The organism is Bradyrhizobium sp. AZCC 1577, assembly GCF_036924575.1.
GTDB lineage: Bacteria > Pseudomonadota > Alphaproteobacteria > Rhizobiales > Xanthobacteraceae > Bradyrhizobium.
The window spans coordinates 1,311,644-1,366,939 of record NZ_JAZHRQ010000001.1 but is presented as its reverse complement, the minus strand read 5'-3'; the positions used below and the strand labels follow the sequence as shown (position 1 = coordinate 1,366,939).

Below are 55,296 nucleotides of genomic sequence, written 5' to 3'. Positions count from 1 at the left end.
GTTATTGGATATATCAAATATCGGCACCTTTCAACTGCCGAGATGTGGGACGGCCGGCGGACCGTGCGAGGTCAGGACCGGCGACGCTTTTAGGGGGAGCGCCAGTCTTGAATACGACGATCATGCTGTTCCTGCTGCAGGACGGCATCACCAATGGCGCGATCTATGCGCTGCTCGGGCTTGCGCTGGTGCTGGTGTTTGCCGTCACCCGCGTCATCCTGATTCCGCAGGGCGAATTCGTGACCTTCGGCGCGCTGAGCTACGCCATGCTGGCAACCGGTCAGGTGCCGGGCACCGCAAAGCTGGCGATGGCCATGGGCGTGGTCGCCTTCGGCCTCGACCTGTTTGAGGCGCGGCGATCGCTACGGCCCAAGCGGGTCGCGCGCGCCTTTGCCCTCAATATCGCTCTCCCCGCCGCGATCCTGGCCCTGACCTACGGCCTTGCCGGTCCCAAGACCCCGATTGCGGTCAACATCGCGCTGTCGCTTTTGATCGTCGCGGCGATCGGGCTGTTCCTCTACCGCATCGCGTTTCAACCGATCGCCCATACCTCGGTGCTGGTGCTGCTCATCGCCTCCGTCGGCTGTCATCTGGCGCTGCAAGGCCTGGGCCTCGTGTTCTTCGGTGCCGAGGGCCTGCGCGGGCCGGCGCTGTCGAATGCCGCGCTGACGATCGGCCCACTGCGCTTCACCGGCCAGAGCCTTGCGGTGTACGGTCTAACCGTCGCCTTCATCGCCGCGCTCTGGCTGTTCTTCGGCTTCACGCTGATGGGCAAGGCGTTGCGCGCTACCGCCGTCAACCGCCTCGGCGCCCGCCTCGTCGGCATCCGCACCACGCTATCGGGGCAGATTGCTTTCCTGCTGGCATCCCTGATCGGCGCGATTTCCGGGATCCTGATCGTGCCAATCACCACGCTCTATTACGACACCGGCTTCCTGATCGGCCTGAAAGGTTTTATTGCCGCGATCATCGGCGGGCTCGTCAGCTATCCGCTTACGGCCGTCGCAGCCTTGCTGGTCGGCAGCGTCGAGGCATTCTCATCGTTCTACGCCAGCAATTTCAAGGAGGTCATCGTCTTTACGCTGATCCTTCCCGTGCTGGTGCTGCGTTCGCTTGCAGCGCCCGCGGTCGAGGAAGAGAAGGATTGACGACGATGAACCAGCGCACCCCTCTCATCATCTTCGCGCTCGTGATGGCAACGATCCCGTTTATTCCGGGCATCCCGCCATTCTGGATCGTGCTGCTCAACAATATCGGCCTCGCCGCACTGGTGGCGATGGGCCTCGTGCTCTTGACCGGCGTCGGCGGCCTCACCTCGTTCGGCCAAGCCGCCTTCTGCGGTTTCGGCGCCTACACCACGGCGGTATTGACCACGGCCTATGGTGTCTCGCCATGGCTGACGCTGCCTCTCTCGCTGGTGGTCAGCGGCATCGCCGCGGTCCTGCTCGGCATCGTCACGGTACGGCTGTCCGGCCATTATCTGCCGCTCGGCACCATCGCCTGGGGCATCGGCCTATTTTACCTGTTCAGCAAGCTGGAATTCCTCGGCCGCAATGACGGCATCTCCGGCATCCCGCCGCTCTCGATCGGCAATTTCCGGATGCTCGATCCCGGCACGATCTATTTCGCGATCTGGATCGCGGTGCTGGTCTCGGCGCTCCTCACCATCAACCTCCTGGACTCCCGCACCGGCCGCGCGATCCGCGCGCTGCGGCGCGGGCATATCGCCGGCGAAGCGTTCGGCGTGCAGACGCCGCGCGCCAAGCTTCTGGTATTCATCTATGCGGCGGTGCTCGCGGGCTTGTCCGGCTGGCTCTATGCGCATTTCCAGCGCGCCGCCAATCCGACGCCGTTCGGCGCGCAGGCCGGCATCGAATATCTGTTCATCGCCGTGGTCGGCGGCGCCGGCTATGTCTGGGGCGCGGTGCTCGGCGCCGGCATCGTCGTGATCCTCAAGGAGATCCTGCAAAGCTATCTGCCCTATATCTTCGGCGGCCAGAGCCAGCTCGAGACCATCGTGTTCGGCATCCTGCTGGTCGTTCTGCTGCAGCTCGCGCCGACCGGCGTCTGGCCCTGGCTGATGTCGCGACTGCCGATCCAACCGGGCCGCAGGATGCCCGATGCGTCGCTTCCGCTTGCCACGCCCGTGCGCGCACAGGCTTCGTCCGCCGTCCTGCTGCAGATCGAGAAGGCGCGCAAGCAGTTCGGCGGCGTGATTGCCGTCAACGACGTCTCCTTCGACGTCCAGGCCCGCGAGATCGTCGCCCTGATCGGCCCCAACGGCGCCGGCAAGAGCACGACCTTCAACTTGATCACGGGCGTGCTGACGACCACCGGCGGCACCATCTCGGTGCTCGGCAACAAGGTCGACAACGCTCCGCCGCAGGAGGTTGTAAAACTCGGCGTCGCGCGCACCTTCCAGCATGTCAAGCTGGTCCCTGACATGACCGTGCTGGAGAACGTCGCGATCGGTGCGCATTTGCGGGGGTCTGCGGGAGCGATCTCCAGCATGCTCCGGCTCGACCGGGCCGACGAGGCGAAATTGCTGGCGGAAGCCGCCCGCCAGATCGAGCGCGTCGGCTTGGGCGACCAGATCGACCAGTTGGCGGGAAGCCTGTCGCTCGGCCAGCAGCGCATTGTCGAGATTGCACGCGCGCTGTGCGTCGATCCATTGCTGCTGCTGCTCGACGAGCCGGCCGCGGGACTGCGCCATATGGAAAAGCAGCGGCTCGCTGCCCTGCTCCGTCACCTGCGCGACGGCGGCATGTCAGTGCTGCTGGTCGAGCACGACATGGGTTTTGTGATGGATCTCGCCGACCGCGTCGTGGTGCTGGATTTCGGCACCAAGATCGCCGAGGGCACGCCGGATGCGATCAAGACCAATCCCGATGTGATCAAGGCCTATCTCGGAGCTACCGCATGAGTGCGCTGTTATCGGTCTCCGACGCCCACGTTTCCTACGGCAAGGTCGAAGCCGTGCGCTCGGTTTCGCTCGACGTCGCCGACGATGAGATCGTCACCATCATCGGCGCCAACGGCGCCGGCAAGACCACGCTGCTGAATGCCATCATGGGCGTGCTGCCGCTCAAGGGCGCCACCGCCTTCGCCGGCACCGACATGACCCCGCTCGACATCGAGGATCGCGTCGCGGCGGGCCTCTGTCTCGTGCCGGAGCACCGCGAATTGTTCGGCACCATGAACGTCGAGGACAATCTGCAGCTCGGTGCCTTCCGGATTCCGAAGGCAACCGCGGCAAGGTCGTTCGAGCGGGTCTACACGCTGTTTCCGCGGCTCAAGGAGCGGCGCAAGCAATTGGCCGGCACGCTCTCCGGCGGCGAGCAGCAGATGCTGGCGATGGGTCGCGCCCTGATGGGCGCGCCAAAACTGTTGATGCTCGACGAACCGAGCCTTGGTCTCGCGCCGATCATCGTGGCCGACATCTTCCGCACCATCGGTGAGTTGCGGGCGGCCGGGGTCTCGGTGCTGCTGGTCGAACAGAATGCGCAAGCGGCGCTTAAAATCGCCGACCGCGCCTACGTCATGGAACTCGGCGAATTCATCCTGTCCGGATCGGCCAAGGATATCGCCAGCAACCAGCGCGTAGCGGCGAGCTATCTCGGCTTCCAGCACGAGGGCGTAAGCGGGATTTAGGGACTAGATGGGCGCGCTTCCGCGCAGCCCATCTAGCCTGTCAGACCTCATCTATGAGGGTCACGATCTCACTTCGCCGGGACGTACTTGCCGTCCTTCACGGTCAGGATGATGCGCGAGCGGTCGTCGAGGCCGTAGCGATCCTTTTCGGTGAAGTTGTAGACGCCCTGGCTTGCCGCGATTTCCTTCTCCGAGATCAGCGCCAGACGGATCGCCTCGCGGAATTCCGGCGTGCCCGGCTTGGCCTTCTTCAGCGCCACCGGTATCACGCGCTTGAGCACCTCAAAGGCGTCGTAGGAATGGCCGGCGAACTGGCTGCGGCTGTTGGCACCATACTTGGCTTCGTAGGCGGTGTTGAGCGCGAGACCCGGCTTCTTGGTCAGCGCGCTGTCGGGCTGGGACTCCGGCGACATCACCGGACCGGAAGCCATGATCACGCCTTCCGCCGCGGGGCCCGCGATGCGGATGAAGTCCATGCTGGCGGCGCCGTGGGTCTGGTAGATCAGGCCCTTGTAGCCGCGCTCGCGCAGCGTGGTCTGCGGCAACGCCGCTGCGGTGCCGGAAGCGCCGATGAGAACGGCGTCGGGATTGGCGGCGACCAGCTTCAGCACCTGGCCGGCGACCGACGTATCCGGACGGGCAAAGCGCTCTTCGGTCGCCATGGTCAGGCCCATGGGCACGGCCTGGGTCTTGAAGTCGTTGACCCAGAGATCACCGTAGGAATCGGAGTAGCCGATGTAGCCCACGGTCTTGATGCCGTGCGCCTTCATGTGCTCGTACAGCACCTTGCCCATGATCGGGATCGGCTGCGGCATCGCGACCGACCACTTCATGCGCGCCTCGTTGATCGGGAGCGGCGCCAGGCCGAAATGCGGAATCCCCGCCTCGTTCGCAACCGTGGAAACCGCAACCGTTGGAGGTGTCGTCGAGGAGCCCATGATGATGTCGGCCTTCGACTCGGTGACGAAGCGCCGTGCATTGGTGGTAGCTGTGGTCGGATCGCCGCCGTCATCGAGCACGATGATCTTGATCGGCACGCCGCCGATTTCCTTCGGCACGAAATCGAGCGAGTTGCGTTCGGGAATGCCCAGCGCCGCCGCGGGCCCGGTCGTGGTGACGGTGATGCCGATCGTGATTTCATTGGTCTGTGCAATGACCGGCGCCCCCGGCAGGGCGAGGGCCGTGATGACGGCCGCCGCGGACAGAAAAGCCTTCTTCATTCATTCCTCCCTTGGATTATTATCTGCAGTCTTAAGCAAAACCGGGCCCTTAATTCAGCCCCTTCTTTAGGTCATGCCGGATAGTAAGTCAGCCCCGCATGAAACGCTCGATGATCTCCGGCGGCATCGGCGCCGATTTCAGCTTCGCGGGATCGTCCGGGTGCTTGCCGACCAGCACGCGGGTTTCGAACGCCTCGATCGCCAATGCCTCGCCCTTGAACACGTTGTGGACCACTTCGAAGCTGGAGCGCTTGAAGCTCTCGATCCGGCTTTCGATCCGGATCCAGTCGCCATGGGTGGACGGGATATGAAATTTGGCCCTCGTGTCGACCATGGGAATGCCGACGAGGCCGTATTTGTGGATGAGATCCTGTTTCGAAAAGCCGGCGGCTTCGAACATGATCGAGGTGGAATCGTCGAACATCGCGAAATAACGCGGATAGTAAACGATGTTGGCGGGGTCGCAATCGCCCCACTGGATCTGCACGTCGCGCCGGTTGACGAACATGGGATGAAATACCCTAGCGCGGCGCCATGCGAAGCGCGGCATCGAGCCGCACTACTTCGCCGTTCAGATAAGGGTTGTCGATCATGTGCAGCGCGAGCGAGGCAAACTCGTCGGCCTGGCCGAGGCGGCGCGGGAACGGGATCGAGGCGGCAAGCGAATCCTGCGCTTCCTGCGGCAGGTTGGCGAGCAGCGGCGTGAGGAACAGGCCCGGCGCGATGGTCAGCACGCGAATCCCGAACTGCGCCAGTTCGCGCGCGATCGGCAGCGTCATGGCGACGATGCCGCCCTTGGAAGCCGAATAAGCCGACTGACCGATCTGGCCGTCATAGGCCGCGACCGAGGCGGTCGAGATCACCACGCCGCGCTCGCCGGTCGCAAGCGGCTCGAGCTTCGACATCGGAGCGGTCGCCAACCGCAGCATGTTGAACGAGCCGATCAGGTTGACCTTGATCACCTTGTCGAAATCGCCGAGCGCCATCGGGCCGTCCTTGCCGATCACGCGCTTGGCGACGCCGATGCCGGCGCAGTTCACCAGCACGCGCGCCGGACCATGGGCAGCCGCCGCCTTCGTGATCGCGGCTTCCGCGGAGGCGGCATCGGAAACGTCGCAGATCACGGCGACGCCGCCGATCTCGGCCGCGACGGCCTCTGCCAGGCTGGCGTTGAGATCGCAGACTGCGACCTTGGCGCCCTGCGCCGCGAGGCGGCGCGCGGTCGCCGCGCCCAATCCCGATGCGCCGCCGGTGACGATGGCGGCCTGGTCCTTCAACTGCATGGTGCTCTCCCTGACAAGCTTTGCACGAATTCGGTTACAGCGTGATCACCTGCGCTGGTGGCGCGGGCGAATAGATCTCCTCGATCAACGCACTGCGGTTCTCCAGAACCGCGCGCTGGTTGATCGAACCCTTGTCGGTGACCTCGCCGCGATCGATCGACAGCGGCGTATCGAGCAGCACCGCGCGCGTGATCCTGGTCGATGAACCCGTTGCGCCCGCGACGAGCTTCTCAAAGCGTTCGCGGAAGGCCGCGACGATCAGCGTATCGGACGCCGCAGCAGCGAGGTCGTCTTGCGGAAGCGTCGGATTGATCAGGCGGCACCCGTCGAGGTCGAGCACCACCAGCGCCGATATTTCGTCGCGGTTAATGCCGGCAATGACGACGTCTCGCACCAGCGGCGCGCAGCCCGCGACGAAGCGCGCCCGTAACGGGCCGACGCTGACCCAAGTGCCGCTGGCAAGCTTGAAGTCCTCACCGATGCGGCCGTCGAAATCGAAGCCGGCGTCGAAATCATCTGCAACGGCCGGCTTGAGCGCATCGCCCATCTTGTAGAAGCCTTCCTCATCGAAAGACTTCGCCGTCATATCGGGCTGACGCCAATAGCCGGGCATCACGTTCGGCCCCTTGACGCGAACCTCCAGCTTGCCATTATTGGGCACGAGTTTCGCATCATTGCCCAAAACCGGCAGCCCAACATGGCCGGAGCGGCTGGTCACCGGATTGACCGACATGAAGAACGGCGCAGTCTCGGTGGCACCAAGCCCGGTCAGCATCGGCACGCGATAGCCGGTTTCCTGGACCGACAATTCGTCGAGGCTGTTCCAGACGAAGGCCGACAGCGCCGCGCCCGAAAAGAACATCGCATGCAGCCGCGCAAAGAACTTTTTGCGCAAGGCCGCATCGTCGCGCAGATAGGGCAACAGCGATTCATAGCCCTTGGGCACGTTGAAATAGACCGTCGGCGAAATCTCCCGGAGATTGCGCACGGTCTCCTCGATGCCGCCGGGCATCGGCTTGCCCTCGTCGAGATACATCGAGCCGCCATTATAGAGCGTCAGCCCGATATTGTGATTGCCGCCGAAGGTGTGATTCCACGGCAGCCAATCGACGATGACCGGCGGCTCGTCCTTCAGGAACGCCAGCGTCTCGCGCAGCATCACCTGATTGGCGCAGATCATGCGTTGCGTGTTGATCACGGCCTTCGGGTTGCCGGTCGAGCCCGACGTCAGCAGGAACTTTGCGATCGTGTCCGGGCCGATCGCCTCGTGCGCCGCGTCGAGCCGCGGATGCAGTGGCGTCGCCATCAGATCTGCAAGCGTCGTGACATCGCGGCCGGGCACCGCACCGCGCGAGGCGGCGATCTCGGTCCCGAACAACACATTGGCGGCGAGCGCATCGGCGAATTTCGTCGCGTCGTCGACGAACACGAGGCCGGGAGTCAACAGCTTCATCAGATAGCTGAGCTTGCCGTAGTCGCGCGATACCAGCGAATAGGCCGGCGATACCGGACAGAAGGGAATGCCGGCATAGAGCGCGCCGAACGCTATGAGCGCATGATCGACCGAGTTGCCGGACAGGATGACGACTGGCCTTTCTGCCGAAAGGCCGCGCGCCAGCAGCGCAGACGCGATATGCCGCGACGACGTCAACAGCTCCGCATAGGTGATCTGCCGCCAGCCGCGTGCCGCGTTGCGCTCCGCCATGAAGACCCGATCAGGCGCCGCTGCGGCCCAATGATGCAGCCGATCGGTGATGCGCACCGGATAGTCGCGCAACTGCGCTTTCGGGCGCAGATAGATGGTGCCGTCGTCGCGGCGCTCGACATGCACCGCGGGCGTGCCGAACGAGATCGGGCGCAGCGGATGACCGGCGCGCGCGGCTGAATCGGTCGAGGCGGACATGCTGGGCTTGGCGCTCATGTCAGGTCGGCTTCACCTTTGCGGTCTTGTGGTCGAGAAACGCACGAATGCGGCGCTTGGCCTCTTTGTCGCTTTGCGCCACGGTTGCCATCAGGGATTCCATCAGCAGACCAGTTTGCGGGTTGGCCTCCGCGATCATCGGCAGCGCCTGCAGCACCGCAAAATTGGTCAGCGGCGCGTTCGCCGCCACGCGTTCCGCCAGTTCCAGCGCCTTCGGCAGTGCGCCGCCGGCCTCGGTGAGGTATTGCGAGAAGCCGTAGGCCGAGCCTTCGGTCGCCGAATAGACCCGCCCCGTGAGCATCATGTCGATCATCCGCGCCACCCCGATCAGCCGCGGCAGCCGCACCGATCCGCCGCCGCCGACGAAGATGCCGCGCTGGCCCTCGGGCAGCGCGAAATAGGCCGATGGTTCGGCGACGCGGATATGCGCGGCGCAGGCCAGCTCCAGCCCGCCGCCGATCACCGCGCCCCTCAGCGCCGCGATTACGGGGACCCGGCTATACTGGATGCGATCGAACACCCGGTGCCACATCTGCGAATGGCGCAGGCCCTCAGTGGCGTCGTGCTCGGTCAGTTCGGACAGGTCAAGGCCGGAAGAAAAATGGTCGCCGACGCCATGGATGACCACCGCGCCTGTGCCATCGGGGAGATTGGAGAAGCAATCCTGGATCGCGAGGACGATGCCGTCGTTCAGTGCATTGCGCTTGGCCGGACGGTTGAGGCCCACGGTCAGCACCGCGCCCTTCTGCTCGATCTTGAGCAGGTCGGATTGACCCGCGGTGGCGGTGGAAGCGTTTCCCATGGGGTTATATTGTTTCCTCTCGAGAATAGTTATGTTTTATAACGATTTTGGCACGAGTCAATATGGCGTTTGCTTACCCTCCCCTGGAGGGGGAGGGTAAGAAACCCCGCTCACAGCACCTGATGCACGTCGATGACGACGCGGTCGGCGTGGCGGGCGGCGGAGGCAATGAAGAGGTTTTGCATTAGCCAGCGATATTTCTCTGCACCCGTCTCGAATTTCGGCACGGTGCGGAAATAGATCAGCTTTGGATCGACCGGCTCGCCGCGCTTGAGCTTCTGCAGGAGTTCGACCGGACCGAAGCGCAGGCCCTTGTTCTCGACATAGACCACCGCACCGTCGTCGGTCTCGAAGGCGTATTTGGCTTCCAGCTCGATCAATTCGTTCGGGCGGATGATCTGGAAGTCCGCCCCGAAGGAAAGCACCTTGCCGTTGATCCTCTCCCCCTTCACCTCGCCGCCGATGATCGGAATGATCCGGCGCACGCCGGTGCCGATCTCGCCGACCGAGGTCACCTCGCCGATCCGGGCCGTGATGGTGAAGACGTATCTGGTCTCAAGCTGCGGGCTCATCGGCGCCACCCATGCTCTATCCGGCCATGCGCTGCGGCAGCCACAGTGCCAGTAGTGGAAATGCGATCAGAATCACCAGCCGGATCAAGTCCGTCACCACGAAAGGCATCACGCCACGGAAGATCGTGGAGAACGACACGTCCTTGACGACGCTCTTGATGACAAAGACATTCATGCCGATCGGCGGAGAGATGAGGCCAAGTTCTACCGTCATCACGATGATGACGCCGAACCAGATCGGATCAAAACCGAGGTGCACGATCACTGGAAAGATGATCGGCACCGTCAGGATGATCATGGCCATGGCATCCATCAGGCAGCCCAGCACCAAATACATCACCATGATCAGCGCCAGGATGCCGTAGGGACCGAGCCCGAGGCCGGTGAGCAGTTCCGTCACCTTCTGCGGAGTCTGCGTCACCGTCAGGAAATAACCGAAGATCAGCGCGCCAATCAGCACCGTGAACACCGCGGCTGCGGTGCGGGTCGCCTGCAGTAACGAGCCCAGGATCTTTTGCTTGTCCAGCCTTCCCGTCACTATGCCAATCAGGAACGCACCGGTGGCGCCGACGCCGCCTGCCTCCGTCGGCGTAAAGCGCGGCAGAAATGGCAGGCCGTACAGCCCACCGATCACGAAGATGAACAGCAGCACCGGCGCCCAGATGTTCTTCAGGCCGGCCAAGCGATCGCGCCATTTGGTTCGCGGACCCGCCGGCAGGAAGTCCGGCCGGAACCAGCCGATCAGCGAAATCGTAAGCATGTACATGGCAATGGCGAGCAGGCCGGGGATGATGCCGGCGATGAACAGCTTGCCGATATCCTGTTCGGTAATGATGCCGTAGACGGCGAGCACCGTCGATGGCGGTAACATGGCGCCCAACGTGCCGCCGGCCGCGATCACGCCGGTGGCAAAGGATTGCGGATAGCCATAGCGCCGCATTTCCGGATAGGCGACGGCCGAGAACGTCGCGGCAGTCGCCACCGACGAGCCGCAGATCGCGGCAAAACCGCCGCAGGCCCCGACGGTAGCAATGCCAAGCCCGCCGCGCAGATGGCCGACAAAGCCGTTGGCGGCGCGGAACAGTTCGCGGCTCATGCCGGAATTGCTGACGAATGCTCCCATCAAGAGGAACATCGGAATCACGCCGAAGGTGTAGTCGGTCACCGTGCGCATCGAGGTCTGGCCGACCATCTTGAGCGCCGGCGTGAAGCCGACCAGATAACCGAAGCCACAGACGCCGACGAGGCCCATCGCCATGCCGACCGGCACGCGCAGCAGCATCAGCACGAAGAGCGCGACAAATCCCAGAACCGCGACGGTATCGGTGTTCATCCCGTCCTACTCCACGGTCTTGATCTTGGCGTCATGGATGTCTTCCGGATGGAAGACCAGCCGCCAGGTGCGGATCGCGATCAGGAGCACAGCGGCGGCGTCGCCGGCCCACGCGATCGCGAAGAACGGCCAGGTTGGCATATGCACTTCGTACGTCAGGACATTGTCGTTGTAGGTGCCGCGCACCTTGTCGAACAGGGTATAGGTCTGCGCGGTGACGACGAACAGCAGCACCAGCGTCGCGAACACGTCGATCATGCGCTGGTATTTCGGGCCGACATTGGCCCAGATCAGATCGACCGTGATGTGGCCGCCGCGATAGCTGGTCGCGGCGATGCCCCAGAAGATCAGGATGCCGAGCAGCATGCGCCCGATGTCGAACGAATCCGGGATCGCGTAGTTGAAGGTGTTGCGCAGCAGGACGCCGATGAAGATGTTGAGCGCAACGATGCCGACAAAGCCGGCCGCGATCCATTCGATCGTATCGATGAAACGATCCATCCACGCGCGATTCATGTCCGCTCCGAACGGCTGGCAATGGCGGGAGTAACGGCGGCAGGAGAATTCCTGCCGCCGGCAAGAGCGCTTGCGTTTCTACTGCGCGAGCGCGTTGTACTTGGTGAGCGAGGCCTTGAGTTCGGCCAGCGCCGCGTCCGGATCGCCGCCATTCTTCTTGACGCCCTCGCCCCAGGTCTTGACCAGCGGCTCGGCCGCCTTCTTCCATTGCGCGGTCTGCTCCGGCGTCAGCTTGTAGACCTCGTGACCGGTCATCGCCTTGATCTTTTCGACGCCGGCATCCTCGTACTTGCCCCAGGGTTCGCCGACGCGGCCGGCGGCTTCCGTGTTGCAATTGTTGTCGACCGCCTTCTTTTGTTTGTCGGACATCTGGTTGTACTTGTCCTTGTTCATCACGAAGGCAAAGGTCGTGACGTAGATCGGCGCTTCGATGTGATACTTCGTCACCTTGTCGATGCCGAACAGCACCACCGACCCCCATGGGAAGGTAACAGAGTCGGCGACGCCGCGTTCGATGATGTCCCGCACCTCAGGCGCCGAGGACTGCACGTTGGTGCCGCCGAGCTGGGTGACGAAATTCGCCATTGTGGCGTGGGCGGGCCGGATCTTCATGCCCTTGATGTCCTCGGGCGTGACGATTTTCTTCGTCCGGGAATGGAAGGTCGACGGCGAATGGATGAAGGCCAGGCAGAACTTGACGTCCTTCATCTCCTTCTCGGCATATTTGCGATACCAGGCGTCGAGCGCCATCGAGCCGCCCTTGGCGTCCGACATCAGGAAGGGCAATTCACCGGCGCCGATGAGTGGAAACCGCCCCGGCTGATAGCCCGGGTTGATGTAGGTGACATCGGCGATGCCGTCGCGCGCCATGTCGTAATGATCGAATGCCTTGCCGAGCTGCTGCGCCGGGAACACCTTGTATTTGATGGTGCCGCCGGATTCCTTCTCGACCGCCGCGCCCCATTCCTCCAGCGCCTTCTGCAGCGGATGCGACGCCGGCACCCAATGCGACAGTTTCAGTTCGAAGGTTTTTTCCTGCGCCAGCGCAGGTGTCACGCTGGCGGCCAGCAGCATCGCCAGAAATGCTTTCCTCATCGGCATCCTCTCCCTTGGCACGCGGGCTGTTCGATCGCCCGACCTCGTTAATTAACATGTTATCTAACCCGTCCGCCTTTTCAAGGCGAACGTTCAGCCGCGGCGTCTCCTCTTCTCCTGGTCGCCATGTGCACCGCCGCGAAGTACACTCATACTGCTTCGCGCCAATGTCCTTTGCCAAAACCGTTATATGATATAACTACCATTGCAAGATAACTACCATTGCAAGCCTGGGGGCAACCGCCGGCTTGAAACCTATAATACCGGGAGGAGCGGGTATTGAGGACAAAAGTCGCAATCATAGGTGCAGGTCCGGCAGGATTGTTGCTTGGGCAACTACTTCACCGCTACGGCATCGATAACGTCATTCTCGAGCGCCAGACAGGCGAATACGTGCTCGGCCGCATCCGCGCCGGCCTGCTCGAGGAAGGCACGGTGGCGCTGCTCGACGAGGTCGGCGCCGGCGAGCGCGCCCATCGCGAGGGGCTGGTCCACCATGGTCTGGAATTGGCGTTTGGCGGCGCGCGGCACCGCATCGACTTGCACGGCGCCACCGGCAAGACCGTCATGATCTACGGCCAGACCGAGGTGACGCTCGACCTGATGAACGCGCGCAAGGCGGCTGGCCTCACCACCATCTACCAGGCCGCTGACGTCAAACCGCTCGATTTCGAGACCGACCGCCCACGCGTCAGCTACGTCAAGGACGGCGTCACCCACGAGATCGAATGCGACTTCATCGCCGGCTGCGACGGCTTTCATGGCGTCAGCCGCGCCAGCGTAAAGCCGTCCGCGATCCAGAGCTTTGAACGGATCTATCCATTCGGCTGGCTCGGCATCCTCTCGGAGACGCCGCCGGTCAGCCCCGAGCTGATCTACTCGAATCATGCGCGTGGGTTCGCGCTCTGCACCATGCGATCGACCCGGCGCAGCCGCTATTACGTGCAGTGTCCGCTCGACGATCATATCGACCAGTGGCCGGACGAGCGCTTCTGGGACGAACTGAAGCGCCGGATCGACCAGAAGGCGGCCGACGAACTCGTCACCGGCCCCTCGATCGAAAAAAGCATCGCGCCGCTGCGCAGTTTCGTCGCCGAGCCGATGCGGTTCGGCCGGATGTTTTTGGCCGGCGACGCCTCCCACATCGTGCCGCCGACCGGCGCCAAGGGCCTGAACCTTGCCGCCAGCGACGTGCATTACCTCTCGCAGGCGCTGCGCGAATATTACGATGAGAAGTCTTCGGCCGGCATCGACGGCTATTCCGCCAAGGCATTGTCGCGCATCTGGAAGGCCGTGCGCTTCTCCTGGTGGATGACCTCGATGCTGCACAAATTCCCCGACCAGGGCGAATTCGGCGCACGGATTCAGCTCGCCGAGCTGGATTACGTCGTCAACTCGAAGGCGGCGTCCGCGTCGCTGTCGGAGAATTATGTCGGGCTGCCGTTTTAGACGTTTGCGCGCAATATTTTCTCCGTCATTGCGAGGAGCGAAGCGACGAAGCAATCCATGCACCCGCGTATGCGGGACGATGGATTGCATCGCTCCGCTCGCAATGACGAATGAAGAGAGCCGTGCATTTCAAACACCCGTCGTAATCCCGTTTAAAACTTTGTAGGTGGTGACTTCGATTGGCGCCTTGCGTTCAATGATTGAAAACATCGTCACACCGCGAGCCGCCAATGACCGCATCCGACATTCCCCAAGGCTTCGAGCCGCACACCCGCAAGAGCCCGCTTACCGATCCCTGGGAGCCGCTGTATTCGAAGAAGACCGACAAGGCCATCATCATCGGCCTGCGGCTGGCAAAGCCGCACACCAACGGCCGGGGGCTGATTCACGGCGGACTGATTGCGGCGCTGGCCGATAATGCCATGGGCCATAGCTGCGCGCATGTGATGGGCGGGGTGTCGTCGCTGGTGACGATCGGGCTGGCGGTCGATTTCGTCGGCACCGCGGAGGTCGGGCAGTGGCTCGCGGTCGAGAGCGAGGTAGTCAAGACTGGCAGGACGATCTGTTTCGCGCAGAGCCTGATCAAGGCCGACGACGTCGTGATCGCGCGGGCCAATGCGACGTTTCGCGTGGTGCCGAAGAAGGAGCCGGTGTAGCGCCGCGTCCGGGGCACGGTACCTACCCGAAATGCCAGTCGGCTATTTCAGTCACCAGATCGACGAAGGTACGCACCTTCGCCGACAATAGCCGCGAGGTCGGATAGACGATGTGGATCGGCATCGCGGGCTGTTCGAACGGCGTGAGCACGATTCTGAGGCGCCGCGCTTTCAGCGATTCGGCGGCCTGATAGGCCATCACCCGCGTCAGCCCGCCGTCCTGCTCGGCATACTGGATCGCGGCATCCGAGCTATTGGTGGCGAACCGCGGCGTGCTGGCGACACGTATGTCGCGGCCGTCCTCGACGAAACGCCAGTCGAGCGCCGCCGTCATGGCGCCGAACTGGATCGTGTCATGCGCGGAGATGTCCCGTGGCCGCTGCGGCTCGCCGCGCGCCCGGAGATAGCCGGGCGAAGCCACCACGATCCGCCGCATCTCGCCGACATGGCGCGCCACCAGCGTCGAGTCGGGCAGGTGGCCGATTCTAACAGCGAGATCGACGCCGTCCTCAACGAGGTTGATCATGCGGTCGGACAGACGGAGATCGACGGAGACCTCGGGATAGCGCTTCAGGTAGGCGGTCACGATTGCGCTGACATGCAGCCGGCCGAACCCGACCGGCGCCGAGATGACGAGCTGCCCCTCGGGGCGCGTGCGCTCGCCCGCGACGGCGCCCTCGGCCTCCTCGACGTCGGCAAGGATCCGCCGCGCCCGCTCCAGATAGCGTGAGCCGGCGTCGGTCAGCGTCACCTGCCGCGTCGTCCGCTGCAGCAGCCGTGCGCCGAGACGATCCTCCAGCGCCGCAATCAGCCGCGTCACGCCGGACGGAGACAGCCCGAGTTTGCGCGCCGCGGGGGCAAAGCCCCGCAGGTCGGCCACCGCAACAAAGGCCTGCATGGCATCGAGCCGGTCCATGCCTATTATTGCATATCCAGCAATAGTGAAGTGTCAATTCCAAAGATTGTTTAAGTTACGGGAACGTCCATCTTGAAGCCCAAGGACGGTCGTTTAGGCGCTCCGCGGGAGGCTCAGATGTCTGACGTTCACACCTATTCCAGCGATGTCGCCTTCACGCCGGCGGTGAAGGCGATCCAGACCCGCAAGGGCTCGCGCGAGGCCTATGCCAGCGTCGAGGCGCGCGGCGGCTGGCGCGTCGAGATCGACGAAAACCTCGCCAGCTTCCTGGCGGAAACCACGAGCTTCTATCTCGCGACCGCTTCGGCCGACGGCCAGCCTTACATCCAGCACCGCGGCGGGCCGAAGGGCTTTGTCAAAATTCTCGACAACAACACCATCGCGTTTGCCGATTACAGCGGCAACCGGCAGTACATCAGCCAAGGCAATCTATCGGAGAACCCGAAGGCACATATTTTCGTGATGGACTATGCGCATCGCCGGCGCGTGAAGATCTGGGGCGAGGCGCGCGTGGTGGAGGACGATCCGGCGCTGACGAAATCGCTGATGCCGCGCGGCTACAAAGGGCGGCCTGAGCAGGTCATCCTGTTCAAGATTGCGGCGTGGGACACCAACTGCCCGCAGCACATTCCGCAGAAGTTCGACGCCGCCGACGTCGCACAGGCGTTGGCCGTGCGCGACGCCCGCATTGCCGAACTTGAGAGCGAGCTGGCCGCTTTGCAGGGCCGGCCCGCAGCGGCAACGTCGTAATCAGGCGGCCTGCTGCACCGGCGCCCAGGCGAATTCCGGATAGTACAGCAGCATCATCCGGTCGACATAGGCCGTGAGATTGGCGAACTGCTCGGTCCGCTGCCGTAGTGCCGACTCGAAGAACGGCGTCAGGATTCCGGCGAGCGCGCCGAACGCGGTGGCGTCCATGCCGCAGGGTGTTTCGCCCATCAGGAACGGCTTGTCGCCGAGCTGGACCGACAAAGCAAACAACGAGCGCGCGGCAAGATCGATGTCTTCATCCGGCGCATGGCGGCCGAGGCCGCTGAGCAGGTAGTTCTCGGCGACGCGGAACTGGGCGTCCTCGCGCATCTTCTCGCGTAAGTGCGCCGGCGCGCTGTCGAAGAAATGCGCAGGGCCCTTGGCAAAATTGTCGCCATCGACCCAGCGCGCGCCGACCAGCGCCCAATAGATATGATGCTCGATCATCCGCTCGAACGCCCAGGCCTGTGCCCGCGCCTGCAGGCTGAGCGGCGCATCGAAATCGAAACCATATTTGGCTTCCAGATGCGCGCGAATGAAGGTGGAATCGGCGATCGTCTCAGCCTCGTCGACGATGTACGGCAACTGCCCCTTGGGCGAAGCCGGCGGCTTGGCCTTCTCCTTGCGATAGGCAAGACCGGCCATCTTGAGCTGGACCTCGGTCTTGGTCACAAAGGGGCTGATCTCCGGCAGGCCGAAGCCGGCACCGAAGCCGAAAAGGGTAATCATGCTGGTCTCCCGATCTCAAAAACGCGCCCGAGGCTAGCGCCCCCCTGCTGCCACCATGGTGTCAGCAGCAGCAGTGCCGGCCGCCTTCCTCCTGCCGCGGCGAACGGGGCTTGCGCGCCCACGACGCAAGCTGCTCTTGCGCCAGGGCGCACACGGCGACGAGCGACCGCCATGCCAGCTCAACCATCGCCCAGCGCAGGTCGGTGGTGACGCAGTGGATGGAAACGAGCTGTTCCAATGCAAATCGGTGGGCATTCACGAGGGGTCCGCGGCTTTGCCGGAAGCCGAATTCGCTGAAAATCGTCATGGACAAGTTCCCTTTAATTGAGGTGTTGTCCCGATATACAAAACCCCTGCTGCCAACATGCTGTCAGCATCGCGGGCCATCGATCAGGAAAAGAGACGAGCCATGAGACGGGCCGACCGGCTGTTTCAGATCATTCAGGTGCTCCGGCGCACCCGGAAGCCTTTGACCGCGGACGCGATCGCGGCGGAGCTGGAGACTTCGAAGCGAACCATCTACCGCGATATAACGACCCTGATCGAACAGCGCGTGCCGATCCGCGGCGAAGCCGGCGTCGGCTACATCCTGGAAAAAGGCTTCGACCTGCCGCCCTTGATGCTCACGCCAGATGAGATCGAGGCCTGCGTGCTCGGCGCGCAATGGGTGGTCGGCCACGCCGATCCCGCATTGGCGCGCGCCGCCCAGGACCTGATGGCGAAAGTCGCCGAGACGGTGCCGGAGCGCTTGCGGCCATTCGTGCTGGAGCCGGCAAGCCGCGCCCGACGGGCATGGAACCGGGAGCCCGACCGCATCGACATGGTGCGGACACGGGCGCAGATCCACGACGGCAAGAAGATCACGCTGAACTATCGCGACGAGCATGGCCGCGACAGCCAGCGCACGATCTGGCCGATCGCGGTCGGCTATCACGAGGCGGTGCGGATACTGGCGGCGTGGTGCGAACTGCGGAAGGATTTTCGCAGCTTCCGTACCGACCGCGTCGTCGACGCGGTCTACCACGACGAAAAATATCCGGAACGCCGCGATATCCTGCGGGCGAAATGGCGGCGGAGCCTGGTCTGGGAAGCGCCGAAGGATACCTGAGGCCAGTCGCTGGTCGCGGCCGTCATTCCGGGCTAAACGCTGAAATATGCAAGGAATCGCCGCCGACAACCAAAGCCCCTGCCAGGCCTGTGGCGCCTGCTGCAGCTACTCGCAGAACTGGCCGCGTTTCACCACCGAGGACGATGCGGCGCTCGACCTGATCCCGGAACAATTCGTCAACGAACGGTTGTCGGGAATGCGCTGCGAGGGCGATCGCTGTTCGGCGCTGTCAGGCGAGGTTGGCGAGACGACGTCGTGCCTAGTCTACGCGGTGCGGCCCGAGGTGTGCCGCACCTGCATGCCCGGTGACGTGGAATGCGCGATGGCGCGAAAGCGGCACGGATTGCCGGTGCTCGATGTCGTCCCTGCCTAGTGCGCAATTGCGCACAGGCGCAGGGACTCACAACCACAGGGTTGCGTTGTTGAAGAAGGCCGTCGACCCGCGTGCCCAATAACCACGGCCGCGGCGTATGGGTCCCCGCGTTCGCGGGGACGACGGATAGAGCCTACGCCGTCACCGCTTCGGCAAAATCTTCGTCGTCGATCTCATCCTCGATCGGCTTGAAGGTCGAGAGCGGTTTGGTCGAAAGGGTGATCGGCTTGCGGCCGCCGTGCGATGACGATGAGGCGGAACGCGCGGCGGGTTCGCGCGACAACGCGTAGAGCGTGGAGCCGACCCGGCCGCCGAAATGGATCAGCTCGCGTTCGGTGCAGCTCGCGGCGATGGCGATGGCCAACGCGTGGAGGTGGCTGCGGCGGTAGCAGAACAGTGCCAGCATGGCGCGGACGTCTGATGAAACGCTTTCCACCAGCAGCGACAGCCCGTGCGGATTGGCGCGATACATCTCGCCCAGTAGCTCGTCCCGGACCGGACAGAAATCGTTCTCGAAGGCGTCGCGGCTTGAAAACATTGCGGTTCTCCCTTTTCGGAAGATGCCGTGTAATTCTCTAATGAAGGGTTAACCACCTGCGCCAGTAGTGTTCCGGGGCGCTTGCCAGTGAAGCCTGAACCGGAATCAGAACGTGATTCGTGCCAGCGTGGGTGCGCCTTCCGAATTCGGAGAAAATTGGACTGATGCCCGCCAGGCGGGGTCAGTTCGCCGCCATGAAAATTGCCAGGCCGAAACCGGTGAGATGATGCAGCGCCTGATCGACGCCGATCAGCGTCCAGAACCACGGATGCTCGTTCTCGAGGGTGACGCCGAACCGGGAGGCGATGATCCCCTTGAGGCGGTCGACGGTGATGTGGATGAAGAAATCGATAAACGCGACGAACCAGAATCGCGGCGCGACGATCAGGATCAACGCCAGCGATACCGCGAGGTGCACGAGGCAATGCGCAAGCAGCGGCATCGCCCAGCCGGTCTTTTGATCCTTGCCGATCGCCATCCAGGAAGTTTGCAGCATGAAATCGGCAATGACGTGCTTCACCGTGAGAAGCAGCATCCATCCGATCAGCGCACCTACCGGGATCGAGGACGACATCGAAGGAAACAACAAAGCTGACGCCCTTTGGCTGGGACTGACGAGATGGCGAAAAACCGGGGCCTAGGCTGTCAGCGCAATGTTCTTGTCAAACCCGGACTATTCGAACGTTGCATTATTTATGACATCTCCCGCGGCGGAATGCACCTGTGGGTAGTCTGAAAATCGCACGGTGTGGCGGAACTGCGATACTGCGGCAACCTCCCGCAGCGTGGTCCCGGGGGTAAGGTTACCCGGCCGGCGCGGTTTGCAATCCCATGGGAGACGGCTATCATCGGCCGGCGGGCAAAATTATCATCCTTTTGTATATATTTACGAATTCATTCGGACGGCCCGCGGCGCCGGCTCGGCCGGCGACACGTCCCTGATCCCCGGGTACGCGCCATGAGTGCTGAAGCCGCAACGCCGCATCCGAAAATGCCGCGTCGCCGCATGCGGGCCGTCAAAAGCAACCGGACCCAAATCCTGCTGTTTTCCATCCTGACGCTAGTCCTGACCGCCGCGGTGGTGTGGGGTGGCCGGACGCTGCTGCGCAATTCCGAGACGCTGGTATTTGCCGTCGGCGATACCAGCGGCCCGGAGGCGCGCTTCGCCGCCCGGCTGGCGACGGTGCTGAAGAACAATTCCTCGCGGCTGCGGCTCAAGATCGTGCCCAACGGCGACAATGCCAGGGCGTTGTCGCAGTTTGACCGCAAGGAAGCCAACCTTGCGATCTTGCGCACCGACGCCAGGATTCCGCCCCGCGCCCGCGCGCTGGCGATCCTCGAACATGACCTGCTGTTGCTGATCAGCCCGAACGGCAAGAAAATCAAATCCATCGCGGAGCTGAAGAAAAAGAAGATTGCCGTCATAGCCGACAACGAGAGCGGGGCTGCGCTGGTGCGCAATATTCTCGAGCTCTCCGACACCCCGGATGCGGCGGCGCGGGTCCAGATGGCTCCGCCGGGCGCGACCTTCGACCAATTGTTCGCCGCGGGCTTCGGCGCCGTGATCAAGATCGCGCACGCCTCGCAGATCGTAAAGGACAAGAGTTACGCGCAATATGCCAGACGCGGCAGCTTTACACTGAACGCGATCGATTCGGCGAAGGCGATCGCGAGGAAGTACCCGGCGATCTCGGAGGAGACGGTGGCGACCGGAATGCTGTCCGCCTCCCCCGCCGTCCCTGCGGAAGACGTCGAGACGATCGGGCTCGAATGGCTGCTGGTCGCCCAATCCAAGCTCTCGACCACCACCGTGGGCGATCTTGCGCGGATCATCTACGAGAACAAGGCCGAGCTTGCGCTACCCGACGGCTTTGCCTCAAAGATCGAGCCCGCAGAGACCGACAAGGACGCCTTCGTCGTGGCGCATCCGGGCGCTGCCGAATACATCAACGACGACACCAAGTCCTTTGTCGAGCGCTACAGCGATTTGATGTATGTGGCGCTATTGGCGCTCAGCATCATCGGCTCGATCTTTGCCGCCATCTACGCCAAGATCACCCGGATCGCGCCGGAGAAGGCCAGCCAGCTCGCGACCGCGATTCTCGATATCGGCGAACGCGTCGAATACGCCAACTCTCTCGACGCGCTCGACGAACTGCAGGACGAGCTGGAAGCGATCCTGCGCGGCGTGGTGATCGGCTTGCGCGACGGCACCATCAGTAGCGACGGGCTGGATACCTTCAAGCTCGGCTATGAATTCGTGCGCGACGAAATCGGCCTGCGCCGCGAACATCTCAAGCGGCATGCCGCGCAGGATCTTCTGCAGGACGACAAGGTCGTGGTCGTGAAGACGGCGCAGAGCGCGTAAGCGAAGCATGCCCACCATCAGGACCTCGCGCATGGATAGATGGTGGGCACGTCGCTCACGCTCCTTTGCCCACCCTACACGTTAACGGACACCCGTGCCCTTATCTCGGCGATCTTGCGCTTGAGCGCGGCCTGCCGCGGGTCGGGCGAGACGGCGGCGCGCGCTTCGGCTATCGCGCCGGCGAGATCTGACAAGGCCAGCACGCCATCGAAGGTCGGCTTGGCAAGCCCGTCGATGATCGCGTTCCAGTCCGCCATGCCCTGCCGATAGACGTCGCCATAGCCCTCGATCATGGTCGCGGTCTGGATGATCGTGGGCGCGGCTTGGGGTTGTTTGGTCAGGCTGCGGTCGATCATGTGCAGCCAGCGTTCGACCCAGACCCGCTCCTTGGCATAACGCACCGAAAGCAGCCGCCATCGCCGCAGCCCGGCCTCGATCTTGAGGCGGCGAATGCCGAAGCGGCTTTTCGTACTGAAGCGGATGGAGACACGCTTGTGCGACCATCCGGCCCATTCCAGCGCATCCAGGACGTATTCGGCAATGACGGCGGGAAGCACGCCGATCAGCTCTTCAAGCCGGAATTTCCTGATATCCACGGACCCGGCCGACGCGCCGGGCGGGCCATTGAGTTCGGCGAGCTTGAGCTGCGCGATCCGGATCGGGTCCTGATAGCTCATGCGCACCGCCATCAGCCGCGCTATTTCGCCGAGCATCACGTCGTCGACGCCTCGTTTGCCGATGAACCGCCGCAGCCGGTCGACATAGAGCCGGGCGTAGCTCGGGCCCTGATAGTCGATGAGGAGATGGATGGCCTCGCTCGCCACCGCCATCACCGGCTCCGGCAGTCCTTCGGGCAGGAATGGCGGCTCGTCGTCATCCTCGCCGATGAAATCGGCTAGGAGATAACGTAAAGACGACAGGAACCCGCGGTCTGACACTCTCCGTGCTCCGGCCTCTACGCAGGCTTCGGCTCGGCGGTGGACGCCAAATGCTGAGCCAGCCGCTTTTCCGCCGCGTCCAGGTTCTGGAACAGGCGAGCGCTGGCAAGGCGAAGGAAGTAGAAGCCGAACGCGGGGTTCTGCACGTAAAGTTCCTCGACCTTGGTGTAGCTGACGCTCAGGATGAGGCCGCTCTCGATACATTCCAGCGTCTGGGTTCGCGTGTTCGAAGGCGACAGCATGCCGAGTTCGCCGACGATGGCGCCGACCGGCAGCACGATGCCTGATTCAACCAGCTTGAATTTGCCGCTGACGATATAGAGCATGTCCTCGGCCTTCTCGTCCTTGTAGAACAGGATCTCGCCGGCCGTGCAGTTGCGTTCGGTCATGAACGGCTTCAGCCATTCCATCGACAGGTCGCTGTTGACTGATTTCTTCACGTCGCGCACCAACTGCAGCATCTGATGCAGGCGGTAGGAGTTGACCAGCAGCATGGCGAGCTGCACCACCATGACCAGGTAGTTGCGGGCCGGGATCGCCGTCAGGATCAGGATGACGTTGGCGAGAATACCGAAGACCCGCAACGGGATCATGGTCTTCATCGTGGTGGTGGCGACCACGAAAATTGTTGCGAACAGCGCGCCCGCCGTTCCTGCGTGTTGTGCCAGATGAGACGTATCCATTGGAAGCCAACCAAATTCTTCAGGGCGTGAATTTTTCGCGATTCTGCCGCGGCGCCCACTATCGTAATGCCCGCAGGGCCCTTTTGGTATACGAGGAAAAGGCGACGTTTTGTCGGGATTCTCACTATTCCCGGGTAAAATTCACGTCCATATAGCGGCCCGAACCCGACCGCCTGGCGCAGCGGGCGCGAGGGCATCGTTGACGGCCTTCCTGGCGGCAGGCACGGTTCGTTCGCGATGACGGCTGAACAATGGAGCGAATAATGTCCGATACAGCCGAGGCGGCAAGCGCGCCCATCCTCGAGATCAGCGGCCCGCGAGCCACCATCCGCCTCAACCGGCCGAAACATCTGAACCGGCTGCAGAGCGAGGACCTCGGCGAACTCATGAAACTGTTCGACCGGATCGAGGCCGATCCCGCGATCCGCGTGCTGGTGCTGACCGGCACCGGCCGCGCGTTCAGTGCGGGCTATGATCTCAATTCGGTCGCGGACCGAGCGACCAGCGAGAAGGAACAGCCGAGCGCGGGATCGGCATTCGAAGCAGTGGTCGACCGGCTGGAGGACCTCGGCGTGCCAACGATCTGCCGGCTCAATGGCGGCGTCTATGGCGGCTCGACCGACCTGGCGCTGGCCTGCGATTTCCGTGTCGGGGTCGATACGGCCGAAATGTTCATGCCGGCGGCGCGGCTCGGCCTGCACTACTACAAGAGCGGAATTAAGCGCTACGTCTCGCGGCTCGGCGTCGACAATGCAAAGATGCTGTTTCTCACCGCGCAGAAAATTGCCGCGCCGGAAATGCTGCGGATCGGTTACCTCACTGCCATGGTGCCGGTGGAGATGCTGGACGAGGAAGTGGATGGTCTCGCCGCTATCCTGGCCGGCAACGCGCCGCTGGCGATGCGCGGCATGAAGCGCGCCATCAACGAATTCGCCCGCGGCAAGCTTGACGAAGAGGCCGCCGACCTGCGCCATCGCGAGAGCATGCGCAGCGCCGAGATCAAGGAAGGCATCGAGGCGTTCGCGGAAAAGCGGCCGCCGAAGTTCTGAGCGAAAAGTTCAGGCACGCCTGGTACGCATCGCCCGGACCTGCTGGATAGCAGGATCGCGCGCAAGCGCCTGGTAGCGCTTGCTGTCGACCGCATGGATCGCGACGCGCCCCTCGGCATCGGCGTGCACGCCCCAGCCGAAGCGCTTGCCGAGGCCCGACGCTCTCAGGCATGCCTGCCCTTTTGAGAAGAATTCCTCGCGGGCAAGGCTTAGCTCCTGCTTCGTCGCCTTGGCACCGAGCTGCCGGCCGCGGGCGGAGGTCGCGAATATCACGTCGTCGGACGTGTATTTGTAGGGCGCTTCCACAATCATCTTGTACTGCAGGCCGGCAACCGTCGGATTGCCCGCGCGGGCCGGCGGTTCCTCGCCGCTACGCGCGGGACAATCCTCCGCGACCTGGATGAAGGTGTTGAAGCAGTTGGTGGTGTAAACTGTCTTTGTCATCCAGCGATCAAACCTCGTCGCGCCATTCACCCGCAAGCCGCGGCGTGCTGCGCCGCCATGGCATCATCGGCGGCGCTGATCCGCTGGAAGGCGGGCCGCGACGTAATGCGCTCGGCATAGGCCTTGAACACGTCCTTTTCGGGCACGAGGCCGAACATCATCGTCCAACTGAACGCGACGCCCCAGAGAATATCGGCAGCCGTCATGCGGTCCCCGAGCAGATAAGGCCCCCTGGAAAGCTGCGTCTCCAGGACGCCCAGCATGGAGTCGTAGTCGGAATAGGGCGATTGCGTCGGCGGTGCCGGTTCGTGCTTCATGAACTTGTCGATCAGAGCTGGCTCGAAGGACGAACCATAATAGGCGATCCAGCGCAGATACGGGCCACGCCTGGGATCGTCGAGCGCGGGCGTCAGCCCGGCTTCCGGAAACAGGTCGGCGAGATAGATGTAGATGGCGACCTGTTCGGTCACCAGCGCCTCGCCATGGCGGATCAACGGCACCTTGCCCAGCGGATTGATGGCGAGATAGGCCGGCTGCCGCTGCTCGCCCGCCTTCATGTTCAGGACATGAAGATCGTAAGGCGCCCCCAATTCCTCCAGCAGCACCCGCGTGCCGGTCGCGCGGGTCTGCGGCGAGTAATAAAGGGTGATGCGATCCTTGCTGGTCATTGGCAGTCTCCTTTTCGCCCCCACGGGCGTCCCCTCTATGCCCGACCATACCTGACATCCTGTGTCAGGTATGGTTTAAGAGAAGCCATGCGCGCAAGCCGGTTGCTTTCCATCCTCACCACCTTGCAGGCGCGGGGACAGGTCACCGCGCCCGAACTCGCTGATACCTGCGAGGTTGCGCACCATCTATCGCGACATCGATGCACTCGCCGCCGCCGGCATCCCCATCTATGCCGAGCGCGGCGCGGAAGGCGGCTATCGCCTGCTTGACGGCTATCGCGTGCGGCTGAATGGCCTGTCGCAACCGGAGGCCGAGGCGTTGTTCATGACGGGACTGCCAGGGCCCGCAGCCGCGCTCGGCCTCGACGCCGCAATGATGGCGGCGCAGACCAAGCTGATGGCGGCGCTGCCGGCCAATCTGCGCCCGAATGCCGGCCGGATGCAGGAGCGTTTTCATCTCGATGCCCCAGGCTGGTTCGGCGAGGCCGAGCAGCCCAAACATCTGCGTGCGATTGCCAGCGCGCTGCTGCGCGAGTGCCTGATCGAAATCCGCTACCAGAGCTGGAGGGCCGAGAAGCGCCGCCGCGTCGCGCCGCTCGGGCTCGTGCTGAAGGGCGGAAGCTGGTATCTGGCCGGACACATCGACGGCAGCGTGCGCACCTATCGCGTCGCGCGCGTTCTGGATTGCAACGTTTTGGATGAGCGTTTCGTCCGGCCCACCAATTTCGATCTCGCTGCCTATTGGCAAGCCGCAACGCTTCGGCTCGAAGCCGAGATGCATCCGGACTCCGCCACCGTCCGGCTATCGCCGTTTGGCGTAAAACTGCTCGACGCCTTGAGCCAGCCCTATGTGAGGACGCGCACCCGTATCGAGGAGACTGCCGATGCGGCCGGCTGGCGGATTGCCGTCGTGCCGATCGGGAAAACGGTGTGGCATGCCGCCGCCGAACTGCTGCGCCTCGGCGCGGAGGCCGAGGTGCTGGCACCAGCCGAACTGCGCGACAAGATGGCCGAGCTCACACAAGCCATGGCCGCCCGTTATCAGACGGTGCGGAGCGCACATCCTGATCGAAAGGGTGTCCGAAAATCTCGTCCCACGAAACACTCCTGAAACACGATTCTCCCCTTCGCACGTGAACGCGAGCCGCGCCTGATCCGACTGATGGGCAGGGACGCAACAACGGCCTCGTGCCAAGCAATTGGAGAAAATGAGTATGTTTCGCAAGGTTACCCTCGGACTGATTGCCGCCGCCTCGCTGACCATTGCCGCTGCAGCGCCCGCTTCCGCCGGCGGCTTCTACCCTCACTGGGGCCATCATTGGGGCCATGGCTACGGCTGGGGTCCTGCCATCGGCGTCGGCTTCGGCGGCGTCTATGTCGACACCGGTTTCAATGGCTGCCTGCAGCAGCGCTGGGTCGAAACCCGCCGTGGCATGCGCCTGCGCACCGTGAACGTCTGCGCCTACTGATCGACCCAGCGTTTGTAAGAAAGATCCCGGCCGCGCCAGCGACCGGGATTTTTCCGCTTGCCTGATACGTTGACCCCTGCCCGCTGCAGCCATATTGTGGCGCCTGCGGTGCAAGCCGCGCCCGGGCCCGCGGGAAGGGTTGAACCCACTTGCAGCTTTCGAGCGAGATCTAGAGCCTTTGTGCAGCCGGTATTGCGGGCCGTCGGCGATGTCATGCACGGAGGTGTCTGATGAACCGGTCTCCCGATCGATTGAATCTCGATCATCTGAAGAAACAAGCCAAGGAATTGATCCGCCTGTATCGAAGCCGCGATGTGGCGGCGACGGCGCGGTTTCGGCAAGCGCTGCCGGCGGCGGCCGGCCGCAGCGACGGTGATATTGCGTCCCTCGAACTTCGCCTGCACGACGCGCAATCATGCATCGCGCGCGAGCACGGCTTCGCGTCCTGGCCTGACCTGAAACAATACGTCGAAGTGCAGATGGCAGCGCGCAACGAGCGCGTCGCTCGCGTCCTGCACTGGCTGCAATTGATCTATCGCGGCGATGTCAGCAACACGTCCGGCCGCACCAACCTGCGCGTCGGTTTGCGGATGCTGGCGGAAGATCCCGGACTGGTCGCCGGCGATCCCTACCTTGCCTGCGCCATCGGCGACGAAAGCGCATTGCGGCAGGCCACGCAGACCGATCCGTCATGGGTGAACCGGCCCGGCGGGCCGCTGCAGATGTCGCCGCTTTTTGCAGTCGCGCATTCAGGCCTGTTGCGCGTGGATGAATTTCGCGAGCGCCTGCACGGAAGCGCGCAATTGCTGATCGCGGCAGGTGCCGACGTCAATCAGCGCATCTACAGCCGCTGGCCGCCGGCGTCGCTTGAGAAACCCGACATGCGCTATCCACTCTCGACGCTCTATGGCGCCGCGGGAGCCAACCATGACCTTACCCTGACAAAGCTACTGCTCGACGCCGGCGCGGATCCCAATGATGGCGAGTCGCTCTACCACTCCCTCGAGAATCCGGCCTGCACCCGCCTGCTGCTGGAGCACGGCGCGCGCATCGCGGAAAGCAATGCGATCTATCGCTCGATCGACCTTGAGGACGACACCGCGCTGAAATTACTTCTGGCGCAGGGCGGCGACCCGAACGAGCCCTCGCGAAATGCACCGCTGACCGATTGGGGTTCGCCGCTCGCATGGGCCATCTACCGCCGCCGCCCCCGTCACGTGAAGGCCCTGCTGGATGCGGGCGCCGACCCTTCGCGCTCCACGCCGGAAGGCCTCAGCCCATACCGGCTAGCGTTGCAGTTCGGGCTTACCGAGGCTGCCGCGCTGCTGCGGGCGCAAACCGACGCGCCGGATATTTCCGACGATGAACGCTTTGTCGTCGCATGCGCGCGCGGTGACGAAGCCGAGGCACGTGCGGTGGCTTCGCAGCGCCCCGATCTGCCGGCCTCGCTGTCGCCGGCACAATTGCGACTGTTGCCCGATATGGCCGCGGCCGGCGCCGACGACGTCGTCAAGCTGATGGTCAGGCTCGGCTGGCCGATCGCGGTGCGCGGCGGCGACTGGGATGCATCCGCGCTCAACCTGGCGGTGTTCCGCGGCGATGCCGCGCTGACGCGCTTCCTGCTTGAACACGGCGCTGATTGGACCGAGCAGCATGGCCACGGCGACAATGCCTGCGGCACGCTGGGTTGGGCGTCCTGCAACGAACCGGTCGAAGGCGGCGACTGGCTCGGCTGCGCACGCGCCCTGCTCGATCACGGCATGCCGGGTGCGACGGCGATCCCCAACGATCCTGATTGGGTGCTGATCGCCGGCATGCGAAAACGCTTTTCCGACGAGGTCACCGAGGAGCTGCTGGGTCGCGGAGTTTGAACATTCTCCCCCTCTCCCCTTGTGGGAGAGGGTGGCTTCGCGAAGCGAAGAAGAGTGAGGGGTTGTCTCCGCGGATGGAGACCCCTCATCCGGCGCCGTAGCCGATGCGAAGCATCGGCGTTCTAAGAGACGGCGGCCAAAGGCCGCCTATGCCACCTTCTCCTACAAGGGGGAGAAGGGCTACTCGTCCACAAACGTCACCGTCTCGGCTACGCTCGCCCGCGACGTGCGGTAGCTGTTGACCTTGTGAGCGTGGTCGGCATAGCCGAAGGAAATGCCGCAGACCACGCGCCGATCATCCGCCAGATTGAAGTGACGCCGGATCAATCCGGAATGCCGCGCCAGCGCGGCCTGCGGAATGGTGCCGAGGCCGAGCGCCTGCGCCGCCAGCATGAAATTAGAGACATAGGCGCCGCAATCGACCGCGCCATAGATGCCGAGCGGCTCGTCGGTATGAATGATCGCGACATGCGGCGCGCCGAAGAAATTGTAGTTCTGCAGCGCCTGTTTGGCGTAGGCCATCTTGTCGCCGCGCGCGATGCCGAGCGTGTTGTAGAGCTGAAAGCCGCTCTCGCGGCGGCGTTCGAGATAGACGCCGAGATATTCGCGTGGCGGCGTGAAGTCATGATCGTCCTTGGCGCCGGAAGCGGCCTCGGCATAGATCGCCTTGCGGAAGCGCTCCTTGGCCTCACCGCTCGCGATCAGCACCTGCCAGGGCTGGCTGTTGCACCATGACGCCGTGCGCTGCGAAACCTTGAGGACATGCTCGATGGTCTCGCGCGGCACCTCTTGCGGCAGGAACGCGCGTACGGAGTATCGCTCGTTCAGGAGGTCTTCGAGCACGTCGATGCGGTCTTGTTGGTTCACGGCAGTATCCATGGCCTTGCTCGCTTTCGTGCCCCGGACGCAGCGCAGCGCAAAGCGGTGCGCTGCTGAGCCGGGGCCTACCACGTGGGTCCCGGCTCTGCGGAGCAGCGCTGCGCGCTGCGCCGCGTCCGGGACACGAGAAATCAACGCCCCTTAGCGAGAGATCAACGCCCCTTGGTCGGGATCTTGTTGAACGGCACGTCCTTGTCGACACGGATGTCGCCGGGGAGGCCGAGCACGCGCTCGGCGATGATGTTGCGCAGGATCTCGTCGGTACCACCGGCAATGCGCATCGAGGGCGAAGAGAGCAGCATCTGCTGGAACTGACCGCGCGCCATTTCCTCATCCGCGCCGGTGAGCGCGCCGGCCGCGCCCTGCAGATCCATTGCATAGGTCGCGATATCCTGCAGCATCGAACCCGACACCAGCTTGCCGATGGAGTTTTCCGGACCCGGCCGTTCGCCCTTCGACAGCGACGAAATCGCGCGATAGCTGGTGTATTTCAGCCCGCTCGCCTTAACCGCCCAGTTCGCGAGTTTTGAGCGCGTCGCGGGATCGTCGATCGCGAGCCCGTCATCGGTCATCAGGTTCGAGCAGAACTCGAACATTTCCGGAAAACCCGTCGCGAGCCGCGAGCCGATCGACATGCGCTCGTTCATCAGCGTGGTCAGCGACACGTTCCAGCCGTAGCCGACCGCACCAAGGCGCTGGCTGTCCGGGATCACCACGTCGGTGAAATAAACCTCGTTGAACTCCTGCATGCCGTTGGCCTGCTTGATCGGCCGTACCTCGACGCCCTTACTCTTCATGTCGAGGAAGAACATCGTCAGGCCCTTGTGCTTGGGCACGTTGGGATCGGTGCGCGTGATCAGCAGGCCGTAGTCGGAATAGTGCGCGCCCGAGGTCCAGATCTTCTGGCCGTTGACGATCCAGTTGTCGCCCTGCTTCTCCGCGCGCGTGCGCAGCCCCGCGACGTCAGAGCCGCCGGCGGGTTCGGAGAAGAGCTGACACCAGATGTGCTCGCCGGAAGCGAGTTTCGGCAAATAGTAGCGCTTATGCTCCTCGCTGCCGAACGCCATCACCGTCGGGCCGCACATGCCCTCGCCGATCTGGAACGGCTGCGTCAGCTTGCCGTAAACGCCCTCTTCCTGCTGCCAGATCACCTTCTCGATCGGGCTGGCGCCGCGGCCGCCATATTCTTTCGGCCAGTGCAGGCAGGCCCAGCCGCCCTCGGCCTTCTTCTTCTGCCAGGCCTTGCCGACATCGACGATATCTTCCTTCTCGAGCCGGATGCGGCCGAGCGAGGATTTTGAGAGCTCCGCCTCGTATTGCTTCGGCGCGTTGGCATCGATCCATTTGCGAGCCGTGGCTCGGAATTCGGCTTCCTGTGGCGTATCGTCGAAGTTCATTGCGGCTTTCTCCTTTGTCTCCGGAGACGTGCCCCGGACGCAGCGCAGCGCGGAAGCGGTGCGCTGCACAGCCGGGGCCCATCAAACTGGCATCGTGTGGGTCCCGGCTCTGCGGAGCGGCGTACCGGACGATGCTTCGCATCGCCGGGGGAACGCCGCACCGCGTCCGGGACACGTGATCTATCTTCCCTTGGTCGGGATCTGATTGAACGGCACGTCCTTGTCGACCCGGATGTCGCCGGGCAAGCCAAGCACGCGCTCGGCGATGATGTTGCGCATGATCTCGTCGGTGCCGCCTTCGACGCGGGTGCCCGGTGCGCGCAGCAGCATCGCCTGGAATTTGCCGGCAACTTCGGCGTCTTCCAGCCCGCTCAGCACGCCGGCAGCGCCCTGCAGGTCGAGCGCATACATCGCGACTTCCTGGACCATCGATCCCGCCACCAGCTTGCCGATGGAATTTTCCGGACCGGGACGCTCGCCCTTCGAGAGCGCCGAGATCGCGCGCATACTGGTGTATCTCAGGCCGCTGGCCTTCACCGCATAGTTCGCCAGCCTCGAACGAACGCTGCGATCCTCGATTGCAGGCCCATCTTCCAGCATCAGGCTGTTGCAGAACTCGAACAGTTCCGGAAAGCCTGTCGCCACGCCTGCTCCGATCGACATGCGCTCGTTCATTAGCGTGGTCAGCGAGACGTTCCAGCCGTCATTGACGGCGCCAAGCCGCTGCGAGTCCGGGATCTTCACGTCGGTAAAATAGACTTCGTTGAAGTCGGACTGGCCGCTGGCCTGCTTGATCGGCCGCACCTCAACGCCGGGGCTCTTCATGTCCAGGAAGAACATCGTGAGGCCCTTGTGCTTCGGCACATTGGGATCGGTGCGCGTGAGCAGGATACCGTAATCCGAATAGTGCGCGCCCGAGGTCCAGATCTTCTGGCCGTTGATGATCCAGTCGTCGCCCTTCTTCTCGGCACGAGTGCGAAGCCCTGCGACGTCGGAGCCGCCGGCGGGTTCGGAGAACAACTGACACCAGATCTTCTCGCCGGAAGCGAGCGGCGGCAGATATTTGCGTTTCTGCTCCTCGCCGGCATAGGCCATCATGGTCGGCCCGCACATGCCATGGCCGATGATGAACATGCCCGAGAGTTTGCCGAACGGCCCCTCTTCCTGCTGCCAGATCACCCGCTCGATCGGCGAGGCGCCGCGGCCGCCATATTCCTTCGGCCAGTGCAGGCAGGCCCACCCCGCTTCGGCCTTCTTCTTCTGCCAGGCCTTTGCGACCTCGAGAATGTTCGCGCCTTTCAGCACGGTGCGGCCGAGCGAGGACTTTCGAAGTTCTTCCTCATACTGCTTCGGCGCGTTGGCGGATATCCATGCGCGGGCCTCGGCGCGGAATGCGGCTTCCTGCGGAGTGTCGTCGAAGTTCATCGGTTTCGTCCTTCAAACTTGGCCCGTCGTCCCTGCGAAAGCAGGGACCCATAACCACCGGCCAAAATAGTAGTCCCGTCTCTCGCAACTTGATTCCAATCGAGGGGCCGCGGAGTATGGGTCCCCGCTTTCGCGGGGACGACGCCGGGTGAACCCTACGCCGCGTTCTTCTTGCGCATGCGATCGATCAACTGATCTTCCCAATACGACAGGCTGCCGAGCGTCAGCGCTGACGCGTTGGCGCGGCGGTAGTACATGTGGCAGTCGAATTCCCAGGTGAAACCCATGCCGCCGTGAACCTGGATGTTGTTCTTGGAGCAGTGCTGGAACGCCTGCGTCGCGCTGATGCGCGAAGCAGCGGCGGCTTCCGGCAATTCGGCGGCATTGGTCGAGAGCGCCCAGGCGCCGTAGTAGCAATTCGAGCGCGCCAGCGTCGCCGAGACGTACATGTCGGCGAGCATGTGCTTCACTGCCTGGAACGAGCCGATCGGCCGGCCGAAAGCGATACGGTCGAGCGCGTAGTCGCGGCCCATCTCGAGCGCGCGATCGGAGCCGCCGACCTGCTCGAACGCCAGCAGCACGGCGGCGCGGTCGAGCACTTGCGTGAGGATGCTCCAGCCATCGCCTGCCGCTCCAAGCGGTTCGGCTTTGGCTTTCGTGAAGGTGAGTTCGGCTTGCCCGCGGGTCGGATCGACGTTGGTCAACGGCTTCGCCTCGACGCCGCCGGCCTTGAGGTCGACCAGGAACAGCGAGATATCGGAATCGCGACCGGTTGAACCGGTCCGGGCAGCGACGACGGCGAAATCGGCAATTGCGCCATCCGGCACCGGCTTCTTGATGCCGTTGAGCGTGCCGCCGGAAGCCTGCAGCTTGATCGCCTTCGGCGACGGATTGCCCTTGCCTTCGAACAGCGCCAGCGTACCGATCGCCTCACCGGACGCGATCTTCGGCAGCCATTTCTGCTTCTGCGCGTCGGAGCCGGCCAGCAGCAGCGCCTCGGCGGCAAGATAGACCGTGGAGGAGAACGGCACCGGCGCATTCGCGCGGCCCATTTCTTCCGCGATCACGCAAAGCTCAAGATGGCCCGCGCCGGCGCCGCCGAACTGTTCGGGAATTGCGACGCCGAGAAAGCCCATTTCGGCGAGGCCTTTCCACAATTCCGTGTCATACGGCACCTTGCCGTCGAGCACCTCGCGCACGGCCTTCGGCGGGCACTTCTCAGTGAGAAATTTCCGCGCCGCGTCGCGCATCTGTTTTTGTTCGTCGGAGAAATCGAAGTTCATGGCGTGTTACTCGGGTTTTGTGTGAGGTGTATCTTTTTAGCTCGTCGTCCCCGCGTTCGCGGGACGACGATGAAGGGTGGTTTTCATTGCAGCACAATCACGTCCTCTCCCGGCTGATCAGCATAAAGCTTCTCCACCAGCGCGGCGCGGCGTTCGAGGCCGGCGCGCTGGTTGATGTAGCCCTTGTCGGTGAGTTCATTGCCGTCGATCGAGGGCGGCTCGGCCATCAGCATGGCGCGCGCAATCCGCATGCTGCTGCCGGTGGCGGAGGCGTTATGCGCCTCCAAGCCACGCTTCAGGCAGGCGATCACCTGGGGATGCTTGACCACCTGCTCAAACGTCGCATCGAGACTCCCCACGATCTGCCGGCAGGCGTGCAGATTGGGCCAGGCCAAAAGTCCGATGAACGGACGATCCTGCCCCGTGACCAGCGCGTCGTGCACCACCGGCGTCGCGGCCGCGATGGCATCGGTGCGCAATGAGCCGACATGGACGAAGGTGCCGGTCGTGAGCTTGAAGTCTTCAACCACGCGGCCGGCGAAGATGATGCCCTGCAGCGGATCCTTCTCATCGACGAACACGCCGGCGTCGCCGATGCAGTAAAAACCTTCCTCGTCGAACATCTTCTTCGTCAATTCAGGCTGGCCGAAATAGCCCGGCGTGACGTTGATGCCGCGCAGGCGCAATTCGTATTTGGAGCCGCACGGCACCATCTTCAGCTCGACGCCAGGAAACGGCAGGCCGATCAGGCCGACGCGCTCAGTGTCCCAATAGGTGCCGGTCGAGGTCGGCGCGGTCTCGGTCGAACCCCAGCCGGTGTAGAACACGATGCGCTCGCCGGTGGTCTTCACCGCCAGCGCCTGCATACGGTCGTAAAGATCGTCCGGCAGCCGCGCGCCGCCATAGGCCATCACGGTCAGGTTCTTGAAGAAGCTGCGGCACAGCGCGTCGTCCTTCTCCATCGCAGCAGCTAGCGCCGCGTAGCCGGCGGGGACGTTGGCGTAATAGGTCGGCGATATCTCGTGCAAATTGCGAATGGTCTCCTCGAACTGACCGGGCATCGGGCGGCCGTCGTCGATATAGAGCGTGCCGCCGTCGATCAGCGCCGGGTTGAACAGCGCATTGCCGCCCATGGTGTGATTCCAGGGCATCCAGTCGAGATAGGTAGAAACCGGCCCATTCGGGTCGCGCCGGCGCACCTGCATCATCATCGCCGCGTTGGCGCACATCATCTCCTGGGTGTTGATGACGGCCTTCGGCATGCCGGTCGAGCCCGAGGTGAACAAGAGCTTGCCGACGGTCTTCGGCGTGATCTTTGAAATCGAGTCTTCGACATCTTTGGTAGCCGGCGTTGCCGCGAGTTCGGCGAACGACACACTCTTGATACCTTCGCAGGGGCGCGCGACATGAACCACAGTGACGCCGGCCAGGTCGATCGCCCTGAGCGCCTTCTCAAAGGTCGGACCGTCCTGCACCATCACGACCGCAGGCTTGATCAGGCTGAAGAGATATTTGAGCTTGAGATGATCCTGGCTCATCAGCGAATAGGCCGGCGACACCGGCGCCGCCGGCAGCCGCGCCTGCATCGCGGCCTGCGTCATCAGTGCGTGCTCGATGGAGTTGCCCGATAGGATCGCGACGGGGCGGCCTGGTTCGAGGCCAAGGTTGAGCAGGCCCTGCGTCAGTCCGTCGACGACGCGCTTGGCTTCGCCGTAGGAGACTTTCCGCCATTGCCGCTCAGCGCCGCCGCGTTGCGCCAGCCAGGTACGCTCCGACGCTTCCCTCGCCCATTTCGAAAGCGACGCCGGAATGTGCTTCTCGTAGGGCTGCAGCGGAATGCGCGACTTCAGGATGATGACGCCATCGGGACGACGCTCGACCGCGATGTCGCGCGGCAACCATTCGATCTTGCGGAAGGCCGGCTTTGTCAGCACCTTTGCTGCACTCCCACTCATATTGCGTCTCCCGGAATTTTTGTCCTTTGCGGATCTTGTCGTCATCGCCTGATATAGACAGGCTTTCGCTTTTCGAGGAAGGCCCTGATGCCTTCGTTGAAATCTTCCGAGCGGCTGCACAACACCAGCGGTTGAGTCACGAGGCGCTCCGCATCACCGTCGTCCCGGCCAAGCGAAGCGCGAGCCGGGACCCATAACCACAGGTCTTCGTTGTTGCGCTACGCTGGGGACCCATCGCGCTTCAACGAGAGCGCTGTGGTTATGGGTCCCCGCGTTCGCGGGGACGACGACCGAGTTTGCCCTACCGCGGCGCCATGCGGATGGCGCCGTCGAGGCGGATGGTCTCGCCGTTGAGCATCGCGTTCTCGACGATGTGCACCGCGAGCGCGCCGTATTCGTCGGGCTCGCCAAGGCGGGCCGGATGCGGCACCTGGGCGCCCAGGCTCTTGCGGGCTTCCTCGTTCAGGCCCATCAGCAGCGGCGTGAAGAAGATGCCGGGGGCAATCGTGTTGACGCGGATCTTCAGGCTCGCGAGATCGCGTGCCGCCGGCAAAGTGAGGCCGACGATGCCGCCCTTGGAGGCGGAATAGGCGATCTGGCCGATCTGGCCTTCATAGGCCGCAACGGAAGCGGTGTTGACGACGACGCCGCGCTCTTCGCCGATGGGGGGCGCGGTGGCGAGCCGCTCGGCGAACAAGCGCAGCGCGTTGAAGGTGCCGATCAGGTTGACGTTGATGATGCGGACGAACTTTTCCAGCGGATAGACGCCGTCCTTGCCGACCACGCGCTGCGAGCCGCCGATGCCGGCGCAGTTCATCAGTACGCGCGCGACACCATGAGCGGCTTCCGCCTTGGCGATCGCCGCCTTCATCTGCTCCTCGCTGGTGACGTCGGCATGAAGGGCTACGCCCTTCACTTCGGCTGCGACCTTCTCGGCATTCTCCTTGTTCTGGTCGAGCACGCCGATCTTGGCGCCCTTCGCGGCCATGGCGCGGGCGGTCGCGGCCCCTAAGCCGGAGCCACCGCCGGTGATGAGAACGGCAACGTCTTTCAACTGCATTTTGAGAACCTTTCCTTGGGTGTTTTCTTCTCTAGTTGGCGAATAGCGAGCGGCGAATGGGTCTATTCGCTACTCGCTATTCGCCCCTTCCCTTCTTCCAGCATTCCGCCGCAGATCAGCGCTTCCATGTGCTTGATGTATTCGCGGCAGACCTCGTCGGTGACCGGACCGACCCCGGTCGCGCGCGACATCGCGTGGCGGCCGAAGAACAGGTGATCGCAGGCGCCGATCAGGCTGGTGTAAAACATGACCGGATCGACCTTGCGGAACTCGCCGGCCTTGATGCCTTCGGCGAGCAGACGGCGGTGAAAGTCGAGCAAGGGCGCGACAAAGAATTGCGAGACTTCGTCTGAGGCTTCCGCGCTGCTCTCGTGCAGGAGATAGTGGATCAGCCGGTTCATGTAGGGGAACTGGTGATAGGCGCGGATGATGCCGCCGATATGCAGGCGAAGCTTTGCCGTCGGCGAGATCGGCTGGCTGATCAGATATTCGAGTTGCGACATCTCGGTCGCGGCGTCCCTGGCCAGAAGCGCCAGCAACAGCCCGTCCTTGTTGCCGAAATGGTATTTCACCAGCGCGGCATTGACGCCCGACTTCTGCGCGATGTCGGACAGCGACACCTCGATCGAGGCGCGCTCGATCATCAGCTCGCTCGCCGCCACAAGCAGCTTCTCGGCGGTGGTGTTTTTGCCGCTCGGGAGCCTGGCCGGTACGCTGGTATTCAACGGTGATCCCATCACTGCTGAGGGGCGGGAAATCTGGCCGCACATAAGCGCATGCCGCGGCTGCACTCAAGAGTTAATTGATTGATTGACTAAATCCCGCAGCCCCCCTTAAATCCGGCCCATCTTTCCAAGCCACAAACAACATTCAGGGAGAACAGACATGGCCGAGGCCTATATCGTCGCCGCCGCACGCACTGCCGGTGGCCGCAAGGGCGGACGTCTCGCAGGCTGGCACCCGGCCGATCTCGCCGCTTCCGTGCTCAATTCGCTGGTCGACCGCACCAGCGTCGACCCGGCCCAGATCGAGGACGTGATCATGGGCTGCGTGATGCAGGCCGGCGAACAATCCAACAACATCGCGCGCAACGCGGTGATGGCCTCGAAGCTGCCTGAGAGCGTGCCCGCCACCTCGGTCGACCGGCAGTGCGGCTCGTCGCAGCAGGCGCTGCACTTTGCGGCGCAGGCAGTGATGGCCGGTTCGATGGATATCGTGATCGCCGCCGGCGTGGAATCGATGACGCGGGTGCCGATGGGGCTTGCTTCGTCGCTGCCGGCCAAGAACGGCTTTGGCCACTACAAGAGTCCAGGCATCGAGGCGAAATATCCGAACATCGTGTTCAGCCAGTTCACCGGCGCGGAAATGATGGCGGAGAAGTACGGGCTCTCCAAGGACCAACTCGACGAGTACTCCTACAACAGCCATCAGCGCGCGATTGCCGCGACGCAAGCCGGCAAGTTCAGGGATGAAATCATTCCGCTGCAGATCACCCGCGCCGACAACTCGACTGACACCCACCATATCGACGAGGGCATCCGCTTCGACGCCAGCCTCGACGGCATCAGGGGCGTCAAGCTGATTGCCGAGAACGGCAAGCACACCGCCGCCAGCGCCAGCCAGATCTGCGACGGCGCCTCCGGAGTGCTGGTGGTCAACGAGAAGGGCCTGAAGTCGCTCGGCGTCAAACCGTTGGCGCGCATCCATCACATGACCATGATGGGCGGCGATCCCGTGATCATGCTGGATGCGCCGCTGCACGCGACCAAGCGGGCGCTGGAAAAGGCCGGCATGTCGATCAATGACATCGACCTGTTCGAGGTCAACGAAGCCTTCGCGGCCGTGCCGGTGGCGTGGCTGAAGACGACGGGCGCCGATCCTGACAGGCTCAACGTCAATGGCGGCGCGATCGCGCTCGGCCATCCGCTCGGCGGCTCCGGCACCAAGCTGATGACCACGCTGGTCAATGCGCTGAAGCAGAACAACAAGCGCTACGGCCTGCAGACCATGTGCGAAGGCGGCGGCATGGCGAACGTGACGATCGTGGAGCGGCTGTAAGTAGCACGCCCTCAGGCGTCACAACAGCAAAGGTGTCGTCCCTGCGAATGCAGGGACCCATAACCACAAATGTTTGTGGTTGTACGTAGCTGGGGCTCCAGCTCGTTTCAATATTCAGAGCGGTGGTTATGGGCCCCTGCGTTCGCAGGGGCGACCACATTATTTTCGGGATTATGAATGACTCACCCCTCGATCCACGCCCGGAATACGCCGAACAAGATCGCCTACCAAATGGCCGGCACCGGCAAGGCGATCACCTATCGCGAGCTTGACGAGCTATCGAACCAGGGCGCGCAATTGTTCCGCAAGCTCGGCTTGAAGGCCGGCGACCACATCGCATTCCTGATGGAAAACCGCCTGGCGTTCATGGAGATCTGCTGGGCGGCACAACGCGCCGGGCTCTATTACACCGCGATCAGCCGCTATCTCACTGAGGAAGAGATCGCCTATATCGTGAACGATTGCGGCGCCAAGGTCTTCATCACCACGCCGCAATGTGCCGACAAGGTCAAGGGCCTGATCAAGGGCGAACCCGGCGAGCCGCTGTTCTTCATGGTTGACGAGCCGGCGCCCGGCTTCCGTTCCTTCGACAAGGAAGCGATTGCGATGCCTGTGACGCCGATTGCAGACGAGGTCGCCGGCTATGACATGCTGTATTCGTCCGGCACCACCGGCCGGCCCAAGGGCATCAAGAAGGAGTTCGAGGGCAAGGCGATCGACGTGCCGAACCCGCTGTTGAAAATTCTCTGCGCCGACATGTGCGGCATGTCGTCCGACAGCATCTATCTGTCGCCGGCGCCGCTCTATCACGCAGCTCCCCTGCGCTTCAACATGATCGCGATCACGCTCGGCGGCACCTCCATCATCATGGAGCACTTCGACGCCGAGGAATTCTTAAAGCTTGTCGAGAAGTACAAGGTCACGCAGTCGCAGCTCGTGCCGACCATGTTCGTGCGGATGCTGAAATTGCCGGACGAGGTGCGCGCGGCTTACGACGTCTCGACGCTGAAAGGCGCGATCCACGCCGCCGCGCCCTGCCCGGTCGACGTGAAAGCGAAAATGATCGAGTGGTGGGGGCCGATCCTGATCGAATATTACGCCGGCTCCGAAGGCAACGGCGTCACCGTTTCAACTTCGCAGCAATGGCTGACCCACCGCGGCACCGTCGGCCGCGCCGTGGTCGGCAAGGTTAAAATCCTCGACGAGAATGACGAGGAGAGACCGACCGGCGAAATCGGCACGGTCTATTTCGCCGACGCGCCTGTTTTCACCTATCACAACGATCCCGAGAAGACCAAGAAGGCCTACAACGCCAAGGGCTGGTCGACGCTCGGCGACGTCGGCTACCTCGACGAGGAAGGCTATCTCTATCTCACCGACCGCAAGAGCTACATGATCATCTCCGGCGGGGTGAACATCTACCCGCAGGAGACCGAGGACATCCTGATCACCCATCCTGCCGTCTCCGACGTCGCCGTGTTCGGCGTGCCCAACGATGAAATGGGCGAGGAGGTCAAGGCCGTGGTGCAGCCGCACGACATGGCAAAAGCCGGCAGGGATCTCGAGGCCGAACTGATCGCGTTCTGCCGAAAACATCTGTCGCCGATCAAGTGCCCCAGGAGCATCGACTTCGAAGCCGAGTTGCCGCGCACGCCGACGGGAAAATTGGTGAAGCGCCACCTGCGCGACAAATATTGGCCGAAGCCGGTGAAAGCGTAATCTCTCCATTGTCGTCCCTGCGAACGCAGGGACCTATAACCGCCGCTGTTGATCGCTTTACAAAGCTGGGGCCACAGCCTTTTATCGCGGCGAACATTTGTGGTTATGGGTCCCGGATCGCGCTCGCTACGCTCACTTGTCCGGGACGACAAGGGAGTGCGCCAGATGAACAAAACAACTTCCCTCCCCGAAATCCCCCTCCCCTCCACCATCCGCTCCCGCTACGTCGATGGCATCAACGGCCTCCGCATGCACGTGCTAGAGGCCGGCTTCGAGACACCCGGCCGTCCGTGCCTCCTGCTCCTGCACGGCTTTCCCGAACTCGCCTATTCCTGGCGCAAGGTGATGCCGGTTCTCGCCGGCGCGGGCTATCACGTGATCGCGCCGGACCAGCGCGGCTATGGCCGCACCACCGGATGGAATCCGGACTATAACGGCGACCTCGCCTCGTTCCGCCTCACCAATCTGGTGCGCGACGCGCTGGGGCTGGTGTCGGCGTTCGGCTACGCAAGCGTCGATGCCGTGATCGGACATGATTTCGGCTCGTCGGTCGCGGCCTGGTGCGCGCTGATACGGCCCGACGTGTTTCGCTCGGTCGTCATGATGAGCGCACCGTTCGGCGGACCTCCATCGCTGCCGTTCAACACCGTGCACGAGCCCGCCAAGCCGGCCGATGATCCCATTCACCGCGAGCTCGCTGCGCTGCCACGCCCGCGAAAACATTACCAATGGTATTACTCGACGCGCGAGGCGAACAACGACATGCACCGCGCGCCGCAGGGCGTCCATGATTTCCTGCGTGCCTATTACCACCACAAGAGCGCCGACTGGAAAGCCAACCAGCCCTACCCGCTGAAATCCTGGAGCGCAGACGAGATCGCAAAGCTGCCGACTTATTATGTGATGGACCTCGCCAACGGCATGGCGGCCACCGTTGCCGAGGAAATGCCGTCGGCCGCCGAAATCGCCGCCAACAAATGGCTGCCGGACAATGAGCTTGCCTTCTACAGCGCCGAGTACCAGCGCAACGGATTCCAGGGCGGGCTGCAGTGGTATCGCTGCGGCACCTCCGGCGCGTTTGTGCCGGAATTGCAGATATGGTCCGGCCGCACCATCGACGTGCCGTCCGCTTTCATCTCGGGCAAGCAGGACTGGGGCACCTATCAGCGCCCCGGCGTCTATGAGGCGATGCAGTCGCGAGCCTGCACCAACATGACCGGCTGCCATCTTGTCGACGGCGCCGGCCACTGGGTGCAGCAGGAGCAGCCCGGCGAAGTGAGCCGGTTATTGATGCAATTCCTGCAACAAGCAGAGGACAACGCAGGGACAAAGGCGAGCCAGTAACGTACCGGCAAGAGACGACCGCCGCTGTACAGCTATTGCTCTTGCCGCACGCACCCAAACTGCGCATCATCCGCGCCGTATTCGGAAACAGAGCGGAGCGTACGCCTTGGCCAAATCGCAATGGAGTTTCAAGACCGCCGTTGAACTATCGGCCGCGCTTGCCGCAAGGAAAGTCTCCGCGGTTGAACTGGCCGAGGACGCGATCGGCCGGATCGAGCGGCACGATGCGAAGATCAACGCGATTTGCGTGCGCGATTTCGAACGCGGCCTTGCCGCCGCCCGCGCGGCCGACGCCGAACTTGCGCGCGGCGTGAAGAAGCCACTGCTCGGCCTCCCGCTGACCGTGAAGGAATCCTACAATATCGCGGGGCTGCCGACGACGTGGGGCATTGCGGCGCAAAAGGATTTCACGCCGACGGAGGATGCGCTGTCGATCTCGCGCGTCAAAGACGCCGGCGGTGTGATCCTTGCGAAAACCAACGTGCCGCTCAACCTCGCGGACTGGCAGAGCTACAACGACATCTACGGCACCACCAATAACCCTTATGATCTCGGCCGCACGCCGGGTGGCTCGTCCGGCGGCTCCTCGGCCGCGCTCGCGGCCGGCTATGGCCCGCTATCGCTCGGCTCCGACATCGGCGGTTCGCTGCGCGTGCCGGCGTTCCATTGCGGCGTCTATGCACACAAGCCGACCTTTGCGCTGGTGCCGGGGCGTGGCCACACCCCGCCGCCATTCGAGCCGCTGCCGCTCGACCGCGACCTTGCCGTGATCGGCCCGATGGCACGCAGCGTCGCCGATCTCTCGCTGCTGCTCGACACCATCGCCGGTCCCGATCCGCTGGAGGCCGGCAAGGGTTACAAACTTGCCCTGCCGCCGCCGCGCCACGGCGCGCTGAAAGATTTTCGCGTGTTGGTGGTTGATACCGACCCGGTCATGCCGACCGACGAGGTGGTGCGCGGCACGATCCACAAGCTCGCCGCCAACCTCGAAAAGGCCGGCACCAAGGTCGATCGCAACAGCCCGTTGCTGCCAAACTTTTCCGAGACGTCCCGGCTCTACATGCGGATGCTGATGTCGTTCCTCGCCGCTTCCTTCCCGCCGGAAATCTATGCCGGCGCGCAGGCCGCCGCCGCCGCGCTACCGCCGAGCGATGTAAGCCTTGCTGCCGAACGCCTGCGGGGCATGGCGCAAAGCCACCGCAACTGGTTGATGGACGACGTCGCGCGTGCGCGCCTGCGGGCGCAATGGCGCGAACTGTTCAAGACCTATGATGCTGTGATCTGTCCGATCATGCCGACCCCGGCCTATCCGCACGACCATTCCGTCGATCAGGAAAAACGTCGCATCGAGATCGACGGCAACGAGCACGTCTATCCCGATCAGCTTTCGTGGCCGGGCATCGCCACCCTACCCGGCTTGCCCGCGACCGCGATCCCGACCGGCCTTTCGCCGGACGGATTGCCGGTCGGTGTGCAGATCGTCGGGCCGTGGCTGGAGGATCGCACAACGCTGAAGCTGGCGGAACTGATCGAGCGCGAATTCGGCGGCTTCAAGCCGCCGCCGATGTTTGATGATTGAAGATCCCTCGTGCCGGGGAGTTGCGCGCAAGCGAATCTCCTCGCCGGGAGGTGAAGCGGTATCGTTGAAAGCGCCATGCGGACTTTCATTCGAAGCGTCATCGCCGTCGTCGCCGGCTTCCTGCTGATGTGGCCGCTTGGCTATGCCTATGCCGCGCTCGGCTGGCCAACGTTCCACTTGTGGGGGCTGATGCATGGCACCTTTGTCGCTGCCTGGCCTACCCTGTCGATCCTGGCATTCCTGGCACTGGGGTATCTGCCGCTTTTCCCGCGCATCGACGACGCAGCGCTTCTGATGGCCGGCCTTGTTTGGGGTCTGTTGCTGGCCACTGCTTTCAACATCCGCCACGCTCTCGGCTTTGAGATTGCCTATGGCCTGTTCAGCGTCACGGCGGTTATCGTTGCAGTACTATGCATCTTTGCCAAACACCGGCTCCGTTTGGCGCTGCTCGTGGTATCGCCGCTTGTTTTCCTGAACTTGGATCTTCTGCTGGTGCCGCCAGCGCTTGAACAACTCGTGTCTCGAGCCATCTTTGATCTCAAGCAGCTCTTGCCGCCTGTCGCCTTCTCGCTCGCGGGTTACGTGCTTGGCTCGCTCGCCCGTGTCGTGATCAAACGCTCGCCGAGAACAGCGTGATAGCCGCTCTGCAGTGACGAACAAGAACCGGAGGAATCATGAACAACGACCTCGCCGAGCTGACAGAGCTCAACCGCGATTATGTCGCTTCCGTGCAAAACTCCGACGTCAAGCGCTTCGATGAAATCCTTGCCGCCGACTTCTATTGCTCAAATCCCGACAAGACGCTGGTCGACCGCGCGACGTTTCTGAAGCAGACGGCTGTGCCGGTCACGATCAAGAATCTGACCACGCACGACGTCAAAATCCGTGTGCTCGGCGACTTCGCCATTATCCACGCCGCGACGAGCTATACGACCGCGGACGGCCAGCAGGCTCACGGGCGCTATACCGATTGCTGGGCGAAGCAGAATGGCAAGTGGCTTGCGGTGTCGGCGCACGTGTCGCGGTGAGCAAACATCCAATCCCGCGTCGTCCCTGCGAAAGCAGGGACCATAACTACTGACGCCGGTTGGGAGAGAAGCCGTCTCACCTTGTGCCCATTCCGTGGGCCGCGGCGTATGGGTCCCGGCGTTCGCCGGGACGACGGATGCAATTGCGAACTACGCCTCACGCATCAAACACGATCACGCTGCGTAGCGTCTTGCCGGCTTTCATGTTGGCAAAACCCTCGTTGATTTCGGAGAGCTTCAGCTTGGCCGAGATCCAGTCCTCCAGATGCAGCTTGCCGCGCATGTAGAATTCGACCAGGCGAGGCATGTCGACGCGGAAATGGTTGGAGCCCATCGACGAGCCCTGAATGCGGCGCTCGCGTAGGAAGTCGAAGCCGTGCAGCTCGATCTTCTGGCCGAACGGGATCATGCCGACGATGGTCGCGGTGCCGCCGGCCGCCAGCATCGCGAAGGACTGTTCGGCGGTCTCCTTGCGGCCCAGCACCTCGAAGGAGTGATGCACGCCGCCGCCGGTGAGTTCGCGCACCTGCTGCACCACATCGCCGCGGGAGGGATCGACGATGTCGGTGGCGCCGAGTTTTGTGGCCAACTGCAGCTTGGCCGGATTGGTGTCGATCGCGATGATGCGGCCGGCGCCGGCGATCGCGGCGCCATTGATCGCGGCCATGCCGACGCCGCCGCAGCCGATCACGGCCACCGTTTCGCCAGCCTGCACCTTTGCGGTGTTCACGACCGCACCATAGCCGGTGATGACGCCGCAGCCGATCAGGGCCGCGAGCTCCAACGGCATGTCCTTGCGGATTTTGACGATGGCGTTCTCGTGCACCAGCATCTGCTCGGCGAACGACGAGAGATTGAGGAACTGATGAAGCTTCTCCTCACGCGCCCAGGACAGCCGGTTCGACTGACCGGGCAGCATCTTCACGGTCGTATCAGTGCACAGCACGGTGCGGCCGGTGGTGCAGTTATCGCAGGTGCCGCAGAACACCGAAAGACACGTCACGACGTGATCGCCGGGTTTTACATAGGTGACGTCGGAGCCGACCTTTTCGACCACGCCCGCCGATTCATGCCCAAGCACGGCAGGCAGCGGGTGCGGATACAGTCCCTCCATGAAGTGCAGGTCGGAATGACAGAGGCCGGCGACGCGCGTGCGGATCAGGACCTCGCGCGGACCGGGATTCGGCACGCTGACCTCCTCTATCACCAGCGGCTGGTTGACTTCATGCAGAACGGCGGCCTTCATCGGTGCTTCCCCATCAATTCTGTTATTTTTGAACCAGTACTGGCTGCAGCCTACGCTGCGACAAGCAATTCGCCAACCTCGGCCATGCCGACGCTGCGTTCGCCGAGCAGATGGCCGGTGAGCGCGCGCTGGGCGGCATTTTCCGCAAGCCGGAACGGATCGCTCGGCGTGACGCGATGGTCGACCACCATCCGCGACAGCAACAGCCGCCTGGCGTCGCCGCGCATCTCGTGGATACGGCCGCCCTCCCAGGCCAGCGCAACGGCGCTGGCGACATGGTAGAGCAGGCTGGTGGCGCGCCGCGCATCGCCTTCATTGTCGGGCCGGCTGGCTACCTCGCGGGCAAAGCCGACCGCGCTGTCGGTCAGTTCACGTAAGCGATTGCGCCAGGCCTGCGGCACGTTGGTGCTGTCGTCGAGGCGGGCGTGCAGATCGGCCGCGAGCGCGGCGTCGGCGCCGTGGCGGCCGACCGCGCGGGTCAGCGCGTCGATTGCGACGATGTTGCCGGTGCCTTCCCAGATCGAGCCGAGATGCGCGTCGCGCAGCAGCCGCGCGGTGGCAAACTCCTCAATGTAGCCGATGCCGCCGCGCATCTCCAACGCATCGCCGCAGACTTTTCGCGCGTCGCGCGTGGCGCGGAATTTCAGCGTCGGCGTCAGGATACGCAACAAAGCCGCCGCATCCTGGCTGCCGGCTTCCGCGCGATCGAGCGCGTCAGCCGTGAGAAAACTCATCGACAGCGCCTGCTCGGTCGGCAGCATGATCTTCATCAACTGCCGCCGCGCCAGCGGCAGGTCGATGATGCGCTGCCCGAACACCACACGGTTCTTCGCCACCGTCATCGCGTCATGGTGCGCGCGCCGCATCAGCGCGGTGGACTTGACGCCATTGGACAACCGTGAGGAGTTGACCATCTCGGCCATCTGCACGAAGCCGCGGTCGAGCTTGCCGACGGCGTAGGCAATCGCGCCCTCAAACTTGATCTCGCCCGACGCCATCGAACGGGTGCCGAGCTTGTCCTTCAGGCGAACGATCCGGTACTGATTCTGCGAGCCGTCATCGAGATACCGTGGCATCAGGAACAGGCCGACGCCGCGCGTGCCGGGCCCCGCTCCTTCCGGCCGCGCCAGCAGCATCACAATCTTGGCGTCGGCATTGGAGCAGAACCATTTCTCGCCGTAGAGACGCCAGTGATCGCCTTCCTGCACGGCCCGCGTCGTCAGCGTGCCGACGTCGGAGCCGCCTTCCTTCTCGGTCATGAACTGGCCGCCCTGAGTCAACTTGCTCATGTCGGTCTGGGTCAGGCCGTCGAGATACTTTGCCTTCAACGCGTCGCTGCCGAAACTGTTAAGCAGTTTCGCGCAACCATCCGTGACGTTGATCGGACAGCCCATGCCGAATTCGGTCTGATTGAACAGGAACGTGAAGGCATGCTTGGCGACGACGGGGTATTTATCCGGCCACCCCATGATGCCCTTGCGGATCGACATCGCGTGAATGCCGAACTCGCCGAACGCGGCTTTTTCCAGCTCGCGATAGGCCGGATGATATTCGATATGTTGGATATCGCGGCCGAACTTGTCGCGCTCGTGCAGCACCGGTGTATGGCGGTCGGCAAGCCGCGCGCATTCGTCGAGATAGCCGCCGGCCAATTCGCCGAGCCGGTCGAGATGCGGCTCGATATGGCGAAACAGCGCGTCCGGCAGATGCAGGCGAAGCAGATCCGTCAACGCCGGATCGGCGCGGTAGAAATTCATCCCCGTCGTATCAGGTGCGAGCAATCCCGGCTGATTGGCTGAGGCGGCTGCACGGTCTTGCATGAGTGGATGCATTTTTGGCCCTTGTTCGTTCCGCCCGATGTTGGTCAACTATCGATAACGCGGGCGGACGTGCCGTCAACAACCATAATTGGAGGGCCGCCATGGCGGACGATTGCCAGGCGGAATCGGGTTCCTAGATTACCTAATCCCCACCATCCGAGGACTGCGCCCATGGAATTGCCAAAATACAAGATTGCCCTGATTGTTGGCGTCGGCGAGGGATTGAGCGCGTCGCTGGCGCGACTGTTCGCGCGCGAAGGCATCAAGGTTGCGCTTGCCGCGCGCAAGATCGAGAAGCTTGGCGCGCTCTGCACCGAGACCGGCGCCCGCGCCTTTGCCTGCAACGCTACCGAGGCGGAGGAGGTCGAACGTCTCTTTGGCATGGTCGAGCGCGAGATCGGCACGCCCGATCTCGTCGTCTATAATGCCAGCGGCCGCGCACGCGGCGCCTTCACCGACCTGGTTCCGGCCGAAGTTGCGAATGCGATCGCAGTCTCCGCCTTCGGCGGCTTTCTGGTGGCCCAGCAGGCGGCGACACGCATGCTGCCGAACAAGCACGGCGCGATCCTGTTCACCGGCGCCTCCGCCAGCGTGAAAGGCTATCCGCAGTCGGCGCCGTTCGCGATGGGCAAGTTTGCACTGCGCGGGCTGGCCCAAAGCATGGCGCGCGAATTGTCGCCGCAGGGCATCCATGTCGCGCATTTCGTCATCGACGGCGGCATCCGTAGCGCTGCGCGTACGGAGGTTGCCGATCGGCCGGATTCGATGCTCGATCCCGACGCGATTGCGCTGAGCTACTGGAACGTGCTGCAGCAACCGCGCAGCGCCTGGACGTGGGAAGTGGAGCTGCGGCCCTGGGTGGAGAAGTTTTGAGGCAGCCACCGCCGTCATTGCGAGCGCAGCGAAGCAATCCACCGCGCCGCATAAAGGAAGATGGATTGCTTCGTCGCTTCGCTCCTCGCAATGACAGGAATGGGGAAACCATGACCACCGAAACCAAACTCGACACCGGCACCGACGAGCTGCTCTGCGTGATCCGCGACCGCGTCGCCATCATCACGCTGAACCGCCCCGAAGCGCGCAATGCGTTCTCGGATACGCTGACGCCGGCGCTTCGCAGCATGATCAAGAGCTGCGGCGAAAATCCCGAGGTCGGAGCGCTCCTGCTCACCGGCGCGGGCACCGCGTTCTGCGCCGGCGGCAATGTGAAGGGCATGGGTGCGCATCGCCACAAGAAAAAGCTCGAAATGGCGTATGACGAGAAGGTCGCCGACCTGCAGGAGCGGCAGCGCCTGCTTACCGGCGCGCTTGCCTCGGTGCGCAAGCCGACGATTGCGGCGCTGCCCGGCCCCGCGGTCGGCGCTGGCCTCGCGCTCGCGCTGGCCTGCGATATCAGACTAGCGGCGCAATCCGCCTTCGTCTCCACCGGCTATGTCCGCGTCGCGCTCTCCGGCGATTACGGCATCGCCTGGCTGTTGACGCGGCTGGTCGGCACCTCGCGGGCGCGCGAACTGATGTTTACTGGCGACAAGATCGATGCCGCCAGATGCGAGGCGATCGGCCTCGTCAACCGCGTGGTGCCCGACGATAAGCTGCAGACTGAGGCCTTCGCGCTTGCCAGATCCATGGCCGAAGGCCCGACGCTCGCGCTGCGCTACATCAAGGACAATCTCGACGAAGCGCTCCAATTCGATTTCGCCACCGCGCGCGACCACGAGGCCGAGCGCCTCGTCCGCCTGACCACCACCGCCGATCACAAGGAGGCGGTGCAAGCCTTCATCGACAAGCGCAAGCCGGTGTTCAGGGGAAGCTAAAGTTCTTTTCCGCGGGTAGCGGAAAAATGGCCCGGTTCCGGCGCGGCCAGAACCGGGCTCAGTGGTCAAACCGCAAGCGAGGACATTGCGCGGGGAGAGACGGCGGCAAGCCGCCAACTGGCGCATGGGATTTCCTGCGGTTCGATACGAACGTGACTTTGGATATCTTTCTGGAAGCGCGTCAGCTTCCAGTCGCCGGGCGTATTGGTAAAGCCGTAGCCGGACTTGCGGGCGAGCGCGATCATGGCATCGTTGGAACGCAGCGTGTCGCCGAAGATGCGCTCGGCGCCGAACGCGGCTGCGCGGCATTCGAGGTTCTTCAACAGCGCCTTGCCGATGCCATGGCCCTGCCAGTGATCGTCGATCGACAGGCCGAGTTCGATTGCAGCAGTCTGGCTGTCGAAGGCATAGCGCGCTTCGCCGACGATGGTCTCGCGGCCGTCGACCGGCATGGTCGCGACCACACTGAACCGGTCCGCTTCGCCGACATGGATGAAGCGATCGAGTTCGGACGGCGGCAGTTCGCTGGCGGCGCCGAGGAAGCGGTTGTAACGGGAGCGCGTCGAGAGCGCGCGGAAATAGTTCTGCAGCGCCTTGGCGTCGCGCGGCTCGACGAAGCGCACGGTCACGGCCTGGCCATGCCGCGAGCGCAGCACGTCCGAATACTGCCTGAGATCGTCGAAACGCATCGTGGTCATGGCGCGCTCCCGCCGGTCCTCAATGAAAATGGCCGGCGTCCCCCAGACGAGGCGGCGCCGGCCGGCTGCTACTCAAGCCCGCCAGAACGGTTTTTCTGCCTCGTAGGCGACGTCGCTCCAGGAGACGCCGATGTCGTGCAGCTCGCGCTCGGACCACTTAGCCAGCTCGCGGCGGGACTGGTAGCGCTGCCGCCAGACATGGAGGGTCTCGGCCAATTGGCTCAAAATCCCCGGTCCATGATGATTTATCATCGATTCATGCGTGTAAGTGGACATTTTCGGCTCCTGTAGTAATCTGTTGGCGCTAATATCTGCGCTTCCGGGGCCGTTCACAAACGACACTTTGTACCGTTTCGGATGATATAAACTCATGTGAAGGGGAGAATCGGGAATGACCGGCAGACTGCCGTCGCTGAATGGTCTGCGCGCCTTCGAGGCAGCCGCCCGGCATCTGAGCTTCACCCAGGCCGCCTCCGAGCTGAACGTCACGCAGACCGCGATCAGTCACCAGATCAAGCGGCTGGAGGAAGAGCTGGGGGTTCGCCTCTTTGTCCGTCAGAACCGCTCGCTGACGCTGACGGCGGAAGCGCAGGATTACCTTCCCGGCATTCGCGCCGCCTTCAACGATCTCCGGCTCGCGACCGATCGACTGCTGCGCAAAGATGACGACCATGTGCTGACGGTGTCGACGCTGGCCTCGCTGGCCGCCAAATGGCTGCTGCCGCGCCTCACGGCCTTTCAGGAAGCGCAACCGGGGATCGACGTTCGCATCACGACCTCGATCAACCTCGTCGACTTCCAGCGCGACAAGGTCGATGCCGCGATCCGCTACGGCCGCGGCCAATGGCCTGGCGTTCGCGCCGACTGGCTGATGGCGGACGAACTCTTTCCGGTGTGCAGTCCGGCGCTGCTCAAGGGGAACAAGCCACTGAAATGCCCCGAAGACCTCCGCGATCACGTGCTGCTGCATACCAGCAACGCGAATAGCGACGACTGGCGGCTGTGGCTGACGGCGGCCGGGCTGCCGGCCGATTTTTCGAAACAGCCGGGCGTGACTTTCGACATGATCTTCATGACGGTGCAGGCCGCGATCGACGGCCTCGGCGTTGCGATGGGCCGCACCGCCTATGTGCAGGAGGACATCGCCAAGGGACGCTTGGTCGTTCCCTTCAAGATGGCTTTCCCGGTCGATGCCGGTTTCTATCTGGTCTCGCCGGCGGGTAGAGCCGATCCGCCAAAGCTCGCGGCCTTCCGGCAATGGCTGCTCGCCTCCGTTCAGAACCGCGCCTGAGCGTGCAGATATTCCGCATGGCCAGGTGCATGCGACATCGTCGCATGCGGCCATGCTGACGACTGATGCAGGCGCACGAGAGGCGTGACGCGGCCGCTGCATCAGGCTAGAAAATCGCGGGCGGATGGATTTGCCTGGCCGAGCGCCGGTTTGATTTTTGAGGCCAACAACGACAACAAGAGCGCATGGCCGATTTGACAGTCAAGTTCGATGTGCTGGTGATCGGCGGCGGCAACGCCGCTCTCTGCGCCGCCATCAGCGCCCGGCGCGCAGGTGCTTCCGTGCTGGTGCTGGAAGGCGCTCCGAAGTTCTATCGCGGCGGCAACACCCGCCACACCCGCAACATGCGCTGCGCGCACGATGCCGCGACCGACATTCTCACCGGGCCTTACACGGAAGAGGAGTTCTGGGACGATCTGTTGCGGTTGACCGGCGGTCAGACCGACGAGGAACTGGCGAAATTCATGATCAGGGAGTCCAAGGACATTCTGAACTGGATCGTCGAACAGGGCGTGCGCTGGCAACCCTCGCTCGGCGGCACGCTGAGCCTCGGCCGCACCAACTCGTTCTTCCTCGGCGGCGGACGCGCGATGCTGAACGCGCTCTATCTCACCGCGGAAAAACTCGGCGTCGAAATCGTCTACGATGCCGAGGTGATCGACCTCGATATCGAGCACGGCATGTTCCTGTCGGCGAAGCTGAAGCAGCCGATCGACGGCACGAGCGAAATCCGCGCTTCCACACTGGTCGCCGCCGCCGGCGGCTTTGAAGCCAATATCGAATGGCTGAAGGAATATTGGGGCGAGGCGGCGGACAATTTCCTGATCCGCGGCACACCCTATAACCGCGGCTCGATCCTGAAAATGCTGCTCGACAAGGGCGTGCAGGACATCGGCGATCCCACCCAATGCCACGCGGTTGCGATCGACGCTCGCGCACCGAAATTCGACGGCGGCATCATCACCCGCCACGACTCGGTCGTGTTCGGCATCGTCGTCAACAAGCACGCCGAGCGCTTCTACGACGAGGGCGAGGATATCTGGCCGAAGCGTTACGCGATCTGGGGGCGGCTTGTGGCCGCGCAACCGGACCAGATCGCCTACATTGTGTTCGATGCATCCGTTCGCAACAGTTTTATGCCGACGCTGTTTCCGCCGCTCGAGGGCGGGAGTATTGCCGAGTTGGCCACCAAGCTCGAGCTCGATCCGGCGGCGCTGGAGAAGACCATCGCCGAATTCAACGCCGCGGTTAAGCCCGGCACGTTCGATCACACCATCCTCGACGATTGCCGCACTGAAGGCATCACGCCGCCGAAGACGCATTGGGCGCGCCGGATCGAGACGCCGCCTTACCTAGCCTATCCGGTGCGGCCCGGCATCACTTTCACCTATCTCGGCACCCGCGTGAACAGGCAGGCGCGCATGGTGATGAAGGACGGCACGCCTTCGGCCAACATGTTCGCGGCCGGCGAGATCATGGCCGGCAACGTACTCGGCAAGGGCTATGCGGCCGGTATCGGGATGACCATCGGCAGCGTGTTCGGTCGGGTCGCGGGACGGGAAGCGGCGAAGAATGCGCGGAATTAGACACGCGCTCGGTTTACCTCGCCCCGCCCTTTGCGGGTAGAGGGAGAGAACAACGAAGGGAGGACTTGTGATGCGGCTTGCGATCACTACTGCTGCAGTCGTTCTGATGAACGCGACGCTGGCCCACGCCGCCGAGCCGATCGCGCTACGCGACATGGGTTCGTTCCATGTCGGCGGCCGGCTGGTCGAAATTTCAGGCAAGCCGGTAAAGGAAGTCACCTTCACCCCCGGCGGTGTGCCGGCAAAAGTCGATCCCAACGGCACCTATCAGGTCGAGCAGATGTATGTGCAGTATTTTCTGCCCGCGAACGAAAGGGGCGCCTATCCGCTTCTGATGTGGCATGGCGGCGGGCTCACCGGCGTCACCTACGAGACGACGCCCGACGGGCGCGAGGGCTGGCTGAACTATTTTCTGCGCAAGGGCTGGGCCGTCTACAATTCCGACGCGGTCGAGCGCGGCCGCGCCGGCTGGGCGCAATACCCAGATATCTTCAAGAGCGAGCCGGTATTCCTCACGACAGCCAATCCGTTCGAGCGGTTTCGGATCGGCGACGGCGTCGGCTCCTACAATCCCGATCCGGCCAAGCGGAAGCTGATGCCGGGCAGCCAGTTTCCGAACGAAGGCTACGAGAATTTCGTCAAGCAGAACGTGCCGCGCTGGACCACCACCGACGATGCCATCATCGCCGCCTATATCGCCGAGATCGACCGCGTCGGCCCTTCCGTCATCCTGTTCCACAGCCAGGCCGGCAGTTTTGGCTTCAAGGTGGCGCAGGCGCGGCCCGACAAGGTCAAGGCGCTGATTGCGATCGAGCCGGCCGGCGTCGGCGATCCCGCCAAGATCGACGTGCTGAAGAACATTCCGACGCTGATCGTCTATGGCGACTACATCGAGAAGGATTCGCGCTGGCCGAAGATTCGCGCCAACGGCCTTGCGTTTGCGGACGCGATCAAGGCGGCGGGCGGCAGCGTCGATGTCGTCGATCTGCCGCAAGCAGGCATCAAGGGCAATTCGCACATGGTGATGATGGACAAGAACAACGCCGAGGTCGCCGCCCTGATCCAGAAGTGGCTGGAGGGCAAGGGGTTGACGAAATAACCGGGTTGGCCGCGAGGGCAGGAAGCAGCACGTCATGCACGGAACGAAGATTCTGGAGGAAGCCGACCGCCTGATGACGGTCTGCAATTCCTGCCGCTATTGCGAGGGGCTCTGCGCAGTGTTTCCGGCGATGGAAATGCGCCGTGCTTTCTCCGACGGCGATCTCAATTATCTCGCCAATCTCTGCCACGCCTGCGGCGCCTGCTACACCGATTGCCAGTTCTCGCCGCCGCACGAATTCAACGTCAATGTGCCGAGGACGCTTGCGGTGGCGCGCGCGGAATCTTATGCGGCCTATGCATGGCCACGCGCTTTCGCGGGCACGTTCGCACGCAACGGACTTCTCATCAGCCTCGTTGCCGCGCTCAGCGTTGCTGCATTCATTTTCGGCTTCGCCGCTTTACACGATCGCCAGGTGCTGTTTGGCACGCATACCGGGCCGGGCGCGTTCTACAAATTGATGCCGCACAATGCGATGGCAGCCCTGTTCGGCGCGGCGTTCCTTTACGCTATCGCAGCGCTGGCGATGGGCGTGCGCGCCTTCTGGCGCGACATCGGCGAGCCCATCGGCATGAAGACCGATGCACGCGCGCTGATGCAGGCCATCCGCGACGCCGGCGAACTGCGCTATCTCGACGGCGGCGGCGTCGGCTGCTTCAACGAGGACGACCGTCCGACCGACCGCCGCCGGCTCTATCATCACCTCACCTTCTACGGTTTTGCGCTGTGCTTTGCCTCGACCTGCGTCGCAACGCTCTATCACTATCTGCTGGCGCGCGAGGCGCCGTATCCGTGGTGGGATCTGCCCGTGGTGCTCGGCACGCTCGGCGGCATCGGGCTGTTGATCGGGCCGATCGGTTTACTCGCTGAACGATGGAAGCGCGATTCCATCCTGGTCGATGAAGCGCGTTACGGCATGGATGTCGCGTTCATCGCGATGCTGCTCCTGACGAGTCTCACGGGCATGGCGCTGCTGATCTTGCGCGAGACGGCAGCGATGGGACCGCTGCTGGCGCTGCATCTCGGCGTGGTGTTTTCGCTATTCGTCACCATGCCCTATGGCAAGTTCGTGCACGGCATTTATCGTTTCGCCGCGCTGGTGCGCTATGCGATGGAGCGGCGGGAGATGGAGCATGTCTGACATCGTCATTGCGAGCCAACGGCTCAGCGGCTTCTTGTGGGCCTTCAGCGCTAGCGTCTAGCGTCAGTACCGTTCCACGATCTGATCGAGCTTCCTGCTGAGCAACCAGGACAGGCCGAGGAATGCGACCAACATCACGATACCCAGGCCCGAAGAGGCATTGTTGATCGACTTCTCCGAGAACTGACCGAAGGCATAGCCGGCCGAGACAACGGCGCCGGACCAAAGACCAGCCGCAACGAAGTTGAGCGCAAGGAAAGTCGACCAGGGCAACCGCGATATCCCGTAGGCAAACCCCGCAAGCCCGCGGATGCCGTGCGGGAAACGATGAAACAGGATCATCCAGACATAGTGACGGTCCGTCAGGCGGACGACGGTCTGCACGGGTCGTTCGAACCGCGGAAAACGATCGAGCAGGCGGGCGCCATAACGCCGCCCGATCCAGAAGCGAATGACGTCGCCGGTGAAACTG

The 55,296-nt window shown here is 63.3% G+C and carries 54 protein-coding genes and 2 pseudogenes (1 of these 56 running past the window's edge); 25 read left to right on the top strand and 31 right to left on the bottom strand.

What is annotated here, in order from left to right; translation table 11 throughout:
* Positions 1 to 107 precede the first annotated feature (107 nt).
* The 3 genes from V1278_RS06320 to V1278_RS06310 are packed head-to-tail and all read left to right on the top strand — an operon-like array spanning position 108 to position 3,651.
* Positions 108 to 1,148 (top strand): branched-chain amino acid ABC transporter permease, encoded by a 1,041-nt coding sequence (locus V1278_RS06320; protein WP_334380052.1) that lies wholly within the window; start codon positions 108 to 110, stop codon positions 1,146 to 1,148.
* 5 nt (positions 1,149 to 1,153) lie between these two features.
* Complete coding sequence (locus V1278_RS06315) at positions 1,154 to 2,923, top strand: branched-chain amino acid ABC transporter ATP-binding protein/permease (RefSeq protein WP_334380051.1); 1,770 nt, start codon at positions 1,154 to 1,156, stop codon at positions 2,921 to 2,923.
* A complete protein-coding gene (locus tag V1278_RS06310) occupies positions 2,920 to 3,651 on the top strand; it encodes an ABC transporter ATP-binding protein (protein WP_334365251.1) in 732 nt (243 codons plus the stop codon). Before V1278_RS06315 ends, V1278_RS06310 begins: the two co-directional genes overlap by 4 nt.
* 68 nt (positions 3,652 to 3,719) lie before the next feature.
* Here the strand turns inward: V1278_RS06310 and V1278_RS06305 are convergent, their stop codons facing one another.
* From V1278_RS06305 to V1278_RS06265, 9 genes are all read right to left on the bottom strand, one after another.
* Complete coding sequence (locus V1278_RS06305) at positions 3,720 to 4,871, bottom strand: ABC transporter substrate-binding protein (RefSeq protein WP_334380050.1); 1,152 nt, start codon at positions 4,869 to 4,871, stop codon at positions 3,720 to 3,722.
* An 88-nt stretch (positions 4,872 to 4,959) separates the two neighbouring features.
* Positions 4,960 to 5,379: an acyl-CoA thioesterase gene (locus V1278_RS06300; RefSeq protein ID WP_334372532.1), complete on the bottom strand. Its 420-nt coding sequence runs from the start codon at positions 5,377 to 5,379 to the stop codon at positions 4,960 to 4,962.
* A 13-nt stretch (positions 5,380 to 5,392) separates the two neighbouring features.
* Entirely contained in the window at positions 5,393 to 6,154 is a 762-nt protein-coding gene (locus V1278_RS06295) for an SDR family NAD(P)-dependent oxidoreductase (RefSeq protein WP_334380049.1), read from the bottom strand.
* Positions 6,155 to 6,188: 34 nt separating this feature from the next.
* Positions 6,189 to 8,075 (bottom strand): feruloyl-CoA synthase, encoded by a 1,887-nt coding sequence (locus V1278_RS06290; RefSeq protein WP_334380048.1) that lies wholly within the window; start codon positions 8,073 to 8,075, stop codon positions 6,189 to 6,191.
* Between the two features lies 1 nt (position 8,076).
* Positions 8,077 to 8,877, bottom strand: a complete 801-nt coding sequence (locus tag V1278_RS06285) for a crotonase/enoyl-CoA hydratase family protein (protein WP_334380047.1) — start codon at positions 8,875 to 8,877, stop codon at positions 8,077 to 8,079.
* 110 nt (positions 8,878 to 8,987) lie between these two features.
* Entirely contained in the window at positions 8,988 to 9,449 is a 462-nt protein-coding gene (locus V1278_RS06280) for a DUF3237 domain-containing protein (protein ID WP_334380046.1), read from the bottom strand.
* A gap of 16 nt (positions 9,450 to 9,465) precedes the next feature.
* On the bottom strand, positions 9,466 to 10,782 hold the full coding sequence (locus V1278_RS06275; RefSeq protein ID WP_334380045.1) for a TRAP transporter large permease: 1,317 nt from the start codon (positions 10,780 to 10,782) through the stop codon (positions 9,466 to 9,468).
* Between the two features lie 6 nt (positions 10,783 to 10,788).
* Entirely contained in the window at positions 10,789 to 11,298 is a 510-nt protein-coding gene (locus V1278_RS06270; RefSeq protein WP_334380044.1) for a TRAP transporter small permease, read from the bottom strand.
* 78 nt (positions 11,299 to 11,376) lie between these two features.
* Complete coding sequence (locus V1278_RS06265; RefSeq protein ID WP_334365261.1) at positions 11,377 to 12,393, bottom strand: TRAP transporter substrate-binding protein; 1,017 nt, start codon at positions 12,391 to 12,393, stop codon at positions 11,377 to 11,379.
* A 279-nt stretch (positions 12,394 to 12,672) separates the two neighbouring features.
* Between V1278_RS06265 and pobA the strand changes: the two genes are divergently transcribed.
* Both pobA and V1278_RS06255 read left to right on the top strand, forming a co-directional pair.
* Complete coding sequence (gene pobA / locus V1278_RS06260) at positions 12,673 to 13,842, top strand: 4-hydroxybenzoate 3-monooxygenase (protein WP_334380043.1); 1,170 nt, start codon at positions 12,673 to 12,675, stop codon at positions 13,840 to 13,842.
* 230 nt (positions 13,843 to 14,072) lie between these two features.
* Positions 14,073 to 14,498: a PaaI family thioesterase gene (locus tag V1278_RS06255; protein WP_334380042.1), complete on the top strand. Its 426-nt coding sequence runs from the start codon at positions 14,073 to 14,075 to the stop codon at positions 14,496 to 14,498.
* 22 nt (positions 14,499 to 14,520) lie between these two features.
* On the opposite strand, the gene V1278_RS06250 is transcribed toward V1278_RS06255, so the two are convergent.
* Positions 14,521 to 15,414, bottom strand: a complete 894-nt coding sequence (locus V1278_RS06250; protein ID WP_334380041.1) for a LysR family transcriptional regulator — start codon at positions 15,412 to 15,414, stop codon at positions 14,521 to 14,523.
* Between the two features lie 117 nt (positions 15,415 to 15,531).
* Here V1278_RS06250 and V1278_RS06245 point away from each other — a divergent pair, with 117 nt between their 5' ends.
* A complete protein-coding gene (locus tag V1278_RS06245; RefSeq protein WP_334380040.1) occupies positions 15,532 to 16,164 on the top strand; it encodes a pyridoxamine 5'-phosphate oxidase family protein in 633 nt (210 codons plus the stop codon).
* Here the strand turns inward: V1278_RS06245 and V1278_RS06240 are convergent, their stop codons facing one another.
* Together V1278_RS06240 and V1278_RS06235 are read right to left on the bottom strand one after the other, a co-directional pair.
* On the bottom strand, positions 16,165 to 16,893 hold the full coding sequence (locus V1278_RS06240; RefSeq protein ID WP_334365267.1) for a glutathione S-transferase family protein: 729 nt from the start codon (positions 16,891 to 16,893) through the stop codon (positions 16,165 to 16,167).
* Positions 16,894 to 16,954: 61 nt separating this feature from the next.
* Entirely contained in the window at positions 16,955 to 17,200 is a 246-nt protein-coding gene (locus tag V1278_RS06235) for a hypothetical protein (RefSeq protein WP_334380039.1), read from the bottom strand.
* 102 nt (positions 17,201 to 17,302) lie between these two features.
* On the opposite strand from V1278_RS06235, the gene V1278_RS06230 reads away from it, so the two are divergent.
* Positions 17,303 to 18,001: a helix-turn-helix transcriptional regulator gene (locus V1278_RS06230; protein ID WP_028351726.1), complete on the top strand. Its 699-nt coding sequence runs from the start codon at positions 17,303 to 17,305 to the stop codon at positions 17,999 to 18,001.
* Between the two features lie 46 nt (positions 18,002 to 18,047).
* Positions 18,048 to 18,374: a YkgJ family cysteine cluster protein gene (locus V1278_RS06225; protein ID WP_334380038.1), complete on the top strand. Its 327-nt coding sequence runs from the start codon at positions 18,048 to 18,050 to the stop codon at positions 18,372 to 18,374.
* A 133-nt stretch (positions 18,375 to 18,507) separates the two neighbouring features.
* On the opposite strand, the gene V1278_RS06220 is transcribed toward V1278_RS06225, so the two are convergent.
* Together V1278_RS06220 and V1278_RS06215 are read right to left on the bottom strand one after the other, a co-directional pair.
* A complete protein-coding gene (locus V1278_RS06220; RefSeq protein ID WP_065747542.1) occupies positions 18,508 to 18,912 on the bottom strand; it encodes a hypothetical protein in 405 nt (134 codons plus the stop codon).
* Between the two features lie 181 nt (positions 18,913 to 19,093).
* Positions 19,094 to 19,447, bottom strand: coding sequence for a DUF3307 domain-containing protein (locus tag V1278_RS06215; RefSeq protein ID WP_083754910.1), 354 nt, complete (start codon positions 19,445 to 19,447; stop codon positions 19,094 to 19,096).
* 423 nt (positions 19,448 to 19,870) lie between these two features.
* Here V1278_RS06215 and V1278_RS06210 point away from each other — a divergent pair, with 423 nt between their 5' ends.
* Positions 19,871 to 21,280: a TAXI family TRAP transporter solute-binding subunit gene (locus V1278_RS06210; protein WP_334380037.1), complete on the top strand. Its 1,410-nt coding sequence runs from the start codon at positions 19,871 to 19,873 to the stop codon at positions 21,278 to 21,280.
* 74 nt (positions 21,281 to 21,354) lie between these two features.
* Here V1278_RS06210 and V1278_RS06205 read toward each other — a convergent pair whose 3' ends face one another.
* Complete coding sequence (locus V1278_RS06205) at positions 21,355 to 22,218, bottom strand: DUF6537 domain-containing protein (protein WP_334380036.1); 864 nt, start codon at positions 22,216 to 22,218, stop codon at positions 21,355 to 21,357.
* 17 nt (positions 22,219 to 22,235) lie between these two features.
* Positions 22,236 to 22,901: a Crp/Fnr family transcriptional regulator gene (locus tag V1278_RS06200; protein ID WP_334365272.1), complete on the bottom strand. Its 666-nt coding sequence runs from the start codon at positions 22,899 to 22,901 to the stop codon at positions 22,236 to 22,238.
* 263 nt (positions 22,902 to 23,164) lie between these two features.
* Here V1278_RS06200 and V1278_RS06195 point away from each other — a divergent pair, with 263 nt between their 5' ends.
* On the top strand, positions 23,165 to 23,950 hold the full coding sequence (locus tag V1278_RS06195) for an enoyl-CoA hydratase/isomerase family protein (protein WP_334380035.1): 786 nt from the start codon (positions 23,165 to 23,167) through the stop codon (positions 23,948 to 23,950).
* Positions 23,951 to 23,959: 9 nt separating this feature from the next.
* Here V1278_RS06195 and V1278_RS06190 read toward each other — a convergent pair whose 3' ends face one another.
* The gene (locus tag V1278_RS06190; RefSeq protein ID WP_334380034.1) at positions 23,960 to 24,394 is read right to left on the bottom strand and encodes a DUF6157 family protein; all 435 of its coding nucleotides are present in this window, start codon (positions 24,392 to 24,394) and stop codon (positions 23,960 to 23,962) included.
* 26 nt (positions 24,395 to 24,420) lie between these two features.
* Positions 24,421 to 25,062 carry a glutathione S-transferase family protein gene (locus V1278_RS06185; protein WP_334380033.1) on the bottom strand — a complete coding sequence of 214 codons (642 nt, stop codon included), beginning with the start codon at positions 25,060 to 25,062 and terminating at the stop codon, positions 24,421 to 24,423.
* A gap of 87 nt (positions 25,063 to 25,149) precedes the next feature.
* On the opposite strand from V1278_RS06185, the pseudogene V1278_RS06180 reads away from it, so the two are divergent.
* The 3 genes and pseudogenes from V1278_RS06180 (at position 25,150) to V1278_RS06170 (ending at position 28,402) form a co-directional block, all read left to right on the top strand.
* A pseudogene (locus V1278_RS06180) lies at positions 25,150 to 26,173 on the top strand (helix-turn-helix transcriptional regulator).
* Positions 26,174 to 26,270: 97 nt separating this feature from the next.
* Complete coding sequence (locus V1278_RS06175; protein ID WP_442894619.1) at positions 26,271 to 26,531, top strand: hypothetical protein; 261 nt, start codon at positions 26,271 to 26,273, stop codon at positions 26,529 to 26,531.
* Between the two features lie 230 nt (positions 26,532 to 26,761).
* Positions 26,762 to 28,402: an ankyrin repeat domain-containing protein gene (locus V1278_RS06170; protein ID WP_334380032.1), complete on the top strand. Its 1,641-nt coding sequence runs from the start codon at positions 26,762 to 26,764 to the stop codon at positions 28,400 to 28,402.
* Between the two features lie 180 nt (positions 28,403 to 28,582).
* Here the strand turns inward: V1278_RS06170 and V1278_RS06165 are convergent, their stop codons facing one another.
* The 8 genes and pseudogenes from V1278_RS06165 to V1278_RS06130 all read right to left on the bottom strand — a co-directional run bounded on the left by V1278_RS06165 (position 28,583) and on the right by V1278_RS06130 (position 37,138).
* Positions 28,583 to 29,281 carry a nitroreductase gene (locus V1278_RS06165; protein WP_334380031.1) on the bottom strand — a complete coding sequence of 233 codons (699 nt, stop codon included), beginning with the start codon at positions 29,279 to 29,281 and terminating at the stop codon, positions 28,583 to 28,585.
* 152 nt (positions 29,282 to 29,433) lie between these two features.
* Positions 29,434 to 30,678 (bottom strand): acyl-CoA dehydrogenase, encoded by a 1,245-nt coding sequence (locus V1278_RS06160; protein ID WP_334380030.1) that lies wholly within the window; start codon positions 30,676 to 30,678, stop codon positions 29,434 to 29,436.
* A 180-nt stretch (positions 30,679 to 30,858) separates the two neighbouring features.
* Positions 30,859 to 32,103, bottom strand: a complete 1,245-nt coding sequence (locus tag V1278_RS06155; protein ID WP_334380029.1) for an acyl-CoA dehydrogenase — start codon at positions 32,101 to 32,103, stop codon at positions 30,859 to 30,861.
* A 155-nt stretch (positions 32,104 to 32,258) separates the two neighbouring features.
* Positions 32,259 to 33,386 carry an acyl-CoA dehydrogenase family protein gene (locus V1278_RS06150; RefSeq protein WP_334380028.1) on the bottom strand — a complete coding sequence of 376 codons (1,128 nt, stop codon included), beginning with the start codon at positions 33,384 to 33,386 and terminating at the stop codon, positions 32,259 to 32,261.
* An 83-nt stretch (positions 33,387 to 33,469) separates the two neighbouring features.
* On the bottom strand, positions 33,470 to 35,341 hold the full coding sequence (locus tag V1278_RS06145; protein ID WP_334380027.1) for an AMP-binding protein: 1,872 nt from the start codon (positions 35,339 to 35,341) through the stop codon (positions 33,470 to 33,472).
* Positions 35,342 to 35,382: 41 nt separating this feature from the next.
* Positions 35,383 to 35,466: pseudogene (locus tag V1278_RS06140) on the bottom strand (enoyl-CoA hydratase/isomerase family protein); the annotation flags it as partial.
* Between the two features lie 176 nt (positions 35,467 to 35,642).
* Positions 35,643 to 36,401 (bottom strand): SDR family NAD(P)-dependent oxidoreductase, encoded by a 759-nt coding sequence (locus V1278_RS06135; RefSeq protein WP_334380026.1) that lies wholly within the window; start codon positions 36,399 to 36,401, stop codon positions 35,643 to 35,645.
* A gap of 62 nt (positions 36,402 to 36,463) precedes the next feature.
* On the bottom strand, positions 36,464 to 37,138 hold the full coding sequence (locus V1278_RS06130) for a TetR family transcriptional regulator (RefSeq protein WP_334380025.1): 675 nt from the start codon (positions 37,136 to 37,138) through the stop codon (positions 36,464 to 36,466).
* A gap of 148 nt (positions 37,139 to 37,286) precedes the next feature.
* On the opposite strand from V1278_RS06130, the gene V1278_RS06125 reads away from it, so the two are divergent.
* From V1278_RS06125 to V1278_RS06100, 6 genes are all read left to right on the top strand, one after another.
* Positions 37,287 to 38,459 (top strand): acetyl-CoA C-acetyltransferase, encoded by a 1,173-nt coding sequence (locus V1278_RS06125; protein WP_334380024.1) that lies wholly within the window; start codon positions 37,287 to 37,289, stop codon positions 38,457 to 38,459.
* A gap of 177 nt (positions 38,460 to 38,636) precedes the next feature.
* On the top strand, positions 38,637 to 40,178 hold the full coding sequence (locus V1278_RS06120; RefSeq protein WP_334380023.1) for an acyl-CoA synthetase: 1,542 nt from the start codon (positions 38,637 to 38,639) through the stop codon (positions 40,176 to 40,178).
* A gap of 165 nt (positions 40,179 to 40,343) precedes the next feature.
* On the top strand, positions 40,344 to 41,522 hold the full coding sequence (locus tag V1278_RS06115; protein WP_334365287.1) for an alpha/beta fold hydrolase: 1,179 nt from the start codon (positions 40,344 to 40,346) through the stop codon (positions 41,520 to 41,522).
* A 106-nt stretch (positions 41,523 to 41,628) separates the two neighbouring features.
* The gene (locus tag V1278_RS06110; protein ID WP_334380022.1) at positions 41,629 to 43,101 is read left to right on the top strand and encodes an amidase; all 1,473 of its coding nucleotides are present in this window, start codon (positions 41,629 to 41,631) and stop codon (positions 43,099 to 43,101) included.
* A 75-nt stretch (positions 43,102 to 43,176) separates the two neighbouring features.
* Positions 43,177 to 43,737: a hypothetical protein gene (locus tag V1278_RS06105; protein WP_334380021.1), complete on the top strand. Its 561-nt coding sequence runs from the start codon at positions 43,177 to 43,179 to the stop codon at positions 43,735 to 43,737.
* Between the two features lie 38 nt (positions 43,738 to 43,775).
* Positions 43,776 to 44,129, top strand: coding sequence for a nuclear transport factor 2 family protein (locus tag V1278_RS06100; RefSeq protein ID WP_334380020.1), 354 nt, complete (start codon positions 43,776 to 43,778; stop codon positions 44,127 to 44,129).
* Between the two features lie 157 nt (positions 44,130 to 44,286).
* On the opposite strand, the gene V1278_RS06095 is transcribed toward V1278_RS06100, so the two are convergent.
* Together V1278_RS06095 and V1278_RS06090 are read right to left on the bottom strand one after the other, a co-directional pair.
* Positions 44,287 to 45,375 (bottom strand): Zn-dependent alcohol dehydrogenase, encoded by a 1,089-nt coding sequence (locus V1278_RS06095; protein ID WP_334365291.1) that lies wholly within the window; start codon positions 45,373 to 45,375, stop codon positions 44,287 to 44,289.
* A gap of 50 nt (positions 45,376 to 45,425) precedes the next feature.
* Entirely contained in the window at positions 45,426 to 47,195 is a 1,770-nt protein-coding gene (locus tag V1278_RS06090; protein WP_442893681.1) for an acyl-CoA dehydrogenase family protein, read from the bottom strand.
* A 171-nt stretch (positions 47,196 to 47,366) separates the two neighbouring features.
* Here V1278_RS06090 and V1278_RS06085 point away from each other — a divergent pair, with 171 nt between their 5' ends.
* Together V1278_RS06085 and V1278_RS06080 are read left to right on the top strand one after the other, a co-directional pair.
* Positions 47,367 to 48,068: an SDR family NAD(P)-dependent oxidoreductase gene (locus V1278_RS06085; protein ID WP_334380018.1), complete on the top strand. Its 702-nt coding sequence runs from the start codon at positions 47,367 to 47,369 to the stop codon at positions 48,066 to 48,068.
* Positions 48,069 to 48,178: 110 nt separating this feature from the next.
* Positions 48,179 to 49,009 carry an enoyl-CoA hydratase gene (locus V1278_RS06080; RefSeq protein ID WP_334380017.1) on the top strand — a complete coding sequence of 277 codons (831 nt, stop codon included), beginning with the start codon at positions 48,179 to 48,181 and terminating at the stop codon, positions 49,007 to 49,009.
* Between the two features lie 65 nt (positions 49,010 to 49,074).
* On the opposite strand, the gene V1278_RS06075 is transcribed toward V1278_RS06080, so the two are convergent.
* A complete protein-coding gene (locus V1278_RS06075; protein ID WP_334380016.1) occupies positions 49,075 to 49,707 on the bottom strand; it encodes a GNAT family N-acetyltransferase in 633 nt (210 codons plus the stop codon).
* Positions 49,708 to 49,779: 72 nt separating this feature from the next.
* Positions 49,780 to 49,983, bottom strand: coding sequence for a DUF1127 domain-containing protein (locus V1278_RS06070; RefSeq protein ID WP_028351757.1), 204 nt, complete (start codon positions 49,981 to 49,983; stop codon positions 49,780 to 49,782).
* A 115-nt stretch (positions 49,984 to 50,098) separates the two neighbouring features.
* Here V1278_RS06070 and V1278_RS06065 point away from each other — a divergent pair, with 115 nt between their 5' ends.
* The 4 genes from V1278_RS06065 to tcuB all read left to right on the top strand — a co-directional run bounded on the left by V1278_RS06065 (position 50,099) and on the right by tcuB (position 54,824).
* Positions 50,099 to 50,998 (top strand): transcriptional regulator GcvA, encoded by a 900-nt coding sequence (locus tag V1278_RS06065; RefSeq protein ID WP_057841145.1) that lies wholly within the window; start codon positions 50,099 to 50,101, stop codon positions 50,996 to 50,998.
* 194 nt (positions 50,999 to 51,192) lie between these two features.
* Complete coding sequence (tcuA, locus tag V1278_RS06060) at positions 51,193 to 52,584, top strand: FAD-dependent tricarballylate dehydrogenase TcuA (RefSeq protein WP_334384114.1); 1,392 nt, start codon at positions 51,193 to 51,195, stop codon at positions 52,582 to 52,584.
* 67 nt (positions 52,585 to 52,651) lie between these two features.
* Positions 52,652 to 53,683, top strand: a complete 1,032-nt coding sequence (locus V1278_RS06055; RefSeq protein WP_334380015.1) for an esterase — start codon at positions 52,652 to 52,654, stop codon at positions 53,681 to 53,683.
* 34 nt (positions 53,684 to 53,717) lie between these two features.
* Entirely contained in the window at positions 53,718 to 54,824 is a 1,107-nt protein-coding gene (gene tcuB / locus V1278_RS06050) for a tricarballylate utilization 4Fe-4S protein TcuB (protein ID WP_334380014.1), read from the top strand.
* Between the two features lie 63 nt (positions 54,825 to 54,887).
* Here the strand turns inward: tcuB and V1278_RS06045 are convergent, their stop codons facing one another.
* On the bottom strand, positions 54,888 to 55,296 hold the 3' portion of the coding sequence (locus V1278_RS06045) for a DedA family protein (protein WP_334365297.1). 182 nt of this gene lie beyond the right edge of the window; 409 of the gene's 591 nt are visible here — the last part of the coding sequence; the start codon falls outside the window, past its right edge; the stop codon is at positions 54,888 to 54,890.

Excerpts from the sequence above, each read along its gene's own strand:
- V1278_RS06315 (WP_334380051.1), top strand. The coding sequence starts at position 1,154 with ATGAACCAGCGCACCCCTCTCATCATCTTCGCGCTCGTGATGGCAACG.
- V1278_RS06310 (WP_334365251.1), top strand. The coding sequence starts at position 2,920 with ATGAGTGCGCTGTTATCGGTCTCCGACGCCCACGTTTCCTACGGCAAG.
- V1278_RS06305 (WP_334380050.1), bottom strand. The coding sequence starts at position 4,871 with ATGAAGAAGGCTTTTCTGTCCGCGGCGGCCGTCATCACGGCCCTCGCC.
- V1278_RS06300 (WP_334372532.1), bottom strand. The coding sequence starts at position 5,379 with ATGTTCGTCAACCGGCGCGACGTGCAGATCCAGTGGGGCGATTGCGAC.
- V1278_RS06295 (WP_334380049.1), bottom strand. The coding sequence starts at position 6,154 with ATGCAGTTGAAGGACCAGGCCGCCATCGTCACCGGCGGCGCATCGGGA.
- V1278_RS06290 (WP_334380048.1), bottom strand. The coding sequence starts at position 8,075 with ATGAGCGCCAAGCCCAGCATGTCCGCCTCGACCGATTCAGCCGCGCGC.
- V1278_RS06285 (WP_334380047.1), bottom strand. The coding sequence starts at position 8,877 with ATGGGAAACGCTTCCACCGCCACCGCGGGTCAATCCGACCTGCTCAAG.
- V1278_RS06280 (WP_334380046.1), bottom strand. The coding sequence starts at position 9,449 with ATGAGCCCGCAGCTTGAGACCAGATACGTCTTCACCATCACGGCCCGG.
- V1278_RS06275 (WP_334380045.1), bottom strand. The coding sequence starts at position 10,782 with ATGAACACCGATACCGTCGCGGTTCTGGGATTTGTCGCGCTCTTCGTG.
- V1278_RS06270 (WP_334380044.1), bottom strand. The coding sequence starts at position 11,298 with ATGAATCGCGCGTGGATGGATCGTTTCATCGATACGATCGAATGGATC.
- V1278_RS06265 (WP_334365261.1), bottom strand. The coding sequence starts at position 12,393 with ATGAGGAAAGCATTTCTGGCGATGCTGCTGGCCGCCAGCGTGACACCT.
- V1278_RS06255 (WP_334380042.1), top strand. The coding sequence starts at position 14,073 with ATGACCGCATCCGACATTCCCCAAGGCTTCGAGCCGCACACCCGCAAG.
- V1278_RS06250 (WP_334380041.1), bottom strand. The coding sequence starts at position 15,414 with ATGGACCGGCTCGATGCCATGCAGGCCTTTGTTGCGGTGGCCGACCTG.
- V1278_RS06245 (WP_334380040.1), top strand. The coding sequence starts at position 15,532 with ATGTCTGACGTTCACACCTATTCCAGCGATGTCGCCTTCACGCCGGCG.
- V1278_RS06240 (WP_334365267.1), bottom strand. The coding sequence starts at position 16,893 with ATGATTACCCTTTTCGGCTTCGGTGCCGGCTTCGGCCTGCCGGAGATC.
- V1278_RS06235 (WP_334380039.1), bottom strand. The coding sequence starts at position 17,200 with ATGACGATTTTCAGCGAATTCGGCTTCCGGCAAAGCCGCGGACCCCTC.
- V1278_RS06230 (WP_028351726.1), top strand. The coding sequence starts at position 17,303 with ATGAGACGGGCCGACCGGCTGTTTCAGATCATTCAGGTGCTCCGGCGC.
- V1278_RS06225 (WP_334380038.1), top strand. The coding sequence starts at position 18,048 with ATGCAAGGAATCGCCGCCGACAACCAAAGCCCCTGCCAGGCCTGTGGC.
- V1278_RS06220 (WP_065747542.1), bottom strand. The coding sequence starts at position 18,912 with ATGTTTTCAAGCCGCGACGCCTTCGAGAACGATTTCTGTCCGGTCCGG.
- V1278_RS06215 (WP_083754910.1), bottom strand. The coding sequence starts at position 19,447 with ATGCTGCTTCTCACGGTGAAGCACGTCATTGCCGATTTCATGCTGCAA.
- V1278_RS06210 (WP_334380037.1), top strand. The coding sequence starts at position 19,871 with ATGAGTGCTGAAGCCGCAACGCCGCATCCGAAAATGCCGCGTCGCCGC.
- V1278_RS06200 (WP_334365272.1), bottom strand. The coding sequence starts at position 22,901 with ATGGATACGTCTCATCTGGCACAACACGCAGGAACGGCGGGCGCGCTG.
- V1278_RS06195 (WP_334380035.1), top strand. The coding sequence starts at position 23,165 with ATGTCCGATACAGCCGAGGCGGCAAGCGCGCCCATCCTCGAGATCAGC.
- V1278_RS06190 (WP_334380034.1), bottom strand. The coding sequence starts at position 24,394 with ATGACAAAGACAGTTTACACCACCAACTGCTTCAACACCTTCATCCAG.
- V1278_RS06185 (WP_334380033.1), bottom strand. The coding sequence starts at position 25,062 with ATGACCAGCAAGGATCGCATCACCCTTTATTACTCGCCGCAGACCCGC.
- V1278_RS06175 (WP_442894619.1), top strand. The coding sequence starts at position 26,271 with ATGAGTATGTTTCGCAAGGTTACCCTCGGACTGATTGCCGCCGCCTCG.
- V1278_RS06170 (WP_334380032.1), top strand. The coding sequence starts at position 26,762 with ATGAACCGGTCTCCCGATCGATTGAATCTCGATCATCTGAAGAAACAA.
- V1278_RS06165 (WP_334380031.1), bottom strand. The coding sequence starts at position 29,281 with ATGGATACTGCCGTGAACCAACAAGACCGCATCGACGTGCTCGAAGAC.
- V1278_RS06160 (WP_334380030.1), bottom strand. The coding sequence starts at position 30,678 with ATGAACTTCGACGATACGCCACAGGAAGCCGAATTCCGAGCCACGGCT.
- V1278_RS06155 (WP_334380029.1), bottom strand. The coding sequence starts at position 32,103 with ATGAACTTCGACGACACTCCGCAGGAAGCCGCATTCCGCGCCGAGGCC.
- V1278_RS06150 (WP_334380028.1), bottom strand. The coding sequence starts at position 33,386 with ATGAACTTCGATTTCTCCGACGAACAAAAACAGATGCGCGACGCGGCG.
- V1278_RS06145 (WP_334380027.1), bottom strand. The coding sequence starts at position 35,341 with ATGAGTGGGAGTGCAGCAAAGGTGCTGACAAAGCCGGCCTTCCGCAAG.
- V1278_RS06135 (WP_334380026.1), bottom strand. The coding sequence starts at position 36,401 with ATGCAGTTGAAAGACGTTGCCGTTCTCATCACCGGCGGTGGCTCCGGC.
- V1278_RS06130 (WP_334380025.1), bottom strand. The coding sequence starts at position 37,138 with ATGGGATCACCGTTGAATACCAGCGTACCGGCCAGGCTCCCGAGCGGC.
- V1278_RS06125 (WP_334380024.1), top strand. The coding sequence starts at position 37,287 with ATGGCCGAGGCCTATATCGTCGCCGCCGCACGCACTGCCGGTGGCCGC.
- V1278_RS06120 (WP_334380023.1), top strand. The coding sequence starts at position 38,637 with ATGACTCACCCCTCGATCCACGCCCGGAATACGCCGAACAAGATCGCC.
- V1278_RS06115 (WP_334365287.1), top strand. The coding sequence starts at position 40,344 with ATGAACAAAACAACTTCCCTCCCCGAAATCCCCCTCCCCTCCACCATC.
- V1278_RS06105 (WP_334380021.1), top strand. The coding sequence starts at position 43,177 with ATGCGGACTTTCATTCGAAGCGTCATCGCCGTCGTCGCCGGCTTCCTG.
- V1278_RS06100 (WP_334380020.1), top strand. The coding sequence starts at position 43,776 with ATGAACAACGACCTCGCCGAGCTGACAGAGCTCAACCGCGATTATGTC.
- V1278_RS06095 (WP_334365291.1), bottom strand. The coding sequence starts at position 45,375 with ATGAAGGCCGCCGTTCTGCATGAAGTCAACCAGCCGCTGGTGATAGAG.
- V1278_RS06090 (WP_442893681.1), bottom strand. The coding sequence starts at position 47,195 with ATGCAAGACCGTGCAGCCGCCTCAGCCAATCAGCCGGGATTGCTCGCA.
- V1278_RS06085 (WP_334380018.1), top strand. The coding sequence starts at position 47,367 with ATGGAATTGCCAAAATACAAGATTGCCCTGATTGTTGGCGTCGGCGAG.
- V1278_RS06080 (WP_334380017.1), top strand. The coding sequence starts at position 48,179 with ATGACCACCGAAACCAAACTCGACACCGGCACCGACGAGCTGCTCTGC.
- V1278_RS06075 (WP_334380016.1), bottom strand. The coding sequence starts at position 49,707 with ATGACCACGATGCGTTTCGACGATCTCAGGCAGTATTCGGACGTGCTG.
- V1278_RS06070 (WP_028351757.1), bottom strand. The coding sequence starts at position 49,983 with ATGTCCACTTACACGCATGAATCGATGATAAATCATCATGGACCGGGG.
- V1278_RS06065 (WP_057841145.1), top strand. The coding sequence starts at position 50,099 with ATGACCGGCAGACTGCCGTCGCTGAATGGTCTGCGCGCCTTCGAGGCA.
- tcuB (WP_334380014.1), top strand. The coding sequence starts at position 53,718 with ATGCACGGAACGAAGATTCTGGAGGAAGCCGACCGCCTGATGACGGTC.